The organism is Streptomyces sp. NPDC007971 (genome assembly GCF_042958635.1).
In the GTDB taxonomy this organism is placed as follows: Bacteria; Actinomycetota; Actinomycetes; order Streptomycetales; family Streptomycetaceae; genus Streptomyces.
Genome location: NZ_JBIBJK010000034.1, coordinates 1 through 57671 on the forward strand (window position 1 = coordinate 1; position 57671 = coordinate 57671).

The following is a 57671-nucleotide window of genomic DNA, read 5'->3' on the forward strand; positions in this document are numbered from 1 at the left end:
CATGTGGGCGAGCCCAGTGAGCTGGTGGACTGGGCCTCGGGTGGTGTGGAGCTGCTCACGGAGCCGCGTCCGTGGCCCGCGGACGAAAGCCGGGTTCGGCGGGCGGGTGTGTCGTCCTTCGGGATCAGCGGGACCAACGCCCACGTCGTCCTCGCGGAGGCCCCGGCCGAACCGCGCGGCGAGGAAACCTCGGACGGCGCCGACTCGCCGGACGGCACAGGGCTGCCGTGGGTGGTGTCGGCGTGCTCGGCGGAGGCACTGACCCGGGCAGCGGGACGGCTGGCCGGGCACGTGCGGGCGCGGCCCGGGCTCAGGCCCGCCGATGTGGCGTTCTCCCTGGCTGCCGGGCGCTCCGCCTTCGCGTCACGCGCCGTGGTCTCCGGCGCCGGCGGACGCGACGGGCTGCTCGCCGGACTCGACGCACTGGCCTCCGGCGAGGCCGGCGGTGAGAACGGTGTGTCCCCCTCCCGAGCCGTGTTCGTGTTTCCGGGGCAGGGGTCGCAGTGGGTGGGGATGGCGGTGGGGTTGCTGGATTCCTCGCCGGTGTTCCGTGGGGTGATCGGTGAGTGTGAGGTGGCGTTGGCGCCGTTCGTGGACTGGTCGCTGACGGCGGTGCTGCGGGGTGAGGAGGGTGCGCCGGGTCTGGACCGGGTGGATGTGGTGCAGCCGGTGTCGTGGGCGATGATGCTGGCTCTGGCGGCGTTGTGGCGTGCCGGTGGGGTGAGTCCGGTCGCGGTGGTGGGTCATTCGCAGGGCGAGATCGCGGCCGCGGTGGTGGCGGGTGGTCTGTCGTTGCAGGACGGTGCCCGGGTGGTGGCGTTGCGGTCGAAGGCGTTGCGGGTGTTGTCGGGTGGTGGGGCGATGGCGTCGGTGGGGGTGGCGCATGCGCAGGCGGAGGAGTTGCTGGCCGGGTGGTCGGGGCGGATCTCGGTGGCTGCGGTGAACGGTCCTTCGTCGACGGTGGTGTCGGGGCAGCCGGAGGCGGTGGAGGAGTTGTTGGGCCGGTGTGAGGCGTCGGGTGTGTGGGCGCGCAGGATTCCGGTCGATTACGCCTCCCATTCACCGCACGTGGAGGAGATCCGGGAGGTTCTGGCGCGGGAGTTGCAGGGGGTCGAGCCGCGTGCGGGGGAGATTGCGTTCCATTCGACGGTGACGGGTGGTGTGCTGGACACGGGTGAGCTGGACGGGGGGTACTGGTTCCGGAATCTGCGCAGCCGGGTGCGGTTGGCGGAGGTGGTGGCGGGGCTGGCGGCGCCGGACGTGGTGTTCGTGGAGGTGAGTGCGCATCCGGTGCTGGTCTCGGCGATCTCGGAGACGGTGGGGGCCGGTGGTGCGGTGGTGGGGACGTTGCACCGTGACCGTGGTGGTCTGGAGCGTTTCGTGGAGTCCGTCGCGGAGGCGTGGTCGCACGGTGTGGCCGTCGACTGGCCGGCGGTGTTCGGGCCCTACCGTGCCGCCACCGTCGAGCTGCCCACCTACCCGTTCCAGCGGCAGCGCTACTGGCTCGACCCCGAACCCGCCACGAGCGACGCCCGGAGCCTCGGTCTGACCTCGCCCGGACACCCCCTGCTGGGCGCGGTCGTCGAACTCGTCGAGGAGGACCGGCTGGTGTACACCGGGCGGCTCGCGCTCGACACCCAGCCCTGGCTCGCCGACCACGCCGTGCACGGCACCGTCCTGCTGCCCGGCACCGCGTTCCTCGAACTCACCATGGCCGTGGGCACCAGGGTGGGCTGGGCACGACTGGTCGAACTCACCCTCCAGACACCGCTGGTGCTCGAACCGGACGCGGCCGTACAGCTCCGGGTGACCGTCGAGCCCCCGGCTGCCAACGGACAGCGGGAGCTGGCCGTGCACTCCCGGCCGCAGGACGCCGACCCGGACCGCCCCTGGACGCGGCACGCCGGCGCGCTGCTCGACATCGACGACGGCGCCGCCGACTTCGACCTGGTCGAATGGCCGCCGCCCGCGGCCCACGAGATCGACATCGAGACCCGCTACGACGTCCTCGCCGAGGCGGGCTACGACTACGGCCCCGCCTTCCAGGGCCTGCGTTCCGCCTGGCGCACCGACCGCGACATCTACGCCGAGGTCAGCCTGCCCGCCGAGCTGGACGGTACCGCCTTCGGCCTGCACCCGGCAGTGCTGGACGCGGCCCTGCACGCCGTCGGACTGCTCGGTGAGGACGGCGGCACCGTCCTGCCCTTCTCCTGGTCCGGCGTCACCCGCCACACCGAAGGCGCGGACACCCTCAGGGTGTGGCTCAGCGCGACCGGCAAGGGCGGGGTGACCCTGCGCGCCGCCGACGGCATGGGCAAGCCCGTGCTGTCCGCGGAGGCGGTCACGATGCGGCCGTTCACCTCCGCCCCGGCCACCGGAGGTGGGGCCGACTCGCTGTTCCGGCTCGAATGGCAGCCGGTCCGGGGCACCGCGGCCGACATTGACGTCTGTCTGGTCACGGATCTGGCCGAAGTCCCGGAACCCGTACCGCAGGTGGTCGCTCTACGATGTCCGGCCGGGACGCCGGACTCGCGCAGCACCGGAGCACGCCTCGCCGAGGACGCACACCGGGCGGCGGGCTGGGCGCTCGGCCTGGTCCAGGAGTGGCTGGCCGACGCCCGCTTCACGGGCTCCCGGCTGCTGGTGCTGACCCACGGCGCGGCCGGCCCCGACGTCGAGAACCCCGCCCAGGCCACCGTATGGGGCCTGATCAGGTCCGCACAGTCCGAACACCCCGAGCGTTTCGCGCTGTTGGACGCCGATACGGCGCTCCGGGCCGACGCGGTGCCCGCGGCCGTACTCACCGAGCCGCAACTCGCCCTGAGGGCCGGCACCGTGCTCGCGCCTCGGCTGGCCCGGCACACCGGCATCGCCGACCTGGCCGGTGCTGCCCGGCTCGACCCGGACAAGACCGTGCTCGTCACCGGGGGCACCGGGGTGCTCGGCGCGCTGATCGCGCGCCGCCTGGTCACCGAGCACGGCGCCCGCCGGCTGCTGCTGGTCAGCCGCCGAGGCGCCGACGCACCGGGCGCCAGGGAACTGGCCGATGAACTCACCGGGGCGGGAGCCGACGTCACCCTCGCCGCCTGCGACACCGCGGACCGCGACGCGCTCGCGGACCTGCTGACCGGCGTACGGCTCACCGCCGTCGTACACACCGCGGGTCTGCTCGACGACGGCATGATCGGGTCCTTGACCGCCGACCGGCTGTCCGCCGTACTGCGGCCCAAGGTGGACGCCGCCGCACACCTCGACGAACTGACCGCGGACCAGGACCTCACGGCCTTCGTCCTGTTCTCCTCGGCGGCCGGCGTGCTCGGCAACCCGGGCCAGGCCAACTACGCCGCGGGAAACGTCTTCCTCGACGCGCTCGCCACCCGCCGCCGCGCCGCCGGGCACCCCGCGACCTCACTCGCCTGGGGCCTGTGGGCCGAACGCACCGGCCTGACCGGACACCTGGACGCAGATACCCTCTCGACCCGGGGCATCGCCCCGCTCTCCACCGAAGAGGGCCTCGGACTCTTCGACCGGGCGCTCGCCGACGGCACCGCGATGCTCGTACCGGCGCGCCTCGAACCGGCCGCGCTGCGCGCCGACGCGCTCGCCGGAACCCTGTCCCCGGTGCTGCGCTCGCTGGTGCGGGTCCCGCAACGTCGCCCCGGCACGTCCGGGCTGCGCCGCCGGCTCGCCCGGATGACCGAGGAGGAGGGCCGCCGGCTGCTGCTCGACCTCGTACGCACCCAGCTCGCCTCGGTCATCGGCCGCGACAGCGCGGACGGGATCGACCCGGACCAGCCGTTCAAGGGCTTCGGCGTCGACTCGCTGCTCGCGGTGCAACTGCGCAACCGCCTCAACTCCGTCACCGGCCTGCGCCTTCCGGCCACCCTGGTCTTCGACCACCCCACACCGGCCGCCGTCGCCGACTTCACGCTCGCGCTCGCCCAGGAGCGTGCCGAGCGCGCCGCCCCGCCCGCCACCGCCGTCGCACCCCGTACGGACGACGATCCGGTCGTGATCGTGGGTATGGGCTGCCGGTTCCCGGGTGGGGTGGACTCGCCCGAGGGGCTGTGGCGGGTGGTGGCCGAGCAGCGTGATGTGATCTCCGGATTCCCCACCGACCGCGGCTGGGACCTGGACGGCCTCTACCACCCCGACCCGGACCACTGCGGCACGTCCTACGTGCGGCACGGCGGATTCCTCCACGAGGCCGCAGGCTTCGACCCCGCCTTCTTCGGGATCTCGCCGCGTGAGGCGCTGGCGATGGACCCGCAGCAGCGTCTGCTGCTGGAGGTGTCGTGGGAGGCCCTGGAGCGGGCCGGCATCGCCCCCGGATCGCTGCACGGCAGCGACACCGGTGTGTTCGCCGGCGTCATGTACCACGACTACGGCGGTGGCGGCCGGATGCCGGAGGAGGTCGAGGGCCACTTCCTGACGGGCACCACCGGCAGCGTCGCCACCGGCCGGGTGGCGTACACGCTGGGTCTGCAGGGGCCGGCGCTCACGGTGGACACGGCGTGTTCGTCGTCGCTGGTGGCGTTGCATCTGGCGGTACGCGCGCTGCGCTCCGGTGAATGCTCGCTCGCCCTCGCCGGCGGCGTCGCCGTGATGTCCACCCCCAACACCTTCATCGAGTTCTCGCGTCAGCGGGGGCTTGCGGTGGATGGGCGGTGCAAGTCGTTTTCTGCGGGTGCGGATGGGACGGCGTGGGCCGAGGGTGTGGGTGTGCTGGTGGTGGAGCGGCTGTCGGATGCCCGGCGGCTGGGGCACGGGGTGCTGGCTGTGGTGGCGGGTTCTGCGGTGAATCAGGATGGTGCGTCGAACGGGTTGACGGCGCCGAGTGGTCCGGCGCAGGAGCGGGTGATCCGGGCGGCGTTGTCGGATGCGGGGGTGGCTGCTTCGGGTGTGGATGCGGTGGAGGCGCATGGCACGGGGACGGTGCTGGGTGATCCGATCGAGGCGCAGGCGCTGCTGGCCACCTACGGCAGGGATCGTGAGGACCGGCCGCTGCTGCTGGGGTCGTTGAAGTCGAATCTCGGGCATGCGCAGGCGGCTGCGGGGGTCGGTGGTGTGATCAAGATGGTGATGGCGTTGCGGCATGGTGAGTTGCCGGCGTCGTTGCATGTGGGCGAGCCCAGTGAGCTGGTGGACTGGGCCTCGGGTGGTGTGGAGCTGCTCACGGAGCCGCGTCCGTGGCCCGCGGACGAGAGCCGGGTTCGGCGGGCGGGTGTGTCGTCGTTCGGGATCAGCGGGACCAACGCCCACGTCGTGCTTGCTGAGCCGTCCGCCGACGACAGGACTGACGAAGCACCGGACGAAGAGCACCCGTTGGACGGCGCGGAGCTGCCGTGGGTGGTGTCCGGACGGTCTGCGCCGGCGCTGGCCCGGGCGGCCGGGCAGCTGGCCGAGTACGTGCGGGCGCGGCCCGGGCTCAGGCCCGCCGATGTGGCGTTCTCCCTGGCTGCCGGGCGCTCCGCCTTCGAATCACGGGCCGTGGTCCCGGGCACCGGCGGGCGCGACGCGCTGCTCGCCGGTCTGGACGCCCTCGCCTCCGGCGAGACCCACGTCGTGACCGCGGCTGTCTCCGGCGCCAGGCCGGGCCGCGCCTCAGGAGCACCTGTCGTCCTCGTGTTTCCGGGGCAGGGTTCGCAGTGGGTGGGGATGGCGGTGGGGTTGCTGGATTCCTCGCCGGTGTTCCGTGGGGTGATCGGTGAGTGTGAGGCGGCGTTGGCGCCGTTCGTGGACTGGTCGCTGACGGCGGTGCTGCGGGGTGAGGAGGGTGCGCCGGGTCTGGACCGGGTGGATGTGGTGCAGCCGGTGTCGTGGGCGATGATGCTGGCTCTGGCGGCGTTGTGGCGTGCCGGTGGGGTGAGTCCGGTCGCGGTGGTGGGTCATTCGCAGGGCGAGATCGCGGCCGCGGTGGTGGCGGGTGGACTGTCGCTCGAGGACGGTGCCCGGGTCGTGGCGTTGCGGTCCAGGGCGCTGCGGATGCTGTCCGGCGGTGGCGGAATGGCGTCGGTGGGGCTGCCGGCGGCCCAGGCTGAGGAGATGCTGGCCGCGTGGTCGGGGCGGATCTCGGTGGCTGCGATGAACGGGCCGTCGTCGACGGTGGTGGCCGGACAGCCTGATGCGCTCGAGGAGTTGCTGGCCCACTGTGAGGCGTCGGACGTGTGGGCGCGCAGGATCCCGGTCGACTACGCCTCCCATTCCCCGCATGTGGAGGAGATCCGGGAGATCCTGGCGGGTGAGCTGAAGGGAGTCAGGCCGCGGACGGGGAAGATCGCATTCCACTCGACGGTGACGGGTGGTGTGCTGGACACGGGTGAGCTGGACGGGGGGTACTGGTTCCGGAATCTGCGCAGCCGGGTGCGGTTGGCGGAGGTGGTGGCGGGGCTGGCGGCGCCGGACGTGGTGTTCGTGGAGGTGAGTGCGCATCCGGTGTTGGTCTCGGCGATCTCGGAGACGGTGGGGGCCGGTGGTGCGGTGGTGGGGACGTTGCACCGTGACCGTGGTGGTCTGGAGCGTTTCGTGGAGTCCGTCGCGGAGGCGTGGTCGCACGGTGTGGCCGTCGACTGGCCGGCGGTGTTCGGGCCCTACCGTGCCGCCACCGTCGAGCTGCCCACCTACCCGTTCCAGCGGCAGCGCTACTGGCTCGACCCCGAACCCGCCGTCGCACCGCACAGCAGGCCACGACCGACGGGACACCCGGTCGAGCCGGCAAGCCTGTTGGGTGCAAGGCTGCCGTCGCCGCTCGCGCAGGCGCAGTTCTCCTCCCGGCTCGACCCGGCGGCTCACTCCTGCCTCGGCGACTGTGTGGTCGGCGGGCGGCCGGTGGTCAGCGCCGGGGTGTACCTGGAGACGGCGATCGAGGCGGTGACCGAACTCGCCGGGCCGGGACCGGTGACCGTGGAGGGACTGGAACTGCCCGTCGACCTGGTGCTCGAACCGGTCGCCACCGATCCGTCGACGGTCACCGACCGCATGGCCCAACTCGTTCTGGACGGGGAGGAGTTCCGCTACTTCGCGCAGGACTCGGGCGGCGACTGGCGGCTGCACGCGCAGGGCCGGGCCCGGTCGGGCGCGCCGGCCGCACCCGCGGTGGCGCTCGCACTGGCCGAGTCGGGCCGCGAGCTGACCGGCGACGAGCTGTACCGGCTGCTGTGGCAGCGCGCACTGTACCTGGGCTCCGCCGCCCGCTGGGTGGAGCGGATCAGGCTCGGCCGGAGCGAGGCCACGGCCACGATCCGGCCCGCCGTGCCCGGGGAGGCTGAGCCCTACCTGATGCACCCGGGGCTCGTCGACGCCATGTTCCAGACCGCCCTGGCCTGCTTCCCCGGGGACGGCCCGGCGTTCGTGCCGGCGGGGCTCGACCGCTTCGTCCACTACCGCCCGGACGGCCCCTTCGACGGCCTGCGATGTCATGCCGAACTGCTCGACGACGGTGCCCGGGCGCGCATCCGGCTCGTCGCGGCGGACGGCCGCCTGGTCGCCGAGGCCGACGGCGTGCGCTTCGCCCCCGCCGTGACCCGGCCCGCAGCCGAACCCCCGGCCCCGTACGCGCCCGCATCCGCGGGCATGCCCGCACCGCGGCCGCGGGCCGCCGAAGGCCCGACGGCCTCCGACCCGGCCCGGACCGCTCCCGCCCCGGCCCCGACGGCCTTGGCCCCGGCCCCGGCGGACACGCCCGGGCAGGCGCCCGTCGTGACCCCGGAGGCGGTGCGGGCCCTCGTGACCCGGACCGTCGCCCAGGCGCTCGGCACCGCACCGGCCCGGCTCGACGCCCGGCAGCCGTTGCAGGCGCTCGGCCTGGACTCACTGATCGCGATGAAGATCCGGCTGACGCTGAACCGGCACTTCGACGTCCTGCTGCCGATGACGGCCTTCCTCAACGGCCGCAGCACCGACGACATCGCCGCCGACGTACTCGCCGGCCTCGGCACCGGATCGGAAGCGGAGGCTGCGCCGGCCGACGTGGAGGCTTCGCGTGCCCGGGCGGCATCTCCCCTGACCGAAGGGGACGTTCCGTCGGCCGATGCGGAAGCTCCGCGCACCCGAGCGGCATCTCACGTGGCCGAGACGAAAGCACCGCCGGCCGAAGCGGTAACTCTCCTGGCCGAAGCGGAAGCTCTGCCGGTCGCCGGGGCAGCCGTCCCCGCACCCGGGGACGACGACGCCGAGCGCTATGAGCCGTTCGGGCTGACCGACCTCCAGCAGGCGTACCTCGTCGGCCGGGGCGACGCCTTCGAACTCGGCAACACCTCCACCTACTTCCAGATCGAGATCGATCTGGAGAACGTGGACCCGGACCGGCTCGGCGCGTCCTTCCGGGCGATGATCGAACGGCACGACATGCTGAGGGCGGTCTTCACCGCCGAGGGCGAGCAGCGCGTCCAACGCGACGTCCCCGCCTATGCGATCCGCGAGACCGACGTCAGCGCACTGGACCCGGCCGGACGCGAGGCCGCGCTGGCCGCCGTCCACGAGGAGATGCGGCGCCAGGTCTTCGACACCACCCGCTGGCCGCTGTTCGACGTACGGGTGACCCGGATCGACGACCGGGTGATCCGCCTGCACGCAGGCTTCGACGCCCTGATCATCGACGGTTTCAGCACATCGATCCTGTTCAGGGAGTGGGCCGCCCACTACCGCGGTGAGACCCTGCCCGAACTGCGGCTGCGCTACCGGGACTACGTCGGACAGGCCCGGGCCCTTCAGAGCGGACCCGAGCACGAGCGGGCGCTCGCCTACTGGCGGAACCGGCTCGACACGCTGCCGCCCGCTCCCCAACTGCCGCTGGCGCTGGCTCCGTCGAGCCTGGACCGGCCGGTGTTCAACCACCGCGGCGCGACCCTGTCCGAGGAGGACTGGACCCGGTTCAAGCAGCACGCGGCGGCAGCCGGGGTCAGCGCCTCCGCGGCACTGTGCACCGCCTACTCCCAGGTGATCGCCGCGTGGAGCGCCACCCCCGACTTCTCGCTGAACCTGCTGTTCTTCAACCGGCTTCCGCTGCACCCGCAGGTCGGGGACGTCGTCGGCAACTTCTCCACCACCCTGTTGCTGGAGATCCGCGACGTGGCCACCGAGACGTTCGCCGCCCGCGCCGACAGCGTCCAGCGCCGGCTGTGGAGCGACCTGGAGCACAGCCAGGTCAGCGGTGTGCAGGTGCTCAGGGAACTGAACCGGACCCACGGCGCCTCGGTGCGCGCCGCCGCGCCGGTCGTCTTCACCAGCCTGGTGAACTTCGCCGGGCAGCAGGACACCGAGCGGCGAGGAGTCGTGCAGTATCTGGCCGGGATCGGCGAGAACGGCCGACAGGTCAGCAGCTCGGTGCGCACGCCGCAGGTGTGGCTGGACCACCAGGCGGTCGAGGAGGCCGGTGAACTCGTCCTGAACTGGGACGTGATCGAGGAACTGTTCCCGGACGGCTGCATCGACGCCATGTTCGCCGCCTACCAGCGGCTGCTGCACGACCTGTCCCGCGACCCGGCCGCCTGGCAGCGTCCCGCGGCCACCCTCGTACCGGACGCCGACCTGGACGTACGGGCCGCGGCCAACGCCACCGACGGGCCCGTGCCCGACGGGCTGCTGCACGACCGGGTCCTTGCCCAGGCGGCGCTGCGGCCCGACGAGCCCGCCGTCATCTCGCCGGCGCTGACCCTGACGTACGCCGGCCTCGACCTGAGGTCCAACCGGGTGGGGCACCGGCTGCGCGCTCAGGGAGCCGGCCCCGGCGACCTGGTGGCCATCGTCATGGACAAGGGCTGGGAGCAGGTCGTCGCGGCGCTCGGCATCCTGCGGGCCGGGGCGGCGTACGTCCCGATCGACGCCCAGGTGCCCGCCGAGCGGCTGCGGGTGCTGCTGGACAGCGCCGGGATCGGCCACGTCGTCACCCAGCCGTGGGTGGAGGACACGGCCGACTGGCCCGAGGGCCTGGCCAGGACCGTGGTGCGGGCCGACGACGAGGGCGACGAACGGCCGCTCGGGCCGTCCGGAGCCCGGCCCGCCGACCTCGCCTACGTGATCTTCACCTCGGGCTCCACGGGGCTGCCCAAGGGCGTGATGATCGAGCACGGCGCGGCCCTGAACACGGTGGTCGACGTCAACGAGCGCTACGGCGTCACCGCGGCGGACCGGGCGCTCGGCCTGTCCGCGATGAACTTCGACCTGTCGGTCTACGACGTCTTCGGGCTGCTGTCGGTGGGCGGCGCCCTCGTCCTGCCCGAACCGTCCGCCCACCGCGAACCCGCCCGCTGGGCCCGCCTCGTCGCCGAACACGGAGTGACCATCTGGAACAGCGTGCCCGCGCTGATGGAGATGTTCACCGAGCACGCGCTCGCCGGTGGGCTCACCGGGCTGCCGATCAGGCTGGTGATGATGAGCGGGGACTGGATCCCGGTGACCCTGCCCGGCCGGATCCGGCTGCTGCTGCCGGACGCCGAGCAGTGGAGCCTCGGCGGCGCCACCGAGGCCTCGATCTGGTCGATCTGCCACCCGATCGGGCAGGTCCAGGACGACTGGGCGAGCATCCCGTACGGCACGGCGATGCGTAACCAGCGCTTCCACGTCCTCGACGGCGCGATGCGGCCCTGCCCGGTGTGGGTGCCGGGCGACCTCTACATCGCCGGCATCGGTCTGGCCCGCGGCTACCTGAACGACGAGGCCAAGACCCGGGCCGCCTTCTTCCCCCACCCGGTCACCGGTGAGCGCCTGTACCGCACCGGCGACCTGGGACGCTTCCTGCCGGACGGCACCATCGAGTTCCTCGGCCGGCAGGACTCCCAGGTCAAGGTGCAGGGCTACCGCATCGAACTGGGCGAGGTCGAGGCCGCCCTCACCCAGTGCGAGGGGGTGCGGGCCGCCGCGGTCGTCGCGGCGGGCGAACGGCACGGTCCCAAGCGGCTGATCGCCTACGTCGTCCTCGACGACGGGCGCGAGGACACCGAGGAGCGGATCACCGAGGCACTGCGCCGCGCGGTCCCGCAGTATCTGGTGCCGCAGCGCATCCTGGTCCTGGACGAACTGCCGCTCAGCGACAACGGCAAGGTCGACCGGGCGGCCCTGCCCGCACCCGACGAGGTCGCCGTCGAAGCAGCCGGCTTCGTCGCGCCCCGCGACGACGTGGAACGCCGACTCGCCGCCATCTGGGCGGAGTTCTTCGGGGCGGCCGAGATCGGGGTGACCGCGAGCTTCTTCGAACTCGGCGGCGACTCACTGCTCGCCGTGCGGCTGATGGCCAGGATCGCCCGCGGTCTGGGCCGCAGCCTGCCGCTGTCCACCCTGTTCGCCCGGCCGACCATCGAACTGCTCGCCCAGGCGGTCCGGGAGGCCGCGGGCGACGACGGCCGCAGGGCGCTGGTACCGGTCCGCACCACCGGCACGCGGCCTCCGCTGGTCTTCGTCCACCCGGTCGGCGGCGACGTGCTCTGCTATGCGGAACTCGCCGAACTCCTCGGCGACGACCAGCCGTTCTACGCCCTCCAGCTGCCGGACGCGGAACTGCTCGGCGTGCCGGACATGGCCGCCCACTACGCCGCGGAGGTCCGTGCGGCGCTGCCCGAGGGTCCGTACCGGCTCGGCGGCTGGTCGATGGGAGGGGTGATCGCCCTGGAGATGGCCGCCCGGCTCACCGAGGCGGGCGCCGAGGTGGACCTGCTGGCCGTGGTCGACCTGATGGAGCCGCCCGGACCGGCCGGGGGCACGCCCGTCACCGACGAGGTACTGCTGTCCTGGTTCGCCCGGGACCTGGCGGGCCTGGCCGGAGTCGACTGGGAGCTGCCGCCCGAGGCGTTCGACGGCCGCCCGCCGGTCGAGGTGCTGCACACCGAGGCACGCGCCGCGGGCGCCCTGTCCGACGACGTCGACCTCGACACGCTGAGCCGCATCGTCGGCCGGTTCCAGAACAACTACCGGGCCCTGCTGCGCCATGAGCCCAGCCGTTTCACCGGCCGGGTGCTGTCGCTGCGGGCCGCGGACGGCGGCGCGACCGCCGAGACCGCACGGCGCTGGATGAAGTACTTCCCCGGCGACGCCGACCTCGTCGACGTACCCGGGGACCACTACACGGTGATGCGCGGCGAGCAGCTGCGCATCCTGGCCGCCGAGCTGCGCCGGGCACTCGACGCCGGCTGAAGCGACCGGCCGGGCCGTCGTCCGGGCGGCCCGGCCGGTCCACCCCGGACCGGCCCCCCCAGGGGACCGGTCCACCCCGGACCGGCCCCCTGGGGGTCCGGCGGGTCCAGGTCCAAGGAGTGAGGGAATTCGTAATGCGAACTGATCAGGCCCACCCGAAACGGTGGCTGATACTGGTCGCGATGGCGCTCACGATGTTCATCGCGACCATCGACAACACGGTGATGACCGTCGGCCTCGCCTCGATACAGCGCGGACTGGGCGAGTCCAACGCCCAGTTGCAGTGGTCGATGGATGCCTACACGCTCACCTTCGCGGCGCTGCTGTTCACCGCGGGCATCCTCGGTGACCGGTTCGGCCGGCGGCGGGTGCTGCTGGCCGGCCTCACGGTGTTCCTGGTCGCGTCCCTGGCCGGGGCGTGGTCCTCCAGCCCGGCCGAACTCGTCGGCTGGCGGGCCGTGATGGGTGTCGGTGCCTCCGTCGTGCCGGGCTGCACGATGGCCGTCATCGCGAGCGTCTTTCCCCCCGAGGAGCGGACCAGGGCCATCGGCTACTGGTCGACCTCGGCCGGTGTCGGCATCGCGGCCGGGCCGGTCGTCGGCGGCGCGCTGCTGTCCGCCTTCTGGTGGGGGTCGCTGCTGCTGGTCAACGTGCCCGTCGCGGTGATGGCTCTCGCGCTGATCGCTCTGCAGGTGCCGGAGAACCGCAGCGCCCGGGCCCCCCGGGTGGACGTCGCCGGGGTGCTGCTGTCGATCGCCGCCGTCGGCAGTCTCGTCTACGGGGTGATCAAGGGCGGCGAGGAGAGCAGCTGGCTGGAGGGCACGGTCCTCGGCCCGATCCTGCTCGGCCTGGTCCTGCTCACCGTGATGGTGCTGGCCGCACGCCGCAGGCAGGAGCCCGCGTTCGACCCGTCGCTGTTCACCGACAAGCGGTTCGCGATCGGGGCGGCGGCGCTGGCCGCGTCGTTCTTCGTAGCGACCGGGGCGACGTACATCCTCTCCTTCTACCTCCAGCAGCTGCGCGACTACACACCCGTGCAGGCCGGGCTGCTGACGCTGCCGCTCGCCGTCGGCTCGACGGTGGCCGGCGCGGGCGCCACCCGGCTGATCGCCCGCTGGGGACCCGCGATCGCACTCGGCGGCAGCGGGCTCCTGATGGCCGCGTGCAGTGTCTTCTACGCCGTGATGAACGCGGGCACCCCGATCTGGATCTTCGAGCTGGTGCATGCCCTGTTCGGACTGAGCTTCGGGGCGACGTTCGCGGTGGGCATGGCGGCGACCATGTCCGCGGTGCGGCCCGTCAAGGTCGGCGCCGGGTCGGCCGTCGCCAACACGGTGCGGCACATGGGCACGGCCTTCGGCGTCGCGGTGCTCGGCTCCGTCCTGGGGTCGGTCTACCGGCACTCGTTCCACCCCGCGGCCGGCACACTGCCCGCCGAGGCACGGACCTCACTCGGCGGCACCCTGCGCGCGGTCGTGCACGCACCGCCGGGCCTGCGCACAGCCATGGTCGCCGACGCCGACAGCTCCTTCCTGACCGGCCTGCACGCCGCGATGTGGGTCGCCGCCGTCCTGTGCGTCGCCGCCTCCGCCGTCGTCCTCGTCGGCCTGCGCCGCGGCCGAATCCCGGCCCGCCCGGCCGGTGAACGCCGCCCGGACGCCGTCGTGGGAGAGACCCGATGAGCGCGCTGCCGGCCACCGTGCCGGTCGCCGTCGTCGGAGCGGGCCAGTCGGGGCTCGCCGCCGGGTACTGCCTGCGCCGGGCCGGCGTGCGGTGCGTGCTGCTCGACGCCGGGAGCACGGTCGGCGAGACATGGCAGCGGCGCTGGGACTCGCTGCGGCTGTTCACGTCCGCGCAGTTCTCCGCACTGCCGGGCCTGCCCTTCCCGGGTCACGGCGCGCACTACCCCCACAAGGACGAGGTCGTGGCCTATCTGCGCGACTACGCCGAGCGGTTCGACCTCCCGGTGCTGCCCGGACACCGGGTGCTGGCGGTGCGCAGGGACGGTGACGGATATCTGCTGACCACGACGCACGGCGACTGCCGGGCCGGCCAGGTCGTCATCGCGACCGGCGCGTTCGGCACCCCCCGGCTTCCGGAGTTCGCGGCCGGGCTGAGTCCGGACGTGCCGTCCGTGCACACCGGCGAGTACCACAGGCCCTCCCAGGTGCCGCCCGGCACCGTGGTGATCGTCGGCGACGGCAATTCCGGGCGGCAGATAGCCGTGGAACTGGCCGGTACCCACAACGTGGTGCTCAGCTGCGGCGACGCCGTCTCACCGCAGCTGCCGCAGACCGTCGTCGGACGGGACATGTTCTGGTGGATGAGCGTCCTCGGGGTGATGAGCCTGCCGGTGAGCATGCAGGCACCCGACCCGATCGTCGGCGACCGGGTACCCGCGCTGGTCGCGGACGGCCGGATCCGGACGGTGGGCCGGATCATCGCGGCGTCGGGCGCCGAGCTGCTGGTGGCGGACGGCGAGCGCATCAAGCCCTCCGCGGTGGTCTGGGCGACCGGCTACCGCACCGACTGGAGCTGGCTCGACCCGGAGATGCTCGACGAGGCGGGGCAGCCCCGGCACACCGAGGGGGTGGGGGTACTGCCCGGCAGTTACTACCTCGGCCTGTACCGGATGCGCACCCGTGGCTCGGCGCTGCTCGGCTTCGTCGGCCGGGACGCCGAACGCGTCGCCGCGGCAGTCACCGCGGCCGCCCGCAGCACCCCGAGCGCTTCCTCCGCTTCCTCCGCTTCCACCGCGACAGAAGGCGAGCCGTCATGACCGGCAGCACCGTCACCGAACTCGACGTGCTGGGCGCCCTGTTGGCGTTCGACTTCATCGGCTTCGCGCAGAAGTCCGCGTCCCTGGACCGCACCGACCCGCACTATGGGCATGCGGTCGGCGTCGCCTTCGGCCTTGCCGTCCGCCGCCGCTTCCCGCAGGGCGCCACACGGGAGGAGATCAGCGAGTACCTGGCCGGTGTACTCGGCTCCCTGGAGGCCGGCGCGCAGGACTTCGACCCGGTGTTCCTCGAAAGCCTGGTGGCCGACGGGCTGGACGGGGCGACGGCGCTCGGCGGCGCATCCCCGGACCCGGACCCGGAGACCACGCTCCAGGCCCTGCTCCTGCTGACCTTCCGGCTGATACGGGAGCTGGGTCTCGACCCCGACCAGCAGCGGGAGTTGCTGACCGAGGCGGCGCACCGGGTGCGTGCCTGACGCGTACCGCAGGCGGCGCCCCGGACGGTCCGGGGCGCCGCACCGCCGCTGACCGGTGAGGCCGGGCCGTCTCTTCGTGGCGCGGCGCCGGTCACTGCCGACGCGGCGCCCCTCACCATGGACGCGGCGCGAGTCACTTCCGAGGCCGCGCGCGTCGCTCCTGAGGCCGCGGGACTCGCTCCTGAGGCCGCGGGACTCGCTCCTGAGGCCGCGCGATGGGCTCGTGAGGTCGCGCGCCGGTCACTCCTGAGGTCGCGTCGGCAGCTCCTCGGGCCGCGCCGGTCACTCCCGCAGCGGTCCGGATGTCTGCGGTGCGTCCGGGCTGCCCGAGGTCTGCGGTGCGTCCGGGCTGCCGGATACCTGCGGTGCGTCCGGGCTGCCGGACGCCGTGCGCTCCTCGCCGCCCGGTACGCGCGGGACCCGGACCTCCAGGGCTCCTTCCGCGTACATCGCCCGCACCGAGCGCTTGTCGTACTTGCCGACACTGGTCTTCGGCACCGCGTCCACGAAACACCACCGCTCCGGCACCCACCAGCGGGCCACCCGCCCGGCCAGGAACTCCCGCAGCTCGTCGACGCCGGTCTCGGCGCCCGGCACCAACGACACACAGGCCAGCGGGCGTTCCTCCCAGCGCGGGTCGGGCACACCTACCACGATTGCCTCCAGCACCGCGGGGTGCTCGATGATCGCGTTCTCCAGCTCGATGGTGGAGATCCACTCGCCGCCGCTCTTGATGCCGTCCTTCAGGCGGTCGCTGACCACCACCCAGCCACCCGGCTCGATCACTCCCAGATCCCCGGTCCGCAGCCAGCCGTCGTGGAACTTCTCCCGGGCGTCCGAGGTGTTGTAGTACGACCCGGTCACCCACGGCCCGCGCAGTTCCAGTTCGCCCACCGACCTGCCGTCCCACGGCTGCTCGGTGCCGTCCTGCGCGATCAGCCGCACCTCGACGCAGGGCATCACCCGCCCGCTCTTCGCCAGCCAGCCGATCTCGTCCTCGTCCGGGGTGCCGTGCGGCGGGACCGCGAAGGTGGCCAGCGGGCTGGTCTCGGTCAGCCCCCAGCCCTGCTTCAGCCGGACCCCGTAGCGGTCCTTGAGCTGCTGGAGCAGGGCACGCGGCGGGGTGGCGCCACCACAGCCCGCGAGCCGTACGCCGCTCAGGTCCAGCGGATGCCGCTCGCCGTGACGCACCAGGCTGTTCCAGATCGTGCAGATCGCCGCCACCGCCGTGGGTTGCTCCTCGTTGATGATCCGGGCCAGGTCCGGGGTGTGCAGCAGCCGCCCGTTCATGATCAGGTCGGAGCCGGCCAGCCAGGCGGCGTACGGCCAGCCCCAGGCGTTGGCGTGGAACATCGGCACGATCGGCAGGACCCGGTCGCCGTCGTGCATCGCGAAACCGGCGCTGGCCGACACACCGAGGGTGTGCAGGAAGATCGACCGGTGGCTGTAGGCCACGCCCTTGGGGTCGCCGGTGGTGCCGGTCGTGTAGCAGAGCGCCGCTGCCTCCCGCTCGTCCAGGTCGGGCCAGACGAAGCCGGGCCGCTCTGCCGCCAGCAGCTCGTCCCAGCGGTGCACGGTGAGGTGCCCGGGCAGGTCGGGCACGGGCGCGTCGCCGATGACGACCAGGTGGCGCACGCTGCCCAGCCGGTCGCGCAGCGGTGCGAGCACGTCCAGCAGGGCCGCGTCGACCAGGAGAACGGCGTCCGCGGCGTGCTCGACGATGTAGCCCAACTGGTCCCGGTGCAGCCGCAGGTTGAGGGTGTGCAGCACCGCGCCCATGCTCGGTACGCCGAGGTACGCCACCAGGTGCTCGGGGGTGTTCCAGGCCAGTGTGGCAACCCGTTCACCGGGTTGCACGCCCAGCCGGGTCAGTGCCGCGGCCAGTCGCTCCGCCTGGCCGGCGATGTCGGCGAAGGACTGTAAGGACCGTGCGGCCGGTCCGTCGGCACAGCGCACCACCCGGCTGTCCGCGTAGACGCGCTGTCCGTGCCTGAGGATGTCGCGGACCAGCAGCTCGCGGTCCTGCATCGTGCTCTTCATGGTGCGGCCCCTTAGAGGTGCGCAGTCAGAAGGTGCCCCCCGGCGTCCGACGGCGGCTGCCGCGCGTGCGGGAGCGCCGCCTTCGACAGCTTCGGAGGTAGCAGACCCACTCACCGTTCCGGGCCCGAACGTAGGAGGGCCCGAACACCGGGTCAAGGGGCCGCACAAAGAGCATGTGTCCGACACAGGGGGACATGGGCGACGGTCGGTCGTTCGTCCCCTCCTGCCGGTGACGTCGGCGCGAGGTCGGCCGTCGGCCGGACGACCCTCGCCGCCGGCCTGCGCTGCTAGGAGATCGATCCCTTCAGCGTCGCGGAGACATGCGCGGTGTCCAGCAGGTTGACCACGGCACTCATCTTCCCGTCACCGGTCGCGTGCGCGTACTCACCGGTGCCGCCCTTGATCGTGAACGTGCCGGACGGGTACACGGTGGTGCCGTTTGTGAGGGGCGCGGTGAGGTGGTAGTCGAGGGTGATCCGGTCACCGTCGGCAGCACCGACGATCGCGGTCCCGTTGATGTCGTAGTGGCCGGGGTAGGTCAGCGTGCAGGCCTTCTCCGTGTCCTGCCACGTGCCGCCTTCGCCGATCGGCTTGCCGGTGGCGGTGCCCTGCGCGGTCACGTCGAAGCCGCCACAGGTCAGGGCGTCCGGATCCACGGCGACGGTCGCCGCGAAGTTCGCGCTGATGTGGAAGGGTTGACGGTGCCGGTCAGCCGCCTGCGTGGGGCCGGACGCGGTCCCGGCGATCAGGAGCGCCGCGGCGATCGCGCCGGCTCCACGCGCTAACGAACGGCGCACAGCATTCCTCATGGGTCCTCCCGTTTGCTGTGAATGAGGTCGGGTGACGGAACGTCAAGGAACGCCCGCCGGGGGTAGTTTCCCCGGCGAGGTCCCCGCGGTCGAGGCGTCAGGCACCGCGTACCTCTTTCGGGTTGAGTTCAACGAATTGTGGGCGATCAGCATGAATTTCCTGCTATGTCACGTACGCGGACGAGTCGGGGATCCTGCCGGAGCAGGCTCCGCGGGAGCGGAACGCCGTGTCGGAACGCCCTCCCGTTCACTTGAGGCCGCTGAGCATGACCCCGCGGATGTAGTACTTCTGCAGCAGCAGGAAGAGGGTCAGGATCGGCAGGATGCTCAGGACGAGGCCGGCCATGACGATGGGCATCGTGCGGGCCGGGTCGACGTAGTCCTGCAGGAGCTGAATACCGACGGGCAGGGTCATCACGTCCGGGTCGGCGGTGGAGACGAGCAGTGCCCAGATGTACTCGTTCCACGCGTCGACGAAGGTCAGCAGCCCGAGCGTCACCACGACCGGCTTGGTCTGCGGCACCACGATCCGCCACCACACCGCGAACTCGCCGGCCCCGTCGATGCGCGCGGCTTCCAGGACCTCGTCCGGGATCGAGACCATGAACTGGCGCATCAGGAAGATCCCGAAACTGCTGACGAGGAACGGCATGGCGAGGGCCACGATGCTGACGGTCAGGCCGGCGCCGCCGCGCCCGAGCAGGTCGTTGCCGCCGGCCAGCGGCCAGTGCACCAGGATCAGGAAGTGCGGCACGAAGAAGAGGAACGGGGGGAACATCATCGTCGACAGCACCAGCCGGAAGACGAAGTCCCGCCCGGGGAAGCGGAGTTTGGCGAGCGCGTAGCCGGCGAGCGACGAGGTGAGCAGCACCGAGCCGGTGATCACGGTGGTCGCGACGACGCTGTTGCGAAAGAGCAGCGGCAGGTCGAGCTGGTCGACCGCCGCCCGGTAGTTGGACAGGTCGAAGGCCTTGGGCAGGAACCGGTACGGCAGCGTGCCGGCCTCGCCGGGCCCCTTGAAGGACGTCATCACCATGTCGAGGAACGGCACCACCGTGAGCACGGCGCCGGTCACGACCACCAGATACGACAGCCACGGGAAACGGCGGTGGTTCACGCGTCCTCCCCCTTGCGCCGGAAGATCCACAACTGCACCAGGGTGACCACCAGGACCACCGTGAACAGCACGAAGGCGGCGGCGCTCGCGGTGCCCCAGTCGCCGTAGGAGAAGGCCTGCTGGTACATCCGCAGCGCGGCCACGTCGGTCGCGTCGCCCGGGCCGCCCTTCGTCATCACGATGATCAGGGCGAACGACTGCAGCCCGGTGAGGAACTGGGTGATGCACACGAACAGCAGGGACGGCCGCAGCAGCGGCAGCGTGATCCTCCAGAACACGGTGACCGGCCCGGCGCCGTCGAGCGCGGCGGCCTCGTAGTACGACCCGGGTACGGACTTCAGCCCGGCGGTCAGGACGAGGATCGCCGAGCCGACCGAGGCCCAGGCCTGCACGACCACGACCGCGGGCAGTGCGGTGTCCGGGTCCTGCAGGAACGCCACCGAGCCGAGTCCGAGGGCGTTGAGGGCACCGTTGACGAGGCCGCCCGGCTCGTACATGTACTTCCAGACGTTGCCGACGGCGACGACGGTCGTGACGATCGGCAGGAAGTACAGGGTGCGCCACAGCCCCTGGAACCGCAGTTTGTCGATGCAGGTGGCGACGACCACGGAGCCGGCGAGCGCGAGGGCCACGGTGCCGAGGGCGAACAGCAGCGTGTTGGTGAGGACCGGCGTCAGGAACGTCGATCCGTCGGCGAAGAGGTCCGCGAAGTTGTCGAGGCCGACCGGTCGGATGGCGCCGAGGTCGAACCCGGCCCACCGGGACATCGACAGCAGCAGCGCGAAGCCCAGGGGCAGCACCAGGAAGACCGCGAAGAACAACAGCGAGGGCGCCAGGAAGAGATAGGCGACGACGGCCTGGCGGCGACGGTGCCCGCTCGGGGGACGGGCACCGCCGACGCGCGCGGCGGACCGCGGGCCGGGCGCTCGCTCGGCCCGCTCCGGCACCAGGGCGTTCACCATGAGCGCGACACCTCCTGGTCGACCTGACGGCGGGTGATGCGCAGTGCCTCGTCGACGGACTGCTGACCGGTCCACAAGGCCTCGATGTTCTTGCGCAGCAGCGACTTGGCCTGCTGCGCGCCCGGCACGTTCGGCTCCGGCACCGCGTACGCCAGCGCGTCCAGGAACGGGCGCAGGTTCGGATCGCCGCCCCGGCCGAGGAGCGTCCGCATGTCGTCGGCGCGGCCGGTCAGGGAGCCGACCGACACCTGGAGGGAGCTCATCCGGGTCGCTGTCGGGCCTTTACGAGTGCTTTTCACACCCGCCTTCTCGGCGTTGAGCCAGCGCAGGAACTCCCAGGCCTCGCGCGGGTGCCTGCTCGCCGTGTTGACCCCCAGCATGAAACCCGTGGAGAGCGTTGCGCGCTTGTCGCCCGCCCCGGGGACGGGCACGGGCGCGACGCCGACCTCGCGGTAGTCCTTGCCCATCACGGACTTCAGGGTCCCGGTCCACCAGCCGGCGCTGACCACCATGGCCACCTGCCCGGACGCGAAGGCCTTGTAGACGTTGACACCCGGGGCGCTCGCGCCCCCGACGACGAGGCGGCGCTCCAGCTCGAACACGGCCCGGCCGGCCGGCGAGTCGATGGCGGTGCTCCTGCCGTCCGCGGAGACGAACCGTCCGCCGGCGGCGCTGAGCAGGGCGAGCGTCTGGCCGACGGTGGTGGAGTCGTCGTAGGTCGACAGCCCGAACCCCTGGACCAGCGTGTTGCCGTACCGGTCCCGCCGGGCGGTGCGGTAGGCCACGTCCTCCAGCTCACGCCAGGTGCGCGGAGGGCCGTCGATGCCGGCCTGCCGCAGCAGACGCCTGTTGTAGTAGAGGGCGTACGTCTGCACCTCGGTGGGGTAGCCGTAGACCGTGCCCCCCACCGACGAGGAGCCGACCGCGGCCTCGCCGTAGCCGCGCCTGATCTCCTCGGCGTACTCGGACGGAGCGGGCCGCAGGACGCCGGCCCGGACGAGCTGGCCGTTCCACAGGCAGTAGGGGTGGAGGATGTCGGTGCCCTGGCCGGCCGCCTGCCGGACCATGACCGTGGTGAGCAGGTCCGTGAACTCGACGGCCTTCGTGCGCACCTTGACCCGGTCGTGCGTGGCGTTCCACTCGTCCACCGGGCCCTGCAGCGCCTCTTTCAGCGCCCCGCTCGCGTAGTGGGAGAGCACCGTGAGGACGATCGGATCCCCGGGCCGCCCGGTGCCCTGGTGCGGTGCGGCGCACCCGGAGGCGAGCAGTGCGCAGGGGAGCGTGAGCGCGAAGTGACGGCGGCTCAGGCTGCCGGTGCGGCGCGACGGCGTCACCGGGCGGCCTCCCGCCGCAGCACGCGGAACACCCGGCTGGTGGTGAAACCGGCCTTGCGGTACAGGTGGCCCGCCGCAGACCGCTCGCCGGTCCACAGGAACCACGCGGAGTGCGCACCACGTGCCCGCATCCGCTCCAGCACCAGGTGGAGCAGCACCTTGCCGAGTCCGGTTCCGCGGGTCTCCGCCAGCACGCCGAAGGGGCCGAACCGCTCGTCCACCGACTCGTACGCGCCGTGCATCGCCCAGCCGGCCAGGCGGCCCGAAGGATCCCGGACGACGACGATCCGGTCGAGCGGCGTGCCCGCGGCCAGGCACTGACGGATCGCGCGCGCCCAGTCCGGGTTGAAGTGGTTCCCGGCGAGCGCGACCAGGTCCACCAGGTCGTCGTCGGACGGCGTGGCGAACCGGTGGCCCTGGGCCGTCAGTTCGTCCAGGCGGCACGCGACGTCGTCCGGGAAGCGGTAGCCGACCAGGCCGCGGTCCATCGCCGCCGCCTCGTACAGCGTGTGGAACCCCAGGGACTCCAGGAGCCACGCCGCTTCCGGGTACGCCTCGGCGTCCAGGCCGGGGAGGATGTAGTTCGGGGTGTAGGAGGAGAAGTCCGCCCGGGTGCGGCCGTGGCCGTGCAGCCAGTCGAGCGCGTCGGTCAGCAGCCGGCGGCCCAGGCCACGCCTGCGTGCGGCCGGCTCGACGAAGAAGAACGGGATCCAGCCCTGCTCCGGCTCCAGGTCGGTGCCGGTCATCGGCGTCAGACGGCGCACCGCGTAGGCGGCGCCGACGACGCGGTCGCCGTCGACCGCGACCCGGAGCCCCTCCGGATCGAAGTTGGCGTCGAGCAGCACCAGGGAGCGGAAGCGGTCCGGGGTGATGGGGTCGGCCGGCGCGCTGCGGCGCCACGCGTCGACCAACTGCGGCCCGTCGCCCGCGCGAAAGCCACGAATCTCCGCCCGGGATGTCGTCGTGCGATCGGTCATCGACGCGGTTGTCCTTCCATGCGAGGGTCGCGGGCGGTCTCGGTCGTGATCGGTCGTGGCCGGTGCCGGCCGGTCGTGCGGCGGGGGAGGAGGCCTCACGTGTAGAGCAGCACCTCGTCGCCGGCCCACCGGCCGGGCGGCGCGGGCGGATCGCACAGCGGCAGCGGGTCCTCGCCCGCGTCGACGGCGCGCCGCAACCGGTCGGACCCCCACAGCAGGTCGATGAAGTGACGGTGGCCGGTCCCCTGCGCGCCGCCGTCCGTCGTGTGCCAGGCGAAGTCGTCCGGATACAGCCGGCGCAGCGTGGCGAGCATCGCGACGGCGGTCCGCACGGGAGCGAACGCCTCGCGGTCGGTGATGTGGAGCTGGACACCGCGCAGCGGCCGTCCGGCGTGTTTGTGGAAGGCCGGTACGAACCGCAGATCACGGAAGTGCACTCCGGGCAGGGCGAGTTCGGCGAGCGAAGGGGCGAACCGCGCGTCGATGTACGGGGCCCCGACGATCTCGAACGGCTGCGTGGTACCCCGGCCCTCCGAGACGTTCGTACCCTCGAACAGACAGGTGCCGGGATAGACGGCGGCAGTGGCGGGCGTCGGGACGTTCGGCGAAGGCGCGACCCACGGCAGGCCGACGGCCTCCGCGACCGCGCCGCGCCGCCAGCCGACGGCCTCGACCACCGTCAAGTCGGCTTGTTCTCCCGCCACTTGGGGCACAGCCGAGGCATTGAGATGCCGGGCGAGTTCACCGCAGGTGAGCCCGTGCCGGACGGGGAGCGCGGCGCGTCCGACGAAGCTGGCCCACGCCGGTTCGAGCAGCGGGCCCTCGCTGACGAGGCCGCCGAGGGGATTCGGCCGGTCGGCGACCACGAATCGCACGCCCGTACGGGCCGCCGAGACCATCAGGTCGAACATGGTCCACACGTAGGTGTAGAACCGGGCCCCGATGTCCTGCAGGTCGTACACCAGGGCGTCGACGCCGCTGTCGCGGAGCAGCCTGTCGAGACGTCCGCCGCTGCGCCGGTAGGTGTCGTGGACCGGCAGACCGGTGGCGGGGTCCACCTGCGCCGCCTCGCTCGCGCCGGCTTGGGCCGTCCCGTGCAGTCCGTGCTCGGGGCCGAACAGGGCGACCAGTCGCGCGCCGGCTTCGAGCAGCGCGGGCGCGGCTGGCCGCAGGTCGGGCAGGACGCCCGTGTGGTTGGTCACCAGCCCGAGCCGGCCGGGCCCGGCGAGCCCCGGCGACGCGTGCAGTCGCGCGATCCCGGTCGTCACCGCGACGCGGTCGTCCGTGCTCATCCTCTGGCCCTGTCTGCCGATGACGTCTCGAAGCAGTTGCCCGAAATGTAGTGGTATGCAATGGAATTTAGCAATGATCTGCGGGCCGTTCGTGCCGAGGACGGCCGGGAGTCTCCGACGGCGGTGATTTCTGCCCCGAGCGGCCCGGGGGTCCACGGGTTCCGGTTCCGGTGCCGCATGACAGGATGCGCGGGGCCGGACAACCGGCGCGATCCTCGTGCCGGTTGCGGAGCGCCTGCCCCGGCGACCTCGCCGGGGCTCGTGCGACCGTTCGCCGGGCCGCCCCGGTCCCCGACGACAGACAGGCACTGCCCATGACTGCCCAGTGGTACGTCCTCATCGAGGAGGACACGCGGATGACGAGGCACATCGAGGGCAAGGAACTCAGGCTGCACCGCTGGACGCTGACGGGCACTCACCGCATCGAGGGCGACGAGGCACGGGCCGCAGCAGTTGCCGAGGACGCCGCCCTGAACTACGTGCCACAGGTTCTCGCCCGCCACGCCCGGCCCGGAGACGAGCCGGCGCGCCATGCCTTCCTCGCCCCGGACGGTGCCTGGGTGGTGCTGGTCAGGCAGCGCCACCGTGAGTGCCACATACGGGTGAGCACGGCGCGGCTCATGCACTCCCGGGAGGAGAGAGAAGCGCCGTCCAAGACCCTGAAGGAGAAGTTCCGCAGCGCCCTGGAGGGACCGCCGCCTCCCGGCAAGCCGTGGGCGCCGCCGGGCAGGGCCTGAGCGGCGCGTCAGGAGACGAACCGGCGGAGAGGGCAGGATTCGAACCTGCGTGGGCCCCGTGGGGCCCGACCGTGAGGCATGCTCGCTGGTCCCCGATCAACCACTCCGGGCACCTCTCCTCGTTCCCGGCCCGGGGCTGCCCGTGCCGTTCACGTGAACAAGACTGGCAGGCCCCTCTGACGCGAGCCTGACGTGACGGTGACGCGGCCCGCCGGGCACGGCGCCGTCGGCCACGGTTCCGCCCGGCCGACGCAGTGGCGGCGGGGTCGGCGGGATCGGTGGTCGGTGGTGTCGGCCGGGTGACCCGTTGGGCCGGATGCCGCGTCCGGATGCGGGGTGCGTCCGCCGAGCCACAGGATCCTGATCATGCGGATATCCACGGTGACCCCGTCCTCTCCTCGTCCGACGCGGCGCGGCGGTGCGCGTCACGCCATAGGCGTGGCGCTTGCCTGCGGGGTCCTGCTGGCCACCGGCACGGGGTGCGGCCACGAGGCCGGGCACAAGGCCCCCGGCGGTGCGCCGGGCGCGGTGTCCGCCTCTCCCGGCGAGGCTGTGGGCACTCGTCTTCCGGGCGTCGGCGACCGCATGTGGGAACGCGTACCCGACAGTGCCCGGCAGGCGGTGGTCGTCTACGGCGACAGCCGGAACTCGCCCGACAGTCTCGCCGTGCTCTACGAGAAGCGGGGCCCGACCTGGGAACGAACCGCGAGCTGGCCCGCGCACAACGGCAGGCTGGGCTGGACGACGGACCACCAGATGGACGACGAGCGCAGCCCCGTCGGCGTGTTCACCCTCACCGACGCGGGAGGCACGCTCAAGGACCCCGGGAGCCGGCTGGCGTACTGGCAGGACGACAACGCCTATGCGTCCATGCTGAATCCGGAGGAAGTCCACGCCCACGACTTCGACTACGTCATCGCCATCGACTACAACCGGCTCAAGGGCGCCCCGCCCTTCGACTGGAGCCGCCCCGACGGGGTGGAAAAGGGCGGCGGCATCTGGCTGCACATGGACCACGGTGACGGTACGTCGGCCTGCATCACCCTTCCGGAGGCCGGCATGAAGACCCTCCTGCGCGTCCTGGATCCCGACCGGCATCCCGTCGTGGTGATGGGAGATCGGGAGCGGCTGCGGTCCTGAGTCCCGGGGCGCCGTGTCCGGCGCCCCGCTCCGGCCGGCCGGGGGCCCGTTCACCATGACCGGGAAGGTCGTGCCCCTGCCGGGCCCGGCGCGGGAACGGGGGATGCACACGAGCACGGCAGCAGCTCGCGCCGGGCGCCCGGCATACGGAGGACATGATCACCCTGCACTCGATCGTGTGAACTCCGGCGGGTGTTGGACGAGCACGGCGGCAGAGGCCGTGTGGTTCGTGGAGCCCGGAGCCCCCGCCTCCATGCCGTGTACCGCCGGAGGCCGGAGCGCCGACGGCGCCGCCGGGGCGCGACGAAGGGGAGCGGCGCGTCCCTAGACTCCGCGCACATGTCGCTCTGGCTGCTCAACCACTTCAGCACCTTCACCCTGGCCGTGGTCACCGTCGGCGGGACCGTCGTCCTCGCGGTCGCCGGCAGCGTGCTGCTCCGCCGCAGATACCCGTCGCTGGCCAAGGGCGAGCACAACGACATGGTCGGGGTGACGCTGGGGATGTTCGGCGCGATCTACGGGATCATCCTGGCCTTCGTCATCGTCACTCTCTGGACGCAGCTGGAGAGCACGCAGACCATCGTCGCGACCGAGGCCGCCGACGTCGCGCTCGTCGCCCGCGACGCCGCTGCCTTCCCGCCCCCGGTCCGCGCCCGCCTCGACACCGCGCTCGGCGGCTATGTCCACTCGGTCGTGGAGCAGCAGTGGCCTCGGATGCGCGCGGGCCGGCCGAGCTACGAGGCCACCGCCGGCAGGCTCCAGTCCGTCTACGACGTGCTGCAGACGTACGAGCCGAAGGGCACCCGTGAAGAGGTCTTCTACGAGCAGGCCGTGGACCACGTCAACGACGCGGCCTCCCAGCGCCGGGCCCGGCTGACCATGGCCGAACAGCGCCTGCCCCCACTGCTGCAGGTCCTTGCCTTCGGCGGCGCCGTCGTCCTGATCCCGCTCACCTTCCTGTACGGCATGCGCAAGCTGCGGATCCAGATCCTCTTCGTCGCCTCCCTCGCCGCTCTCATCGGGTTCAGCCTGCTCCTGGTCCTCGTCCTGGACCGCCCCTTCGCCGGTGAACTCAGCGTGAGCCCGGCACCGTACCGGGCGGGAGCGCTCGCGCCGTTCTGGACCGAGTGAGTCCGCCGACACCGCTAGCGCGGCGACGGCCCCTGCCGACTCACTGCCGACGCGCTGTCGGCGAGCTCCCTGCGCCGCGGTCAGTGCTGCCACGCGGTGGGGCCGCCGCCCCGCCATTCCACCCAGCTCGCGCGCGCCACGTCATCCGGTTCCATGTCGTCCAGGCCGGCCCGGCCCAGGAACTCGGCGATGTCGAGCAGGCCGTACGCCATGCCCACGAACCGGTCGCCGACACGGACCCGGCGGCCGCCGTCCTCGGCAGGGGGGTACACGACGACGAGTGTCTCGGCCATGCCTTCAGAGTGAGGCGTGAGCCGGGAGTGCGCACGCGGCACGCGAGGGGCATACGCATGCGACGCAGTGTGGACGAATGGCCGTGCGCGACTGATGCACGATCCGGCCGTGCGTGACCGGTGCGCGATCCGGCCGTGCCTGACCGGTGCGCGAGAGGGATGCCGGGATGCCCGAAATGGCTGTGCGCGATGGAATCGCGCGCTCTCACGAGGCTGCAGAGCACACTGCCCACGGAGGGCCGCCGCCCCGCCGCCCCGCTCCAGGACGCTCTCCACGACCGCACGGGCTGCCGTCGGCCGCCCGTGGAGGAGGTGGATCAGACCCCGCAAGCAGGAACGGGGACCCGAGGCCGCGTCCGGCCCGTTCCGGATCCGCAGTCCGCCTTGCGCATGGACACGGTGAGCGGCGCTCCCGGGCCACCTGTTTGAGTGTCGACCGCCGTCTCACCGTGGTTTGGCCCGGCGCCGATGAAGCCTCGGTCAATCCGTCCGGCTCCGGCGCCTTCGCAGGCACGTCGACCGCCGTCGGCGGACGTCCGCGCAGGACCACGGTCGGGGCATCTCCTTGACAGCGGCACGTGCTTCGGTCCACCCTTTCACTACTTAATTAGTGAAAGGGCGTTGGCCGGGATGATCGAATATCGAATCGACCGGCGCAGCGGGGTCGCCACCTACGTGCAGATCGTCCAGCAGACCAAGCAGGCTCTGCGCCTGGGTCTGCTGGAGCCGGGTGACAAGCTGCCCGCGGCCCGGGAGGTCGTGGAGGCGACGGCGGTCAACCCGAACACGGTGCTCAAGGCCTACCGGGAGCTGGAGCGCGAGGGGCTGGTCGAGGCTCGGCGGGGGCTCGGCACGTTCGTGCGCAGGTCGCTCGGTGCCGCGCCGGGCGACTCCCCGCTGCGAGCCGAGCTCGCCGAGTGGGCGATCCGCGCTCGGGCGGCCGGCCTGGAGCGGGACGACGTGGCGGCGCTCTTCGCTCTCGTGCTGGACGAGCACTTCGAGCCCACTGGAAGGGAACAGGGATGACGAGGACTGCCATCGAGGCGGCCGGGCTGGGCAAGATGTTCCGGCGGCGCGGTGGGCGGGCGCTGCGTGACTGCACGTTCCGGCTGCCCGCCGGACGTGTCTGCGCGCTCGTGGGTCCCAACGGAGCGGGCAAGTCGACGCTGCTCGCACTGGCGGCGGGGCTGATCGCCCCCAGCGAGGGTTCGGTCACGGTGCTCGGCGAGCACCCGGCCCACGCCCGGCCGAGCGTCGGCTACGTTGCCCAGGACAAGCCGCTGTACCCGCAGCTCACCGTCGCCGAGACGCTCCGCATGGGCGCCGACCTCAATCCCGGCCACTGGGACGCGGCCACCGCGGAGCGGGTCGTGGCCGGCGGCAGCCTGGACGTCGGAGCCCGGATCCGCTCACTCTCCGGCGGTCAGCGCACCCGCGTGGCGCTCGCCCTCGCCCTGGCCAAACGGCCCGAACTGCTGTTGCTGGACGAGCCGATGGCCGACCTCGACCCGCTGGCCCGGCACGAGCTGATGGGCACCCTGATGGCCACAGCCGCCCAGTACGGCACCACGATCGTGATGTCCTCGCACGTGATCGCGGAGCTGGAGGACTCCTGCGACCACCTGCTGCTCATCGGCGACGGCCGGGTCCGCCTGGCGGGAGACATCGACGACCTGCTGGCCGCCCACACCCGCATCACCCGCCCCGCACCCGGGACCACCGACGGCGCCGTCTGCGACCTGGGACCGAGCACCGTGGTGGAATCCCGCACCACCGGACGCCAGTTCACCGCCCTCATCCGCCCCGTGGGCCCCCTGCCCGGCGACTGGCGGACCAGAGAGCCGTCCCTGGAGGAACTGGTTCTCGCCCACCTGCGCAGCCCGGCAGCGCCACCGCTGACGCTCGGCTCCCTGCCCACCCCCGCCCTGCCCCAGGAGACGACCGCATGACCGCCCTTGCCTCCACCGCCGCCGCGGCCACCCGGCGTCCTTCCGCCGCGCCCCGCCAGATCCGGTGGCTGCTGCGCCTGCACCGCCCGGCGCTCTGCGTCTGGGCAGGCCTCGTGGTCGTGCTGTCGGCCACGCTGCTGTGGCTGGGAGGCCCGCTGACCGACGCCGCCGCGGCGGCATGGCGGCAGTACGACGCCTGCGGCATGGCCGCGAAGTGCACCTACGACCAGCCCGCGATCCTGCGCTACAAGGACGTCTACCAGTACGCCACGGTCGCCGTCCTCGCCGTGCCCTTCCTCGCCGCCGCCTGGGCCGGCGCCACGCTGACCAGCAGGGAGCTGGAGACGGGCACCGCCCGACTGACCTGGACCCAGTCGGTGTCCCCGGCCCGCTGGCTGGCCGTCAGGCTCGCCGTCCCGGCCGCCCTCATCGCCGTCGGAACGGGCCTGCTGACCGCGCTGCACCACCTTGCCCAGTCCGCCGGGCGGGGCCGGATCGACACCGCCGAGGCCTGGTACGACCCCCAGGCCTTCTACGCAGGCGGCCCCACCACCGTCGCCCTGGCGCTGGCGGGCCTCGCCATCAGCGTCCTGACCGGGCTCGTATGGCGCCGCTCCCTGCCCGCCCTCTTCACCTCCGTCGTCACCACAGCGGGCCTGTTCATCGTCACCCACCTGGCACTGCCCCATCTGTGGCCCAGCGTGACCCGTGTCAGCAGCCTGAAGCTCGCCGCCCCGGCAGGCGCGGGGCTGACGGCCGACGAGGGCGTCCTCACCTCCACGGGCGCCCGGCTGCCCGACCCCTTCTGCGGCAGCATCGACTGGTCGCCGTGCCGCGCCAGATACGACAAGCTCGGCGCCGTCAGCTACTACCGCGACTACCACCCTTTCTCCCACTACTGGCCGCTCCAGCTCACCGCGAGCGCCCTCGTCCTCGCCATCGGCGCCGTGCTGGTCCTCGCCGCGTTCCTCCTGCTGAAGCGCCGTACCGGAGGAATTCCGCCCCGGGGGAAGGCCTCGACCGCGACCGGAGGGACCCCGCCACAGGAATAAGCCCACGACATGACCGCCGGCCTCCTCGTCCATCCGTAGCCGCCCCCCACACACGAACCGGCGGCCGGCGCGAGGCTCCGGCCGGCGGTGAACGACCGTCTCCCGCCCTCCACTTGGCGATCACCCACCCGCCGGGATCGTGCACCGCGACACGGTGCACATCTCGATCCCGGACAGCACGCGCGGCCTGGCGATCGATGCTGCCCGGACGACGGCTCGATCCCGACGGACACCGGCGGACACCGCGGCCACCGGCGGGCAGCGGCGGCGCAATCACCGCCGCCGACCCGCGGAACGCTGTCCACGTCGACACGCGGTCGGGTTCGACGGCGTCGAACGCGGCGGCAGGTCCACCGACTTGTGCGTCGACGACCGTGAGGTGCCACCGCAGGAGCCGTCCCCGCGGTTGGCAGCCTCCACCGCGGTGGACCGGCCCAGTCGACCGGCCCCCGTCGACCGGCCCCCGTCGACCGGCCCCCGTCGACCGGCCTCGTCGACCGGCTTCGTTGACCGGCTTCGTCGACCGGACTCGGTGGCCGGCCTCGTGGACCCGCCTCGTCGTCGCTGAACGGGCCGCCGAAGCCCGGGCTCCGGGACGTCCCCATCGTCCGGCCGCTGCCGCAAGCCCAGGGCCGTCATGCGGAACGCCTCACGGAAGCGCTCCGACGCCGGGCGGCGGACTCCTCTCTCACCGCGGTCCCTCACCGATCCTCATGTCCTCCTCAAGGGGTTGATTTCTGATGTCACGAACTGCTCGAAAACAGGAGCCGGAGGCTTGCTCCGCAGGCAGGTCCTCGCGCCGCAGGCGGCGGTGGGACCGGCCGGTACTGGTGGTGTGCGCGGTGTCGGCGCTCGTGGTGGGGCTGCTGTCTCCCCCCGACACATCGCAGAAGGTGTGGGGCCTGGTCGCCGCGGCGGGATACGCCTGCGCCGCCCTGGCCGCAGCGAAGTCGTCCAGGCCGTGGGCCCGTACCCCTGCCCTGATCGCGGTCGTCGGAGCGGCTGCCCTGCCCCTGCTGTACCTGACCGTGATCGGCAGGGCGCAGATGGAGGTCGGCGTCGTGGAACGGGCCGCCGGGCTGCTGTTCTCCTCCGGAACTCCCTACAACAGCGCGCCACATGCGGTACGGGACTTCAATCCCTACCTTCCCGGCATGGCGCTCTTCGGGATACCGCACATGGTGTTCGGCGACACCCCGTTCACCAGTGGCCGCCTGTGGTTCCTCGCCGGCTTCCTCGCAGCCGTGGCCGGTGCCGTGCGGGTTCTGACCAGGGGCCGGGACAGCGGTACCGGCCCGGACGCCACCGCGCACGGCACCGCCGGGTGGACGGGCGCCCTGTGGCTGATCGCCTGCCCCGTCGTCGCGCTGCCACTCACCATCGGTGGCGTGGACCCGCCGGTCGTCGGACTGATCTGTCTGGCCCTGGCCTTCACGCACCGGGGTCGTGCGGGATGGGCGGGCCTGGCTGTGGGAGCAGCCGCGGCCCTGAAGTGGACCGCCTGGCCTGCCATCCCGGTGATCGTCGCCGTGCTCGTGGTGTGCGGCGGACGGCGTGCCGCGTTCAGGTGCGCGGCAGCGGCCACGGGAGTGGCCGTGCTCGCCATCCTGCCCGCGGCCCTGGTGGACAGCAGTGCGTTCTACCAGAACGTCGTCCTCTATCCGCTGGGCCTCGGTCCCACGGCGTCGTCCGCGCAGAGCCCCTTGCTCGGACACCTGATCGTCCTGCTGGTCCCCGACGGCAAGGCCGTCACACTGGCGCTCATCGCGTTGAGCGCCCTGGGCGTAGGGCTGTCGCTGCTGGTCCGCCCTCCGAAGAGCGCCATCGCCGCCGCCGACCGACTGGCCCTGGGCCTGGCCCTGGCGATAGCGCTCTCCCCGGCCACCCGTATCGGCTACGCCATCTACCCCGTCGTCCTGCTCGCCTGGCCCCGGTTCGCCGCCCGCCTGTCGACGGACCACCCGGCCACGGACCGTCACACGGGCGAACCGGCACACCACCAACGGACCCTGGAGACCCGGCTGTGTCCTGCCACTGCCGCGGGCGAGCCCCGGCCACGGCACGGGACCCTGGTCGGCCGACATGCCCACCACCGCGCGTACCGGCCGGACCCACGCCACCAGGACACCCAGCCCCGGACAGTCGAAGACGGCCGGACTGCGCCCTCCGCGCAACGACAGACCACGCGCCGCCCACGCACGGGACTCTCGGGGGAATGACCGCGGGCGTCGTGGGGAATGACCGCGGGCCTCGGGGGAACGACTGCGTGCGGGCGATCGTGCGTGTTCGTCGTCCGGCGGACAGGCCGTTCCGGTCCGGGCCGCCGATCACGGGTGCGGTGCGAGGCCTTCGTCGACCGGCAGGGGTACGGGCTGGTCCGCTGTCGCCGGCCGCGCCCCGTCCGGTCTTCTCACCCCCTTCTCGCCCGCGCCCCGGGCATCCCGGTCGAGGCCGGACCCCGGACGGGAGACCGGCACCGATCCCGCCGGTCGGCCCGAACCGGCCGTGCCCGAAGGGGAAGCGGAGGCCGTGCCCGAGGGGAAAGCGGAGGCCGTGCCCGGACCGGCGCCGGGGACGGGACCGGGGCTCGCCTCGTGCGCACGCAGGTGTGCCTCACGGCGTGTGCGCGGGCCTGCCGGACCCAGCCGGTGCAGTGCGAGATGCAGGACCGGAATCAGCACGCAGGTCACCGCGGCGCTCTGCCACAGCAGGGCATCGAGGCGGCCGGCCTCCAGGTACGCTCCGGCGGCGACCGCGGCCAGCGCGCACACGCCACGGTCGACGATGCTCTCCACCGACAGCAGCGTGGCGCGCGGCGTGTTCACGGGGATGGCGTCGTTGACGAGCTTGCGCTGCACGGGATAGACGAACCCGGTGATGGCGGCGAACACGCACAGCAGCGCAACCACGAGCAAGGGCCCGCCGAGCACGGTGCCCGCGAGTGCCAGGGCGAGCGCCACGCTCAGCACGGACACCCACATCGCCGGCGACACCCGCCGGCTCAGCCACTGCGGACGGGCCGAGGTCACCGCTTCGGCCACCGTCATGGCCGCGAGCACCGTGCCGTGCGTGCTCTCCCCGATCCCGTGCTCCAGGAGGACCGGCTGGAAGAGGTTGACCTGGCAGATGCGCGACAGCGTGAACACCGCCACGCCCTGCAGCATGAGCAGCGGCAGCCACGGCGACGTGCCGAGGGCACGGAGCGCGGCACCGGTGTCGCGCAGGAGACTTCCGTGGCGCCGCCCGGCAGCCCCCTGCCCGGTGCCGGTGCCGGTGCCGGTGCCGCGCGGCGCGAGGCGCGGCAGCGCGAGCGCGCAGCCCAGGGATCCGGCCGCGCTTGCCGCGCTCAGCACGTACGGGGTCTGCGGGGCCAGCGCCATCAGCGGGCCGACGAGCGGCCAGCAGACCACCTTGGCGGCCAGCCCGAGGGACCGTGCGGTGCCCTCGGCCTTCAGGTAGTGGGCATCAGCCCCCTCGGCGCGCAGACCGTCGTAGAGGTAGGCGCTCGCCGCGCCCGATGTGAGGGAGCGTCCGGCCGCGATGGCGAGGAAGTGCACGAGGAAACCGGTGTACGACGGGGCCAGCACCGGCGCCATGTTCGCCGCCGTCATGACGACCGCGCCCGCGCGCAGACAGTTGAGGGCGCCGATGCGGTCGGCGACGACACCCGTCGGTATCTCGAACAGACAGAACGCAATGTAGTAGATGCTCTGGATGCCGAAGATCTGGCTGTCGGACAGACCGGCGTCGCGCTGGTAGGCGTAGAAGACGGGCATCCACCACAGCAGGTTGAACAGCAACTGGAAGCCGTTGTTGAGGCGGATGATGCGGCGGGCGACCGGGGAGGAGACCGGCCGCCCACCCCGGCGCCACAGGGCGGGCATACTGCGGCTCACCGGGCGTAGGGGCGGATCTGGACCAGGTGGAACGCCCCTCGGTCCGACATCAGCCACTCGATGTCCAGTGCGTCGTCGGCGTCGTCCTCGCTGAAATGGGACTGCAACAGGCGTCCGGCGAGGGAGAGCCGGGCGAGCGCCGAGCGGGTCTGGGCCGGCAGGTCCGTGCCCGCGGAGCCGATGTCCACCGTACGTCCGCCGCCCTCGACGGTGTTGTACAGGTACTGCTGTGGCAGGACGGTACCGTCCACCACCCGCTCCGGGGAACCGGGGGTGCAGTTGAGGTACACGTTGCGGAAGTCCTCCCGGCGGGCCGGGTTGCAGGTCACCAGCACACCGCCGAGGCGAGCGGGCACGTACTCCTGGACGATCACTCCCATGTAGGTGTCGTCCAGGGAGATGCCCGCCTGGTGCCGCAGGCGCACGCTGCGCGGCGACAGCAGGGACGCCCACACCTGCCGCACGGCGTCCATGAGCTGTCCGGTCCCTCGCACGGTGGTCACCGAGTCGTAGATCCCGGCCGCGGAGAAGCCGGGGAGGTCCTCGGCGTTGGAGGAGGAGCGCACCACCATGCGGCGGCCGTCGGACAGCAGGTCCGGCACCGCTGCCGTGATCGCCCGGGCCACCTCGTCCGGCATCGGCGTGCCGCGCACGAGGTGCTGGAGGGTCAGGCACAGCGGGTCCACGATGTCGAACGCCTCGAGCTCCAGGGCCATCTTCAGCTTGCCGATGCCCTGTTGGAGCGCGGGGGAGGAGGTCAGGAACAGATGGTGGAGGTGAAACGGCAGGGCCATGCCCTCGGGGGCGCGGACGGTCCGGGCCACGTATGCGGCCGCGGCGGCGCGCAGTCGCTCGGGCGAGGCTTCTTCTTCGCCGAGGCGGGCGCCGAGGTGGCCGAGGAGGTGGCGGCGCGGCGGGCGCGGGCGCGCGTGGAAGACCGTCAGGTCGGCGGTGCGGCTGTCCAGGACGTGGTGCAGTTCTCCGAGGTTGGCCGCCTTCGTGCCGTAACTGTCGCGGTCGGTGCGCCGCAGCCGGTCGAGGGGCAGGACCGGGGCCTGTTGCAGCAGTGGTGTCCCGATGCGGATGCGCTGCTGGTGCCAGGCGGGCTTCTCCAGGGCGGGCGGGCCGGGCAGCGGCTCCAGAGTGACGGAGTCCTCCCGGACCCGGTAGCGCACCCAGGCGCCGTCCAGGCCGTCGCGCCGCACCAGTGCGTCGAGGTCGCGGACGATCGCGTTCGGGATGCCCCAGCCCGAGGCCAGCACGTTGGTGTGGGAAAGCGGAGTGGTGGGCGCGGTGTTGACGAAGCCGGCGACCCTCGGCACATCGTCGGGGAGGCGGGGCATCGCGACGATGTCCGACCAGCCGAGATCCGCGGCGGCTGCCTCGTACTCGGCCAGGGTGGAGAAGTGGCGCAGTCGGCCCTCGGCCTCTCCGGGGTTGAGGCAGGTGCGGGTCCGGTCGCCGAACAACTCGTGGCTGAGGACGCGCGGTACGGCCGCCTCGCCGACCGAGGCCAGTTCCTGCTCCTGGCCGTGGTTGGCGGGCTTGAGCAGCAGCGGCAGGCGTCCGTCCACCCGTTCGCGCACATAGAGGTAGAACTCCTCCAGCAGGGAGCCCTGCATGGTGTCCGCCTCGGTGGTCTCCAGCACCAGGAAGGGACGCTCGGTGCCGTCCGCTTCCTCCTCGGCGTGCAGGGACAGCACCCCGAGGAGGAAGCGGCGCTCGGGGTCCATGTACACGGATGCGTTGAAGGCGTCCAGGGCCTGGTCGAGGTCGTCCAGGGACATGCCGAGGACGCGGGTGGCGATGTAGTCGACGTGGAAGGGGTGCACCCGCGTGTCGAGCAGGTGCCAGGTGCTGTCGGCGCGGTCCACCACGATCTTCAGGTACGGGTGTCCGGCAAGCACTCCGGACAGCGTCCGGAACAGGGGCAGCGACAGGTTGGCGCCGACGACGGTGCGGTCGCCCGCGGACCCCGGTGCTCCGGCCTCGTCCAGGGCGAGGGTCATGCCCGCACCCCCTCGGCGACGGCCGTGGGCAGGATGCGCGGCAGCGCGTCCACCAGGGCGGTGAGGTCGCGGACGACGGTCTGCGGCCGGTCGGCGGACAGCAGGCACAGTCCCGCCATCGTGTTGGCGCCGGCGGCCGGATCGTAGACCGGCACGGGTGTGCCGTCCGGCAGGGAACTCTCGTGGACGACGGACAGGGTGCTGCCCGCGCGGACAGGCGCGGAGCGGATCACCGACGCGGAGTCCCACAGATGCCGGCGCGGCCACGGGGCGCCCTCGCCGTTCACGGCGAGGACGACGAGGGACCCGGCGGCACCCTCGGCGTCCGCGGGGGTGAGCGCCCGTGACGGCCAGTCGGCCGGCCGGCCGAGCAACTGGTCGGTGAACATGCCCACCAGGTCGAGCCCGAAGACCTCCTCGATCTGGGGCACCGTCATCGCGCCGCCGAACCGCGCCGCCGTCTCGATCACCCACATGCGGCCGTCCGCGCCCAGCTTGATCTCCGTGTGGGTGCCGCAGTTCTCCAGCCCGAGCGCCTCCACGGCGCGCCGCGCCAGGTCGACGATCCTGGCCTGGGCCCCCGCAGCGACCGCGGCCGGGGTGATGCCGGCCCGTTCGGTGAACGGCGCCACCGTCGGCATCCGGCCGCTGAGACAGACCGGCCGGAAGACACCGTCCACGACCACGCCCTCGACACTGACGTAGTCACCCCAGCCCGGTCCGTCGAACCACTCCCCGGCACAGCCGGTGACGATCTCCTCGACGATGAAGTCCTCACCGGCGCCGCCGACATGGAGTTCCGCGTAGCCGAGCCGGGCCGACTCGGTCATCACCGCACGTGACCGTTCCCACGCGCCCGCCACGTCCGCGGGCCCCTCGATGATCTGGTGCGCGGTCGAGCCGGCGCTCCAGGCCGCCTTCAGCAGCAGCGGGCCGGACAACTCCGCCGTCGCGACGTGCAGTTGCCGGTCCGTCGCCACGGCACGGAAACGGGGCTGGGGAATGCTGTGGCGTTCCCAGGCCGCGCGCATCAGGCGCTTGTCGCGGGCGAGGGCCGCGGCCGGCCCGGCGCCCCGCAGCCCGAGCAGTCGGCAGGCCTCGGCGACCGCGACCACCGCGTACTCGGAGAAGGTGACGACGGCGTCGGCGCCGACCTCGCGGGCACGGGAGGCGATGAGTTCCACCAGGTCGTGGTCGTCCGCGTCCCCGCGTGCGACGACCGAGGCGCACAGCCCCGCCGGGTCCGCCGTCCTGCCGACGGGCAGGTCGCTGAGTGCCAGCAGGTGCACGGCTGACCTCGCGGCCACCCGGGGCAGGGCGTACCCCACCGGGGGACCACCCTTGGCATGCACGTACAGCACCTTCGTCACGAAATCCCATCTCCTTCGTCCCTGGGGCGAGTTCTTCCCGGTGCGCGCGGCGGTTCGCGCCACGCGCGCAGCGGTGGCGCCGGGTGGGGCGGCCGGTCGTCCGCCGCCGTGCGGTCTCGTCATCAAGCGAAGCAGCCCGGTTGCCCGTTTCCGGGAGTGCGAAGCGTCGACGTCTCAGGCAAATGCCTGACTGGTGAAGGCGGGTGACGTCACGTGAAGGTCTGGTGATGGGTTAGTGCCCGTCCCGGGTGCACGCGTGGGGCGCCCGGGCGGGTACCGGACCCTCCGGCATGCCGAAGGCCCCTACGGGACACGCATGATGTGTTACGCAAAGTGATGTCGTGGAACGTTGAAGGAGTCGAGTCGTGGACGAGGCCGATTTCAAGACGCTGCTCGCGCCCCTCCCGGTGTCCTGGTGGGAAGCCGAAAGCGGCTCGGAACTGGTCGAGAGCGGGGGCGGCGCCTTCGCCGACGAGCGCACCGCCCGGCGCTTCCTGCAGGCCCTGTGCGCCGATCACGGTGGTCCGTCACGGTTACCCGGCGAGGGCCCCTACCAGGCGTGGTTCGAGGGCCGCACGTTCGACGTCAACTGGCCGGCCCGCGGCGACGGCGCGCCCGCAGGGCGCAGCAGGGGACTCGCGGTCGAGGTGGGCGGCCCGGTGGCCGGGGCGGGGCCGTACGCGTCCTTCGCCGACCTGAGCCCGGCCGCGGTGTTCGTCCGCGACGCCGACGGCCGTCACGTCTGGGCGAACCACGCCTATGCCCACCTGTACGGAACCACGCGCGACACCCTGATCGGCCGGCACCTCGCGGAGATCGACAGGCCCGATGACGCGGCGCGGTTCCTGGCCCTCGACGAGGAGGTCCTGACCGGCGGGCACTCCGTACGGCACACGCTCGTCTACCGGCGTTCGGACGGTTCGTGCGGGCACGCGGCCGGATACCGCTTCCCCGTCCGCTGGGGCGCGCGGCGCTGCGTGGCCGGCATCTACGTCGACATCACCGACTACACCCGCGCGCTGGACCAGCGGCGCCAGGCCGAAGCGGACCTGCGCGCGCTGCGGGACCACAGCGGCCTGGCCTGCCTGCGCCTGTCCGCGGACGGAGTGGTCAGGGACGCGGGCACCGCCGCCGCCGAGCTGCTGCACGTCCGCCTGGGCGACCTGGTCGGATCGCCCGCCGACACCCTGCTGGCCCGCACACCCGAACGGACGGCGCTGCACCGGATCTGGGACGACCTCATCGCCGGCCGACGCAGAAGCGCACGCACCAGCGCGGTGCTCGTCGACGGCGACCGCCGGCGCCGGGCCTGGATCCATCTGAGTGCCGTGCGCCATGCCGCGGACCGGCTGCCCGGTGTCTGGGCGGTCATCACCCGGCTCGGCCTCAGCTACGAGGCGCAGCCACCGCTGACCGCCGCCCAGGTGCGCATACTCGCCCTGCTGGCCGCCGGGCACAGCAACGCGGACATCGCCCACACCCTGCACCTGTCGCGGCAGACCGTCGACTACCACCTGAGCCGCCTGCGACACCTCCTGGGAGTCGCGACCCGCCCGGCACTGGTCGCCCGTGCCTACGTGCTCGGCATCCTCTCCCCGCACTCCTGGCCGCCGCGCTCCACCACGGCGGCACATCCGCTCAGCCCCGCCTGACTGCGCTCGGCCCCGCCCGTCCGGGCCGCAGACCCGCCCGTTCGAGCGCGACCCTGGAGAGGTCGGCGATGACCTGCTGGTCCCCGCGGCGCCAGGCGTCGGCGAGGCCACCCGCCGGGACGGCGACCGCGGCCAGATCGCGCTGCGGTCCGGTGAGGGCACGCAGGGCCAGCAGGTCGGCGCCTCCGGGGCCGTCGACGAGGCGCCGGGTGGCGGCGCTGCGCCGGATCCAGCGCAGGCGCGCGGGGAGCCACAGCACCAGTACGAAGGCCACGGGCAGGACGATCAGCGCGAGTGCGGTGAGATCGGCGACCTGGCCCACGATGTGCTGCACCGACTGTCCGGCGTCGGACAGACCGTTGCCGGCGCCGGCGGCGAACTGGAGCGGTTTCTTCAGGGAGCCTCCGATGAGCGGCACCTTCGAAGCCGCGTCGGCGGCGCCGTCGAGGCCGGTCGCGAGGTCGTCACCCGCGCCCTGTGCCTTACGCCCCGGCTCGGCCAGCAACAGGAGCGCGTCGTGGACGGTCAGGGCGAACTTCACCGCGACCGCGATCAGGGCCAGGGCGATCAGGTCCGCGAGCACCTGACGGATCAGACGAGGCGGGGTCTGGGCGTAGAGGCGCATGGGTGTGCTCCCGCTCCGGTGACGGCATCGGAGACGGCCGGCTCCCGCCGGGTGAGGCGTGGCTGTCGTGGCGGGGACTCGGCCGGTCGTTTGACGGTACGTCGCAGGCGGCTCTGCCACCGGGCTCCACGGGCACATGTCCTCGACACGGTGCCGGGGTGGCGTAGTGGTGCGGTGGGCGCGCCGCGAGGCCGCTCGGCCCTTCGATGCGTCGACGACCGAGCGGTGCCTGGTGTCGACGACCGAACGGCGCCATGGTGCCGACGACCGAGCGGCGCCATCGGCGGCACCGGAAGGCGCCCCTCGGTCCGCGCTGCCGGCATCAGGCTCCGGCGTGCTTCTCGAATCGGCTCGGCACAGGGAAGTAGACGTCGAGGAAGGACTTCAGAAGACGGTTGCAGCGGTCGTAGTCCGATTCCGTCGAGCAGGTGTCGTTGAGACAGAACACCTTCTTGTCGCGCTTCAGGAGCAACTGGTCCAGCCGGTTGGCCGAGTTCGGCAACGACACATCGATGTAGGCATAGGTGAGTTCCGAGGGCAGAGCCCGCTGGGTGTGGAAGGCGTAGTAGTGGTAGAGGGACGAGGTCACGGCCAGGTCGTCCGGCCCCCGGAACCGCGTGGCGGCCGTCATCCGGTGCTGCTCGGGAAAGTCCTCCTCGATCTCGTCGAGAACGGTGCGTCGCAGCGCATGCGGCACGTGGCGCATCTTCTGGACCAGCAGTCTGCCGAAGCGCTCCTGGACGATGGCCCTGTTGTTCTTGCCCGCGAGGGAGACCGGCGGGTCCTGGTCGGCGCGGGGACCGAGCGGAACCAGGGCCGGCGAGGGGAAGAACTTGCTCAGGCCGTTGGCGAGGAAGAAGTCCTCGGGAAGGACCTCACTCCCGAGGAAGACGTCGTCGTTGAAGTAGAGGAAGTGTTCGGACAGACCGCTGATGTGGTGGAGCTGGCTCTCGATCGCATGCGAGTTGAACGTCGGGAGGAATTCCTGCCGGCTGAATATGTCGCGGTGGCTGACCACCTGGATGCCGGGCTGGTCGGTGTCCAGCCAGGGCGGGGTCTGGTCGTCGGTGACGAGGTAGATGTTGCGGATCCACGGGGCGTGCATGGACAGCGAGCGAAGCGAGTAACGCAGCTCGTCGTGGTCGGCGTACCGGCCGGCGTTGGCCGCCTCTTCGTGAAGGCCCTCGCTCGACGCGGCGGCCCGGCGGCGCAGCCACAGCGGATCGCTCCCGTCCACCCAGGTGTAGACGGCATCCACGGGAAAGTCGATGTCTCCCGGAAGCAGTGCCGTAAAGGCCTTGCGGGTGCGCACCGTTGCCGTGGAGCGGCCTTGGGGGCGGTGTCCGGCCGGAGTCGTGAATGCGGCCACGGAAGACCGCACCATGGGCTCGTCAACGGGTACGGAGTCGGTGACCGCGTTACGTCGGGGTGCCTGGAGCATGCCGTCCTGCGGCTCCCAGAACTCGATCTCGCAGGCATGCTCGGGCCCCAGCACCAGCTGGTCCCCAGGCTCGGCGTGGAACCAGAACAGACCCAGTGCCGGGGCCTTCGCCGCTGCCCGCCACGCGCGCTCCCGGTGGGCGGGAAGGACACGAGCGCTGCCGGCTCCTCGGCACACCAGATATCCCGGGACCGCCTGGCACAGTCTGCGCAGTGAGTCCACGGCCTGCTGCCGTTCGCCCGCGGGCACCGCGACGATGGTGGAATGCCGTTCCTGGCCCCGCACGCAGAAGTAGTCGATCCCTGAACTTTCCAGGGCTGCGGTCACCCGGGAAAGGTTGCCCGCCCGGGCCACGTGCGGCGCGAGATGCTGTTCCCGCAGCGCGATGCGCGCGCGGCCGTCCGCCCACACCACGACCGCCCCGGCGGCCTCGGTCCGTGAACGGCACAGCAGGGTCAGCAACGCCAGCCTCGACCGGCGCACCGCAGCCGTCACGAACGCACCGCTCACCACGGCCTTGAGTTTCCTGCGCGACTCGGGCGAGTAACGGCGTGCGATGCTCCGCCGCAGCCGGTGTGGCATCAAGGCCCGGTAGGCCCTGACGAGGGCAGCCCCCTCGGCATTGACCGAACGGCTGTTGACGGCCGGGGGATCGGCGGGGGGAGTTCTGGGCAGCGGCCGAGACTGCGCCTGTTCTTGTTCAGCGGCCGTTGGGTCCATGGTGAGCCTTTACCTTTCCCGGGCCTCTCCGAGCTGCCGGGATCACAGCTCCGGCAATGCAAGGGCCCCTCGCCTGGGGGGAGATGCCGGGAAGAATCGACAGGTTCACTGCTGCGGCAGTAACAGGGATCACAGGCCCTGATGGGAACGAAGGGTGACGAGAACCGGTCCTGTTGGCCAACAAGGGTGCGCGCGCCCACCCCTACGTTCCCTTGCAAGCGCGAGCAGAGGTGTCCCAGTGCCATGAACCAAGCCCTGTTGTCCCGCGCAGTGACCGTTGCGGCACGGGCCCGCCGTACCGTGAGACGGACCCGTCGAAGCATGGAACAGATCAGGACGGTTCCCGCCTTCAGCGGTCCGGGGCGTGGCCGGCCGGCACTGCGCCCGGTTCACCTCTCGGTTCTCGGCGGCGGGACGCTCAATGTCGCGGTGCCCCGTCCCCCCGGTCACGACGACATCGAATCGGCGTTCCTTCAGGTGCGGCGGCGCAACGAGTCGCACACCGTGCCCCTGGACCTGGAGGACCAGTGGGACGGAACCACCCTGCTGACGACCACCACTGCGCTGTGTCATCCCCACGGTGACGATCCGCAGCAGCCGGGTCTGCGGGTGGGGGACGGGCTGTGGCGGCTGACGGTCGTGGTCTCCTACCGCTCCGGTTCCACGGCCCGGTTCGCCCTCGTGGCCCCGCCCGCGCCCGCCGCGGACGGTCCCACGCTCCCGACCTTTCCGAGTGCCGGCTCCGGCGCGGTGTTCCGGATGGTGCGCTCCCTCGAAGACCGCGCGATGCTCAAGGTCACCGGGCCTCGCCGGCAGGCCGAACTGACGGGCTTCACCGCGGGATGGGACCGCGTCACCGTCCACGGCCGCTTGATCGCGGCCGGCCTCGAACCCTCGCGCTTCACCGCCGAAGCGGTACCGCGCACCGTGGGTTCCGCCGTCCCGGTCCGCCCCGGGTGGCAGGGGAACCGGTTCACCTTCGAGGTCCCGCTCTCGGCCATGTCCGCGGGCGGCAGGACGGCCCGCGTCTGGGACCTGCGTCTGCGAAGCGGCCGTACGAAGATCAGGATCGGTCGTCGCCTGACCGACGTGAGGCATCCGGGCAAGGTCTTCCGAACACCGTTCCACACCGTCGCGCTGCCCACCGGCGAGCTGCTGCGGGTACACGCCCACGTCTCCGGAGCCGGATGGGCCGCGGTGAGTTGCACAGTCATCCCCACACTCGAGGACAGAACCCGATGAAGATCACCTTTCTGCTCACCTGGGCCGACGGGATGGGCGGAACGGAGATGGCCGTCTACACGCAGGCCGCGCACCTCGCCCGACACCATGACGTGGAAGTGCTCAGCATCTTCAGGACCCAGGAGGAGCCCTTCTTCGAGGCCGGCCGCGAGGTGCCGCGACGCTATCTCGTCGACCGCACGGGACAGGTCGCCCGGCCGGTGCGCACCACCACGCTCGACGAGGAGACGTGCCGTTTCCTCACCTCGCTCCCCAGCGAGATCATCAAGCCCGACTGGGAACCCACGTTCGACCGGCTCTCGGACATCGAGATGACGGCGGCGCTGTCCTCGCTGGACGCCGACGTGCTGGTCACCACGACCCCGGCGCTCATGGCTGCCGCGGCGGAGCTGGTGCCCTGGGACGTCATCACCGTCCACCAGGAGCACCGCGCCTCCCAGCTGCGCGGAGTCACCGGCGATCCCCTGCTGATGTACGCGCCCGCCGTCGACGCACTCGTCTCGCTCACCGAGCGCACCAGCGAGTGGTTCGCCGACTCCCTCGGTGAGGCCGCGCCGGTCCTGGCCGCCATACCCAATGCCGTTCCGGACGGATTCCGGCCCCGTTCGGACCTCACCCACAAGACGATCGTGCTGGCTGCCCGCATGACGCCGGAGAAGCAGCTGGACCATGCCATCGAGGCGTTCGCATCCCTCACGGACGAGCACCCCGCATGGACCATGCGCATCTTCGGGGACGGGCCGCAGGAGGTCCGCCTGCGGCGGTTGATCGACGGGCTGAAGCTGCACGACCGGGTCCAGCTCCTGGGCCACACCAGCCAGATGACCTCCGAGTGGGCCAAGGCGGGCATGGCGGTGCTGCCCTCCCGCAACGAGGCGTTCCCGCTGGTCCTGCTGGAGATGATGGCCGCGGGCCTGCCCGTCGTCGCCTACGACGTCGTCACCGGCCCGGCGGAGATCATCCGTCACGGAGTCGACGGCCTGCTCGTCCCCGCGGGCGACAAGGAGTCCCTGGCCGCCGCGATGTCCACGCTGATGGCCGATGACACGCTGCGCCGGTCCTACGGTGCGGCCGGCCGGGCCGGTGTCCAGGAGAGGTTCTCCGCGCAGCGCGTCACTGCGCAGTGGGAAGAGCTCCTCACGCTTCTGACGGCGCGCCGGGCCACGGCATCCCGCACCGCCGACCGCGCGGACCGCATGGCCCGCCGGATCGCGGCCGGCGGAAGCCGCCACTTCAACATCGCCGCTCCCGTCACCCTGCTGGCGGCCTCCGCCGACGAGCAGAAGGCCCGGGAGGTCATGCTCCAGGCCCAGGACCGTACGGGCCGTCTCGTCAGGAGCGCGGGCCGGCTCGCCGAGGTGCGTGACGACGTCCCCGCGGCGCGCATGGCCGAGTGGAATCTGGAGATCGTGGCCGAGGTGTTCACCGCGCGTGACATCCCGTACCTCATGCTGCGCGACGGATCCCCCACCCACCGTCTCGCCGTCGCGGTCGAAGACCGCGAGCGGGCCATCGACGCGCTGGCTTCCGGTCTGCTTGCCGAACCCGTCTACGCCGAGCTGATCACCCCGAGGGGAACAGCTCCCGGTGCGGTGCTGGCCGAGCGGCTGCGTACCGTCGGGGAGGTCATGGGCCTGCGTGTCTTCAAACCGGTGGTCACACAGAGCCGCACCCTGCGCTACGGCCCCGCGTACGGCTGCCAGATCGAGTTCTGGACCGAGAACGACGAGAGCGACGAACTGCCCGGCTGGCGCAGGGCTCCGCGCGGATCCACCCTGGTCGGCCCCTGCCTGCCCGACCTGAAGCCGACCGCGCGGCTGCGTGTCGGCGAGCGCGACCACCCCACCGCCGCGGCGTTCACCGACCGCCTGATGAAGGACATCGACTTTCCCGTCGACGCCGTCTACACATGGGTCGACGACACGGACCCCGACTGGCGTGCACGGCGGGACGTGGCCAAGAAGGCCGCAGGCATCGCCGACGAGGAGGCCGACAGCGGGGACGTGCGGTTCCGCAACCGCGACGAACTGCGGTACTCACTGCGGTCGTTGGCCATGTACGCGCCCTGGATCCGCAACATCTACATCGTCACCGACGACCAGACCCCGCACTGGCTGGACACGTCCCAGCCCGGCGTCAGGGTCATCAGCCACCGTGAGGTCTTCACCGACACGGAATGGCTGCCCACGTTCAACTCGCACGCCATCGAGAGCCAGCTGCACCACATCGACGGCCTGTCGGAGCACTTCCTCTATTTCAACGACGACGTCTTCCTGGGGCGCCCCCTCACCCCGCAGGAATTCTTCACCAGCAACGGCCACACCCGCTTCTTCTGGTCGCCCACGGCGGTACCGCCCGCTCCGCTCTCCCCCGAGGACGAGGGCTACTTCGCCGCGGCCAAGAACAACCGGGCCCTGCTGGAGCGGGACTTCCAGCGCACCGCCACGCAGGGATTCCTGCACACGCCGCACCCGCTCAGGCGCAGCGTTCTCACCGAGATCGAGGAGGCGTACCCGAAGGAGATCGCCACCACCGCGTCCAGCACCTTCCGGGCGAGGACAGACCTCTCCGTCCCCTCCTCGCTCCACCACCACTACAGCTACCTGACCGGACGGTCACACCCCTCCACCCTCTCCAGCACGTTCGTCAACGCCGGCCGCTACGAGCACCACACCCGGCTGAGCCGGCTCCTCGCCACCCGCAGCCACAGCGTGTTCTGCATCGGTGAATCGCCGAACGCGGAAGTTCCCGCCGACGAACAGGACCGTGTCCTGAGGGCCTTCCTCAACGCCTACTTCCCCGTACCGTCGCGGTTCGAGCGGAGCTGACCGTCCCCCCGCCCCGCAGCCGTCCGCACCACAGCCGGAGCCAGAGCCAGGGCCATCGGCACAGGCAGTTGCGGGGCGCCCAGCCTGACCCATCGCATTCCCCACAGGAGAACACCCCCCATGCTCGACCGAGCCGGCCGCGCCCGAAGCTCCCCACGACAGGAGAACAAGGATTCCTCACCGGCCGGTGACCGCCCGCAGCGCATACTCCTGCTGGACGCACTGCGGCTGATCGCCGCGCTCGCCGTGATGTCCTATCACTACCTCGCACGGGACAGCGGCGGGAACATCGACCTGAAGGCGCAGTTCCCGGCAGCGTTCCCGGTCGCCGCATACGGCTGGCTGGGTGTCCAGCTCTTCTTCCTGATCAGCGGGTTCGTCATCTGCATGAGCTGCTGGGGGAAGTCGCCGAAGGAGTTCTTCGTCTCGCGCGTGGTGAGGCTCTTTCCGGCCTACTGGTTCGCGGTCGTCGCCACCACGGTGACCCTCGCGGTGATCCCCGGAGGCGCGCGGCCCCTGCCGTGGAACGACGTGCTGACCAACCTGACGATGCTCCAGGAGCCTCTCGGGGTCGAACACGTCGACGGTGCGTACTGGACCCTCTTCGCCGAGCTCAGGTTCTACCTGTTGTTCGCGCTCCTGACCTGGTGGGGGCTCACCTACCGCCGTGTCCTGCTCTTCTGCTGCGTCTGGGCCGTGGCCAGCGCGATGTACGCCCAGGCCCCGACCGACGACCCGTTGCGGCTGCTGATCATGCCGGACAGCAGCTGGTACTTCATCGCCGGCATCGCGCTCTATCTCATGCACCGTTTCCGCCCGAACCTGATGCTCTCCGGCGTGGTCCTGCTGTGCTTCGCCGCGTCGCTTCCCTTCGTGCTCACCACATGGAAGAACACGGGCACGTACATCGGTCACACGGTCCCGTCATGGCCCGTGGTCGTCATCCTGGCCGCCTTCTTCGGGGTCATGACGCTCGTCGCCACAACGAACCTCTCCTGGATATCCTGGCGATGGCTGACCGGCGCGGGTGCCCTCACCTACCCGGTGTACCTGCTCCACCAGGACATCGGCCGCGAAGTGTTCAGCCTGTGGCTTCCCCGCCCTCCGTCCGGCGTGCTGGTCGTCCTGGTGGCGGCGGCCATGCTGACGCTCGCCTGGCTGGTGCACCGCTATGTCGAGCGCCCGCTGGGGCGCCGCCTCAAGCAGGGTCTTGCCCAACTCTGACCGGCTATGTCCATGCAGCGTCCGCGTCCCTGACGGCACCCCCGTGCACGGTCCTTCGCCGGCCTCGGCACGACAGACAGATTCGACAGCTCCGCTGCGCGGCGGGCACCAGCTTCCCTTTCCGGTCATGGAGGTCTCCACACCCATGCGTCTCTTCAATCGCCTCTCCGCCGCCGGGCTGCCACGTCAGTCGAAGTCCACGGCCCTGGCGCCCCATGTACAGATCTGCGCCCACACGGACGACGACCTGTATTTCATGACGCCGGACCTGTGGGAATCCGTGGATTCCGGGATACCCCAGGTCAGCGTCTATCTGACGACGGGCGAGGCCGACGGCGTCAATCTCCCCATGGACGACGCGGCCCGCAGGACCGCCGCACCTGATTTCCCCGGCTACACCGCCGCCCGCCAGCACGGGATCCGCGCGGCCTACGCCTTCATGGTCACCGGCAGCCGACGGGCCCCGTGGGTGCGCTCCACCGTGAAGCTCCGGGGCGTCACGGCGGAGGTCAACAGCCTGGACGACGGACGCATCACCCTGGTCTTCCTCAACCTGCGCACCGGCCAGGGCGCACAGGGGACGAACCTTCTGGGTCTGTGGCAGCAGTCCGGCAGGACGCTCGCGACCCTGCGCCCGGCAGCCAGCCCCATCCCCTCCACATGCGACGGGCAGCTGCTGACCCGGGACGACGTCACCGGCGTGCTCACCGACATCCTGCAGCGGTACGCCCCGGCCCTCGTGCGCATCATGAACCCGGATCCCCAGTGGACCGCGGTCGACAAAAAGACCGGAGGCATCACCTACTGCGACAACTCCGACCACACCGCTGCGGCCCTCTTCGCCATGGCGGCACTCGAGAAGTACGAGCGAACCGGCAGACAGCGGCCCGCAGCCGTCGAAAGCTACACGGGGTACTGCAACAAGCTGCGTCCCCGCAGCCTCAGCCCGCAGCAGGCCGCCCGTAAGTTCTCCTACCTGGCGGTCTACGGCGGCGAGGACGGCCACGCGTGCGAACAGCCCCCGGGCCTGTGCGGTGACAGGCCACTCGGCAACCGCGCGTACAACCGGTTCTACGGACAGAGCACCAACTACCGCTGGCAGTCGAGCACCAACTGGCTCCAGGCGCTGCCCGACGGGCGGCTCGCCGCCTTCGCCGTGCTCGGCGGCCGACCGGTCATGTGGACCCAGGACCGCCCCGGCGGCGACAGGTGGTCGGGGCCGGCACCGCTCGGCCGCCTGCCCCACGGCGGCGGGCGCTTCCTCGCTCGCCTCGACACGACACGCGACGCCGGCGGACGCCTTCACATCGTCGCGGTGAGGGCCGAGGTGGGAGCCGCCCCCGAACAGCAGCAGCGCAACCTCATGCACCTCACCCAGGATCCCGTGACGGGCGAGTTCGGTGCCTGGACCGACCTCCGGAGCCCCTACAACACATCGGCGGAGCATGAGGCACGGCGTCGCGCCCTGGGTATGCCGGTGGTCGTCGCCTCCGGTTCCGGCATCCAGGTCGTGGTCCGCAATTTCGGTACCGGTCTCAGTTCCCGAAGCCTGACCGAGGACGGATGGCAGCCCTGGGGCGACCTGAAGGGCGGTGTTCTGGAAGGCACGGCCGCCCTCGCCACGAGCAGAGGCACCGTCGAGATATATGCCCCCAGCAGCACCAGCGGCATGGGCATCCTGCGCTGGCACCAGACCACCCCCGACGGAGCCTTCGCACGCGACTACGGCACCCAACTCGCCCAGCCTGCCGCCCCCGTGACCCTCGTCGAGCAGACCGACGGCCGCCTGCTGATGTTCTCCCGGCAGCCCGAGACCGGCTGGCTCCTCGCCCACCGGCAGCACCGGCCGGACGGCACCTGGAACACACAGCCCGAGATCGCCTGCACCACTCCCGGCTTCGGCCCCCTCGCCCACGCCGTACTGCCCACGGGCGAAGCCGCCCTGATCCAACGCACCGACGAGCAAGGGCTGAGCCTCTGCATCCAGCCCCTCGACGGCAGCCCCGTACGCCCGGAATGGACTTCCCTCGGCAGCGGCCCGTTCGTGCACACACCCGCCGCCGCCCTCGACCACCAAGGCCGACTGGTCATCGCCTGCATCGACGCCCAGGCCTGCCTCAACACCCTCACCCTCGGCCTGCCGGGCGACCGGGAACTCACGGCCCTTCCCCCGTGGACGACCCATCACATCCCGGGGTGTCAGCTCTCCGTCTGACACGGGTCCGTGCCCGTGGAGTCCGGCCGAACGGACTCCGGACCCGGATCGTCCCGGCGCGCCGCCCTGTTCACCGTCGTGCGCACGCACTTCACCAGGTGCGGGGAGCGCGGCACGCATGTCTGCCATGTGGCGGACGTCATAAATCCATGCCGGAACTCGGCCTTCGATCCGTCCGACTCCTAGAGCGGTGCGGCTGAGACTGCCCGCCGCCGTACGACGGTTCGACGCGACCAGGAAGGTCGAGCATGGCCGACTCCCGACACTCGCCCCGCGCTGTGGGCGTGCGTCCCCGCACGTTGATGCCCCCGCCCGCGCTCTGTGGCTTCGTGCTGCTTCTGGCCGTGGTCTTCTCGGTGTCGTACGCCGTGGGATCGGCCACCGGACCCGTGGCACCGGGCATACACGGCACCGGCGCCGGTGGCAGTGGGGGCGGCGGCAGCAGCGGGGGCAGTGGGGGTTCCGGCGGCGGTGACACCGGCCACATGTCCGGGATGCACGGAGGCGGTGAGTGATGGGAGCCGAACCGATGGCGCCGCCCCTGGTCACGGACCTGACGGTCGGCGGCATGACGTGCGCCGCCTGCGTGCGGCGGGTCGAGAAGAAGCTCGCCAAGCTCGCGGGGGTCACGGCGACCGTCAATCTCGCCACCGGGCTCGCCCGGGTCAGCCATCCGGCGGACATCCTTCCGGGGGACCTCGTCACGGCCGTCGAACAGGCAGGATACGAGGCCGCGCTCCCCGAGCCCCCGGCACCGAAGAAGCGTGACGACAGGGCCGGTGACGAGGACGATCCCGGGAGCGCCGCCCGGCAGGAGCGCGAGCGGCTCGTCGTCACCGCACTGCTCGCCGTGCCCGTCCTGGTGCTGTCGATGGTGCCGTCCCTGCAGTTCCGCAACTGGCAGTGGCTGTGCTTCATGCTGGCGGCACCCGTCGCGGTGTGGAGCGCCTGGCCGTTCCACGTACGGGCGGTACGGGGACTGCGCCACTCCGCGGCCACCATGGACACCCTCGTCTCGCTGGGCGTGGTGGCCTCCTTCTCCTGGTCGGCGTATGCGCTGTTCCTCGGGGGAGCGGGCGATCCCGGGATGCGGATGCCGTTCAGCGTGCTGCCGTCCGCGTCGGACGGCCCGGCGCACGTGTACCTCGAAGCCGCGGTCGGTGTCCCGCTGTTCGTGCTGGCCGGCCGGTTCCTGGAGGCGCGTGCCCGGCGGGGGACCGGTGCCGCGATGCGGTCGCTGGCGGAGCTCGCCGCCAAGGAGGTGTCCGTCCGCGACGAACACGGCGAGCGCTGCGTCCCCATCGAGCAGCTGAGGGTGGGGCAGGTCTTCGCCGTGCGGCCCGGCGAGCGGGTCGCCACCGACGGCCGCGTCACGGAGGGCAGTTCCGCGGTGGACCTGTCCCTGGTCACCGGCGAGAGCGAGCCCGTCGAGGTGGGGCCCGGCTCGGCCCTGGTCGGCGGAGCCGTGAACGCGGGCGGGCTGCTGCTCGTCCGCGCCACCGCCGTCGGAGCCGATACACAGCTGGCCCGCATCGCCGAACTGGTGACACAGGCCCAGGCGGGCAAGGCGCGGGCACAACGGCTGGCCGACGCGGTGGCCGGGGTGTTCGTGCCCGTCGTGCTGACCATCGCGGTCACCGTGCTCGGGTTCTGGCTCGGCGCCGGGGCCGACCCGCAGGCGGCGATCACCGCGTGCGTGGCCGTACTGGTCGTGGCCTGTCCCTGCGCCCTGGGCCTGGCCACGCCGACCGCCCTGATGGCCGCCACCGGACGCGGGGCCCAGCTGGGCGTGCTGGTCAGCGGACCGCAGACGCTGGAGGCACTCCAGCACGTCGACACGGTCGTCCTGGACAAGACCGGCACACTGACCAGCGGCCACATGAGCGTCGCGCAGGTCACCGCCGCTCCGGGCGGCCTCGGTCAGGAAGCCGTCCTCCGTCTGGCCGGTGCCGTGGAACAGGGCTCCGAGCACCCCCTCGGGCGGGCCGTCACCGCGCACGCCCGGCGTTCGGCGGCCGAGGAGGCGCTGCCCGCCGTGCGGGACTTCGTGGCCACGCCGGGGCGGGGAGTACGCGGCCGCGTGGACGGCCGCACGGTCGAAGTGCTCGCGCCGGACGGGGAGTTGCCGGACTCCTTGGCGAAAGCACTCCTCGCCGCGGAGGCCGCCGCGCACACACCGGTCCTGGTCCGGGTGGACGGGGCGGCCGAGGCGCTGATCGCGGTCGGCGACGTCGTCCGTCCCGGCAGCTACCGGGCCGTCGACCGGCTGCGCAGGCTCGGGATCCGCCCCGTGCTGGCCACCGGCGACCGCGAGGCACCGGCGAGAGCCGTCGCCGACACGCTCGGCATCGACGAGGTCCACGCCCGCTGCACGCCCGAGGACAAGGCCGCGCTGGTACGGCGCTTGCAGGACGAGGGCGGCCGTGTCGCGGTCGTCGGGGACGGCGTGAACGACGCCGCCGCGCTCGCCGGCGCCGACCTGGGCATCGCCATGGGCAGCGGCACGGACGTGGCCATCGGCGCGGCCGACCTGACGCTCGTACGCGGGGACATCGAAGCCCTGTCGGACGCCGTCCTGCTCGCCCGGCGCACGCTCGGCACGATCCGGACCAACCTGGTGTGGGCCTTCGGCTACAACGTCGTCACCGTGCCGCTCGCCATGGTGGGACTGCTCAATCCGATGGTGGCGGCGGCCGCCATGTCGGCCAGCTCCGTGCTGGTGGTGGGCAACAGCCTGCGTCTGCGCGCCTGGCAGCCGTCGCCCGCACCGGCGCGCGAGCGGCGGCGAAGGAGGGAAGGCCACCGGTGAACGGAGTGCTCGCCCACCTGGCGGCCCGGCTCGGCGATCGCCGACGGCTGACCGACACCCTCCTTGCCGCCCTGGTGCCCGTCGCCGCCTCCAGCCTGGCCCTGGCGGGCCTGACCACCTGGGCCGGTACGGGCAACGCGGGCAGTCCGGCCCGCATACGCGTGACGGAAGGGCGCGTCCTTCTCCCGGTCGCGGGAGCGTCCCAGACGGCGGCGTTCTTCCGCATCACCAACGAGGGCGGCTCGGCCGACCGGCTGGTGGACGTCACCTCGCCCGACGCTCCCGGCGGAATACGTCTGTCCCGCCACCACATGAGCACCGCAGCCACGGCCTACCGCTCCTCGGTCGACTCGATCGGCATACAGGCGGGGAAGAGCGTCGCCATGTCGCCCTACGGGGTCGACCTGACGGTGACGGCCCCGGCCGGCGCATGGCGGCCGGGTGACCTCGTGTCCTTCACCCTGACCTTCAGCCGCAGCGGCCGGGTGGAGCTGCCTGCCGTGGTGGTCCGGCCCGGAACGATCGCCTTCTAGAAGGCGGTCCCCGATCCCCGAAGGCATGGTTCCGGGCACGCTCGCGCCCCATCGGTCAGCGGTCTTCGCGGCCGTGACCCGGCCTGCCCGGTGCCGGGAGGCGCAGTCCCGTCCCATGGATCGAGGGGCCGGCGCCGGCAGCCGCCACGGAACCGTCACGCTCCAGGAGTCGCTGCCGTGGCCCGTGGAGTTCCCGCTCTGCTGCTGTGGTCTGTGTCACCCTTCTCTGGTTGAGTCCGGGGGCAGGTCTCCGTACGTACCCCCTGACGACGATCGGACCACGGGTGCGAAGATGGGCGCGTCATGACTGTCGGAGGGTGGTGCCGCACGCTGCGGGCCGGTGTGTTCGCCGTCGTCTGCGTGCTCCTCGCTGCCCTCGGCCACGTGATGATGTCCGGTGTCTCCGTGGCCTGGTGGGCCATGGCGGCGGGTGCCGCCGGGACAGGTGCCGCCGGCTGGTGTCTCGCCGGCCGTGAGCGCGGACACGCGCTCATCGTCACCGTCGTGGTCGCGGCCCAGGCGCTGCTCCACGAAGGCTTCTCCCTGGCGCAGTCGTTCGTGTCCGGACCGCATGCGGCCTCGTCCGCCGTGACACATGGCGTGGCCACCATGGACATGGGCGCCATGCGCATGGACTCCCTGCACATGGACTCCCTGCACAGGGACTTCCTGCCCAGGGGCGCGACGGACATCGCCGGCATGGGAGACATGGGATCGGGCTCCATGATGCACATGGAGTCCGGCCTCCACGGTGGGCACAGCATGGGTGGCGGCGGGGCCTTCGGCATGTTCGCCGCGCACCTGCTCGCCGCGGTCCTGTGCGGCCTGTGGCTCGCGTACGGCGAGCGGGCCGTCTTCCGCATTCTGCGTGCGGTCGCCGCCCGTCTGGTGGCGCCGCTGCGGCTGCTGCTCGCCCTGCCGGTGCCGCCGCGTCGGCCGTCGATGCGACGTCGACGCGACGCCGACCGCCGGACCCTGGCACGACTCCTTCTCAGTCACGCCATCACCTCCCGGGGGCCGCCCACGGGTACCGCTGTCGCCTGAGACAGCCGGATCCACCGGGGCTCTTCCCTCCTTTTCTCTCGGCCGGCCTTCCGAGCCTTCCTCGGAAGCGTTCGCACGCCGTGCCGCCGCCGGCACCTGAGAATCCCTGCGTACTGCCTGCACGCACACGAGCCTGCGCGAGCCCCGGGCACCGCCGTACCACCCCTACGGCTGCACCCCACTCACCGGAGAGAGCCGTGGCCCCACGAAGGGCCCGGCCCCGGATGACCTGAGAAGGACACCTCGTGATCACTTCTGCCCTGCCCGCTCCGCACACGCAAAGGGCCTCGGCGGACGCGGCGGCGACCGCCTGGGCGCTGGCCGCCCGGAGCGGCGACCCGGACGCGGCCGAACGGTTCGTCAGGGCCCTGCACTCCGACGTGCTGCGCTACGTCGCCCATCTGGGGGCGGATCCCCAGAACGTCGACGATCTGGCACAGGACACGTTCGTGCGGGCCCTCGGCAGCCTGCACCGGTTCGAGGGACGCGCCTCGGCCCGCACCTGGCTGCTGTCCATCGCCCGCCGCGCGGTCGTCGACAGCTTCCGCCGCGCCGCCGTCCGGCCCCGGACGGCGGACACCCACGACTGGCAGGCGGCCGTGGAACGGGCCCAGCCGCAGGGGCTGCCGGGCTTCGACGACCGCATCGCGCTCCTCGACCTGCTGAACGCGCTCCCCGACGAACGCCGTGAGGCGTTCGTCCTGACCCAGGTGGCGGGGTTGTCCTACGAGGAGGCCGCCCGGCTCGGCGGCTGCCCCGTCGGCACGGTGCGGTCCCGCGTGGCCCGCGCACGGATGACCCTCATGGGGCTGCTCGACGAGGTCGAGGGGCCCGGCCCGCACGCGGGCACGCAGGAGCCCGTTCGGCGCACGACGGCTCCGGCGGCCACGACGGCTCCGGCGGCCACGACGGTTCAGGCCGCCACGGCGGCCTGAGGAAGACGGGCCCGGCGTCACCCGCGGACGAGTGGGCGAGGTGGCGCCGGCGCCCCGGGCCCGGTCACAGGGGATCCGTGACCACCGGCGTCCGCACGGCGCCGTCCCTGCCCGTGCGGCGGTCGGATTCCCGGGAAGCCGGGAACTCGGTGGCGCGGGCGTACGACTACTGATGCGACGGCGCGGCACAGCGCGCGGTCGCAGCAGTAGCCAGGAGGGCCTCATGACACCCGAGACAGAGAACGCGTTCGCGGCGATCAGGAGCGACCACGGTGCGGAATCCCTCAGCCGGGTGGAGCGGATGCTGGAACCCGGAGGGGGAGGGGCACGGCACCCGCTCCAGAAGGGAGCCAGGTGGATTCTGCCGGGTCTTTCTCCCACCCCGTGGCACGATCCCCGCGCCCACCCGGAACTGCTCCCCGTCGTCGAGGCACTGGAATCCGCTCACCCGGTCGTCAAGGACGAGCTGAAATCGGCCTGGACAGTACGCCGGGATGCGTTTTCCGACTACGAGCACTATCTGACCCGGCAGAACGACTGGCAGGCTCTCCACCTTTACCGCGGCCGGGCAATGACCGAGGAAGCGGCCGCGACCGTGCCCACCGCCTACAAGGTTCTCAAAGAGTCCGCTGTCGACACGGAGAAGATATGCCCGCTCCTGGAAAGCCATTTCTCCACCCTGTTGCCCGGCGCGTTCATAGCCCCGCACTGCGACCTGTGGAACTTCAGCATCAACCTGCATCTCGCCGTGGACATCCCCGACGGGTGCAGTCTCACCGTCGCAGGTGAGACCCGTACCTGGGAGGAAGGGCGCTGTCTGCTCTTCGACTACTCCTTCGAGCACGAGGCGCGCAACGACGGTGACCGTCCACGCACCTGCCTCCTCGTGGACCTCTGGCACCCGGAGACGACCGTCCCGGAACGGCGGGCACTGGACGTACTCATCTCGGAAATCAGGCGAATGATGGGAGAAGGCTGACCGCCTGAAACCCCTGCAATAAGAACCGGCAGTTATGCACTGTCGGTTTTCAGTGCTGCCCGAAATTTCAATATCCGGCCCTGGGGAATTCTGCAGGACGGTCGTTCTCAAGTCCTCATCGGGGTGCTATCGTGACCGAAAATGATCGACGGATGCGGATACGGATTCGATATTCGTCGCTGTTTCTTTCCTATGGGTGAGGGGGAACCGGACCATGCCGGCACGGCTTTCCCTTCTCGTCCTGGCGCTGGCCCAACTGGTCATCGCCCTCGACTACAACATCGTGTACGTCGCGCTTCCCGGCATAGGCGCCGGCCTCGGCTTCTCGGAGCACGACCTGCAGTGGGTGGTGAGCGCCTACGTCGTGACGACGGGTGGCTTCCTGCTGCTGGGCGGCCGGACCGCGGACCTGCTCGGGCGGCGCCGGACGTTCGTCGCCGCCGCCTTGATCTACGCGGGTTCCTCGCTGGTGGGAGGATTCGCGCAGGCACCCGGAACGCTGCTCGCCGTGCGGGCGGTCCAGGGCCTCGGCGGATCCCTGCTGTTCCCGGCCACCCTGGCCCTGATCAACACGATCTACGCCGAAGGACCGCAGCGGAACCGGGCGTTGGCGGTGTGGGGCGCCGCGGGAGCCGGCGGTCTCTGCTTCGGCTCCCTCCTCGGCGGCGTCCTGGTGGAGGCGTTCGGCTGGCCGTCGGTGTTCTTCGTCAACGTCCCCGTGGCGGGAGCCATGGCGTGGGCGGGCCGGGCCCTGTTCCCGGCGGACGCCCCACGGACCGGACCGCGCCGGTTCGACCTGACGGGCGCCCTGACCGGAACCGGAGGCCTCACCCTCCTGGTGTTCCTGCTGGTGCACGCACCCGAGGCCGGCTGGAGCAGCCCGTCCGTCCTCGCGAGTGCGCTCCTCGCGCCGGTTCTGCTCACGCTCTTCGCCGTCGTCGAGACGCGTGCGCGCCATCCGCTCGTGCCGACCCGGCTGTTCAGGCATAGCGGGCTCGTCGCGGCGATGGCGGTGACCGCCGTGTACAGCGCCACGTTCAGTTCCCTGCCGTACTTCCTGACCCTGTACTTCCAAACCGTGCGCGGCTACAGCGCGTTCGCGACCGGCCTCGCCTTCCTCGTCCCGGCCCTGGTGGTCGCCGGCGGGACCCAGGCGGGGGAGCGGGCCGTCGCGGCCGTCGGCGTACGCCGGATGCTGGCCGGCGGCATGACACTCGGCGCGACGGGAGCCGCCGCCCTCGGCCTCGCGCTCACCCGGCACGGCTCGTACCCGCTGCTGCTGCCGGGCATCGTGCTGCTGGGCCTGGGCCAGGGCGCCGTCTGGACCGGCATGTGGATCACGGCTGCCGCCGGCGTCGCTCCCGAGGACCAGGGCGTGGCGTCGGGGCTCGCCTCGACCAGCCTTCAAGTCGGCAGCGCGGTGGGCCTGGCGGTGCTGGTGGCGCTGGCCGGCACCGCCGGGCCGGACCCGGCCGACGGCGCCTCGCCGGCGGGCCTACGGACTGCCGTGTTCGCCATAGCGGCCGCAATCGCCTGCGGCGTGCCGCTGACCCTCACCGTGCGCAGAGCGCCCACCAGTCCTTGAGCCACTCCTGTCACTCCTGCCGTTCCTTCGTCGCCTCCGGACGCCCCCGGAGCTCCCGCCCTTGGAGAACAGCCGTGCCCAGCAACGCTCCCGGCCCGCCCGCCGCCGTGCTCTGCGCCTGCCGGACGGGCCCCCGCGACCGACTCGTGCTCGCCGCCCTCGGAGGCGGACCCACCCGAGGCTCCTGCCCGCCGACCCGGCCCGAACGGCCCCCGCCCGCCCACTCGTACGACGGAGGAGAAGAAGCCGCCCCATGAGCGCCACCTACGACCGGCTGGTCGAGATCCTGACGAGACTGCACGACGCCCCGGCCGGCCGGTTCACCCCGCAGGCCACCTTCGCCGACCTCGACGTCGACTCGCTGACGATGGTCGACATCAGCATCCGCA

Annotated in this window: 37 protein-coding genes and 1 pseudogene (1 of these 38 running past the window's edge); 24 read left to right on the plus strand and 14 right to left on the minus strand. The window is 72.0% G+C overall.

Translation table 11 applies throughout. The features are described from left to right. The first annotated feature begins 24 nt into the window (after window positions 1–24). From ACFZCP_RS42635 to ACFZCP_RS42650, 4 genes are all read left to right on the plus strand, one after another. Window positions 25–12126 (plus strand): amino acid adenylation domain-containing protein, encoded by a 12102-nt coding sequence (locus ACFZCP_RS42635; RefSeq protein WP_391442132.1) that lies wholly within the window; start codon window positions 25–27, stop codon window positions 12124–12126. Between the two features lie 134 nt (window positions 12127–12260). Then, window positions 12261–13808, plus strand: a complete 1548-nt coding sequence (locus ACFZCP_RS42640; protein ID WP_391442137.1) for an MFS transporter — start codon at window positions 12261–12263, stop codon at window positions 13806–13808. Beyond that, a complete protein-coding gene (locus ACFZCP_RS42645; protein WP_391442139.1) occupies window positions 13805–14905 on the plus strand; it encodes an NAD(P)-binding domain-containing protein in 1101 nt (366 codons plus the stop codon). The genes ACFZCP_RS42640 and ACFZCP_RS42645 overlap by 4 nt, the downstream gene beginning before the upstream one ends. Next, complete coding sequence (locus ACFZCP_RS42650; RefSeq protein ID WP_391442142.1) at window positions 14902–15342, plus strand: hypothetical protein; 441 nt, start codon at window positions 14902–14904, stop codon at window positions 15340–15342. Before ACFZCP_RS42645 ends, ACFZCP_RS42650 begins: the two co-directional genes overlap by 4 nt. 282 nt (window positions 15343–15624) lie before the next feature. Here ACFZCP_RS42650 and ACFZCP_RS42655 read toward each other — a convergent pair whose 3' ends face one another. The 7 genes from ACFZCP_RS42655 to ACFZCP_RS42685 form a co-directional block, all read right to left on the minus strand. Further along, entirely contained in the window at window positions 15625–17382 is a 1758-nt protein-coding gene (locus ACFZCP_RS42655) for a long-chain-fatty-acid--CoA ligase (protein ID WP_391442145.1), read from the minus strand. A gap of 287 nt (window positions 17383–17669) precedes the next feature. Then, window positions 17670–18179, minus strand: coding sequence for a hypothetical protein (locus tag ACFZCP_RS42660; protein WP_391442147.1), 510 nt, complete (start codon window positions 18177–18179; stop codon window positions 17670–17672). Window positions 18180–18438: 259 nt separating this feature from the next. Beyond that, window positions 18439–19308 carry a carbohydrate ABC transporter permease gene (locus tag ACFZCP_RS42665; protein ID WP_362699071.1) on the minus strand — a complete coding sequence of 290 codons (870 nt, stop codon included), beginning with the start codon at window positions 19306–19308 and terminating at the stop codon, window positions 18439–18441. Beyond that, entirely contained in the window at window positions 19305–20270 is a 966-nt protein-coding gene (locus tag ACFZCP_RS42670) for an ABC transporter permease subunit (RefSeq protein WP_391442153.1), read from the minus strand. Before ACFZCP_RS42670 ends, ACFZCP_RS42665 begins: the two co-directional genes overlap by 4 nt. After that, complete coding sequence (locus ACFZCP_RS42675; protein WP_391442155.1) at window positions 20264–21604, minus strand: extracellular solute-binding protein; 1341 nt, start codon at window positions 21602–21604, stop codon at window positions 20264–20266. The genes ACFZCP_RS42670 and ACFZCP_RS42675 overlap by 7 nt, the downstream gene beginning before the upstream one ends. Then, window positions 21601–22581 (minus strand): GNAT family N-acetyltransferase, encoded by a 981-nt coding sequence (locus ACFZCP_RS42680; RefSeq protein ID WP_391442161.1) that lies wholly within the window; start codon window positions 22579–22581, stop codon window positions 21601–21603. The genes ACFZCP_RS42675 and ACFZCP_RS42680 overlap by 4 nt, the downstream gene beginning before the upstream one ends. Before the next feature lie 95 nt (window positions 22582–22676). Then, a complete protein-coding gene (locus tag ACFZCP_RS42685) occupies window positions 22677–23873 on the minus strand; it encodes an exo-beta-N-acetylmuramidase NamZ domain-containing protein (RefSeq protein WP_391442162.1) in 1197 nt (398 codons plus the stop codon). Between the two features lie 314 nt (window positions 23874–24187). Between ACFZCP_RS42685 and ACFZCP_RS42690 the strand changes: the two genes are divergently transcribed. Then, window positions 24188–24610, plus strand: a complete 423-nt coding sequence (locus ACFZCP_RS42690) for a hypothetical protein (protein WP_391442163.1) — start codon at window positions 24188–24190, stop codon at window positions 24608–24610. Between the two features lie 24 nt (window positions 24611–24634). On the opposite strand, the pseudogene ACFZCP_RS42695 reads toward ACFZCP_RS42690, so the two are convergent. Then, a pseudogene (locus tag ACFZCP_RS42695) lies at window positions 24635–24729 on the minus strand. Window positions 24730–24976: 247 nt separating this feature from the next. Between ACFZCP_RS42695 and ACFZCP_RS42700 the strand changes: the two are divergent. Then, window positions 24977–25750: a hypothetical protein gene (locus tag ACFZCP_RS42700; RefSeq protein WP_391442165.1), complete on the plus strand. Its 774-nt coding sequence runs from the start codon at window positions 24977–24979 to the stop codon at window positions 25748–25750. 339 nt (window positions 25751–26089) lie between these two features. Beyond that, complete coding sequence (locus ACFZCP_RS42705) at window positions 26090–26881, plus strand: DUF4239 domain-containing protein (protein WP_391442166.1); 792 nt, start codon at window positions 26090–26092, stop codon at window positions 26879–26881. Between the two features lie 80 nt (window positions 26882–26961). Here ACFZCP_RS42705 and ACFZCP_RS42710 read toward each other — a convergent pair whose 3' ends face one another. Continuing rightward, complete coding sequence (locus tag ACFZCP_RS42710) at window positions 26962–27174, minus strand: hypothetical protein (protein ID WP_391442167.1); 213 nt, start codon at window positions 27172–27174, stop codon at window positions 26962–26964. A 630-nt stretch (window positions 27175–27804) separates the two neighbouring features. On the opposite strand from ACFZCP_RS42710, the gene ACFZCP_RS42715 reads away from it, so the two are divergent. The 4 genes from ACFZCP_RS42715 (at window position 27805) to ACFZCP_RS42730 (ending at window position 32394) form a co-directional block, all read left to right on the plus strand. Beyond that, entirely contained in the window at window positions 27805–28200 is a 396-nt protein-coding gene (locus tag ACFZCP_RS42715) for a GntR family transcriptional regulator (RefSeq protein WP_362699089.1), read from the plus strand. Beyond that, entirely contained in the window at window positions 28197–29123 is a 927-nt protein-coding gene (locus ACFZCP_RS42720; RefSeq protein WP_391442169.1) for an ATP-binding cassette domain-containing protein, read from the plus strand. The genes ACFZCP_RS42715 and ACFZCP_RS42720 overlap by 4 nt, the downstream gene beginning before the upstream one ends. Further along, window positions 29120–30175 carry an ABC transporter permease gene (locus ACFZCP_RS42725; RefSeq protein WP_391442170.1) on the plus strand — a complete coding sequence of 352 codons (1056 nt, stop codon included), beginning with the start codon at window positions 29120–29122 and terminating at the stop codon, window positions 30173–30175. Before ACFZCP_RS42720 ends, ACFZCP_RS42725 begins: the two co-directional genes overlap by 4 nt. A gap of 842 nt (window positions 30176–31017) precedes the next feature. Next, on the plus strand, window positions 31018–32394 hold the full coding sequence (locus ACFZCP_RS42730; protein ID WP_391442171.1) for a glycosyltransferase 87 family protein: 1377 nt from the start codon (window positions 31018–31020) through the stop codon (window positions 32392–32394). A gap of 108 nt (window positions 32395–32502) precedes the next feature. On the opposite strand, the gene ACFZCP_RS42735 is transcribed toward ACFZCP_RS42730, so the two are convergent. The 3 genes from ACFZCP_RS42735 to ACFZCP_RS42745 are packed head-to-tail and all read right to left on the minus strand — an operon-like array spanning window position 32503 to window position 37450. After that, a complete protein-coding gene (locus ACFZCP_RS42735; RefSeq protein WP_391442173.1) occupies window positions 32503–34071 on the minus strand; it encodes an MFS transporter in 1569 nt (522 codons plus the stop codon). Next, complete coding sequence (locus tag ACFZCP_RS42740; RefSeq protein ID WP_391442175.1) at window positions 34068–36080, minus strand: PEP/pyruvate-binding domain-containing protein; 2013 nt, start codon at window positions 36078–36080, stop codon at window positions 34068–34070. The genes ACFZCP_RS42735 and ACFZCP_RS42740 overlap by 4 nt, the downstream gene beginning before the upstream one ends. Next, a complete protein-coding gene (locus ACFZCP_RS42745) occupies window positions 36077–37450 on the minus strand; it encodes an ATP-grasp domain-containing protein (RefSeq protein WP_391442176.1) in 1374 nt (457 codons plus the stop codon). Before ACFZCP_RS42745 ends, ACFZCP_RS42740 begins: the two co-directional genes overlap by 4 nt. 365 nt (window positions 37451–37815) lie before the next feature. Here ACFZCP_RS42745 and ACFZCP_RS42750 point away from each other — a divergent pair, with 365 nt between their 5' ends. Further along, window positions 37816–39102 (plus strand): PAS domain-containing protein, encoded by a 1287-nt coding sequence (locus tag ACFZCP_RS42750; RefSeq protein ID WP_391442177.1) that lies wholly within the window; start codon window positions 37816–37818, stop codon window positions 39100–39102. Here ACFZCP_RS42750 and ACFZCP_RS42755 read toward each other — a convergent pair. Together ACFZCP_RS42755 and ACFZCP_RS42760 are read right to left on the minus strand one after the other, a co-directional pair. Further along, a complete protein-coding gene (locus ACFZCP_RS42755) occupies window positions 39089–39727 on the minus strand; it encodes a hypothetical protein (protein ID WP_391442178.1) in 639 nt (212 codons plus the stop codon). The two genes, ACFZCP_RS42750 and ACFZCP_RS42755, sit on opposite strands and share 14 nt — an antisense overlap. 322 nt (window positions 39728–40049) lie before the next feature. Continuing rightward, the gene (locus ACFZCP_RS42760) at window positions 40050–41750 is read right to left on the minus strand and encodes a stealth conserved region 3 domain-containing protein (RefSeq protein WP_391442179.1); all 1701 of its coding nucleotides are present in this window, start codon (window positions 41748–41750) and stop codon (window positions 40050–40052) included. A 459-nt stretch (window positions 41751–42209) separates the two neighbouring features. On the opposite strand from ACFZCP_RS42760, the gene ACFZCP_RS42765 reads away from it, so the two are divergent. The 12 genes from ACFZCP_RS42765 to ACFZCP_RS42820 all read left to right on the plus strand — a co-directional run. Continuing rightward, a complete protein-coding gene (locus ACFZCP_RS42765; protein WP_391442180.1) occupies window positions 42210–43130 on the plus strand; it encodes a hypothetical protein in 921 nt (306 codons plus the stop codon). Further along, window positions 43127–45958 (plus strand): stealth conserved region 3 domain-containing protein, encoded by a 2832-nt coding sequence (locus ACFZCP_RS42770; RefSeq protein WP_391442181.1) that lies wholly within the window; start codon window positions 43127–43129, stop codon window positions 45956–45958. Before ACFZCP_RS42765 ends, ACFZCP_RS42770 begins: the two co-directional genes overlap by 4 nt. A gap of 120 nt (window positions 45959–46078) precedes the next feature. Then, window positions 46079–47182 carry an acyltransferase family protein gene (locus ACFZCP_RS42775; protein ID WP_391442182.1) on the plus strand — a complete coding sequence of 368 codons (1104 nt, stop codon included), beginning with the start codon at window positions 46079–46081 and terminating at the stop codon, window positions 47180–47182. Window positions 47183–47327: 145 nt separating this feature from the next. Continuing rightward, window positions 47328–49397 carry a hypothetical protein gene (locus tag ACFZCP_RS42780; RefSeq protein WP_391442183.1) on the plus strand — a complete coding sequence of 690 codons (2070 nt, stop codon included), beginning with the start codon at window positions 47328–47330 and terminating at the stop codon, window positions 49395–49397. 248 nt (window positions 49398–49645) lie between these two features. Then, entirely contained in the window at window positions 49646–49912 is a 267-nt protein-coding gene (locus ACFZCP_RS42785; protein ID WP_391442184.1) for a hypothetical protein, read from the plus strand. Further along, entirely contained in the window at window positions 49912–52206 is a 2295-nt protein-coding gene (locus tag ACFZCP_RS42790) for a heavy metal translocating P-type ATPase (protein ID WP_391442185.1), read from the plus strand. Before ACFZCP_RS42785 ends, ACFZCP_RS42790 begins: the two co-directional genes overlap by 1 nt. Beyond that, complete coding sequence (locus ACFZCP_RS42795; RefSeq protein WP_391442186.1) at window positions 52203–52739, plus strand: copper chaperone PCu(A)C; 537 nt, start codon at window positions 52203–52205, stop codon at window positions 52737–52739. Before ACFZCP_RS42790 ends, ACFZCP_RS42795 begins: the two co-directional genes overlap by 4 nt. Window positions 52740–53042: 303 nt before the next feature. Further along, window positions 53043–53783 (plus strand): hypothetical protein, encoded by a 741-nt coding sequence (locus tag ACFZCP_RS42800; RefSeq protein WP_391442187.1) that lies wholly within the window; start codon window positions 53043–53045, stop codon window positions 53781–53783. A gap of 245 nt (window positions 53784–54028) precedes the next feature. Continuing rightward, window positions 54029–54718: a sigma-70 family RNA polymerase sigma factor gene (locus ACFZCP_RS42805; protein WP_391442188.1), complete on the plus strand. Its 690-nt coding sequence runs from the start codon at window positions 54029–54031 to the stop codon at window positions 54716–54718. A gap of 223 nt (window positions 54719–54941) precedes the next feature. Next, entirely contained in the window at window positions 54942–55697 is a 756-nt protein-coding gene (locus tag ACFZCP_RS42810) for an aspartyl/asparaginyl beta-hydroxylase domain-containing protein (protein WP_391442189.1), read from the plus strand. A gap of 214 nt (window positions 55698–55911) precedes the next feature. Further along, window positions 55912–57282 (plus strand): MFS transporter, encoded by a 1371-nt coding sequence (locus ACFZCP_RS42815; protein ID WP_391442190.1) that lies wholly within the window; start codon window positions 55912–55914, stop codon window positions 57280–57282. 253 nt (window positions 57283–57535) lie between these two features. Beyond that, window positions 57536–57671, plus strand: partial view of a phosphopantetheine-binding protein gene (locus ACFZCP_RS42820; RefSeq protein WP_391442191.1) — the 5' portion only. It continues 128 nt past the right edge of the window; the window shows 136 of its 264 coding nt (coding positions 1–136); the start codon lies at window positions 57536–57538; its stop codon lies off the right edge, out of view.

Bases quoted from the DNA above. Each gene is read 5' to 3' on its own strand.
- ACFZCP_RS42640 (WP_391442137.1), top strand. From the start codon at position 12,261: ATGCGAACTGATCAGGCCCACCCGAAACGGTGGCTGATACTGGTCGCG.
- ACFZCP_RS42645 (WP_391442139.1), top strand. From the start codon at position 13,805: ATGAGCGCGCTGCCGGCCACCGTGCCGGTCGCCGTCGTCGGAGCGGGC.
- ACFZCP_RS42650 (WP_391442142.1), top strand. From the start codon at position 14,902: ATGACCGGCAGCACCGTCACCGAACTCGACGTGCTGGGCGCCCTGTTG.
- ACFZCP_RS42655 (WP_391442145.1), bottom strand. From the start codon at position 17,382: ATGAAGAGCACGATGCAGGACCGCGAGCTGCTGGTCCGCGACATCCTC.
- ACFZCP_RS42670 (WP_391442153.1), bottom strand. From the start codon at position 20,270: ATGGTGAACGCCCTGGTGCCGGAGCGGGCCGAGCGAGCGCCCGGCCCG.
- ACFZCP_RS42680 (WP_391442161.1), bottom strand. From the start codon at position 22,581: ATGACCGATCGCACGACGACATCCCGGGCGGAGATTCGTGGCTTTCGC.
- ACFZCP_RS42685 (WP_391442162.1), bottom strand. From the start codon at position 23,873: ATGAGCACGGACGACCGCGTCGCGGTGACGACCGGGATCGCGCGACTG.
- ACFZCP_RS42690 (WP_391442163.1), top strand. From the start codon at position 24,188: ATGACTGCCCAGTGGTACGTCCTCATCGAGGAGGACACGCGGATGACG.
- ACFZCP_RS42700 (WP_391442165.1), top strand. From the start codon at position 24,977: ATGCGGATATCCACGGTGACCCCGTCCTCTCCTCGTCCGACGCGGCGC.
- ACFZCP_RS42705 (WP_391442166.1), top strand. From the start codon at position 26,090: ATGTCGCTCTGGCTGCTCAACCACTTCAGCACCTTCACCCTGGCCGTG.
- ACFZCP_RS42710 (WP_391442167.1), bottom strand. From the start codon at position 27,174: ATGGCCGAGACACTCGTCGTCGTGTACCCCCCTGCCGAGGACGGCGGC.
- ACFZCP_RS42715 (WP_362699089.1), top strand. From the start codon at position 27,805: ATGATCGAATATCGAATCGACCGGCGCAGCGGGGTCGCCACCTACGTG.
- ACFZCP_RS42720 (WP_391442169.1), top strand. From the start codon at position 28,197: ATGACGAGGACTGCCATCGAGGCGGCCGGGCTGGGCAAGATGTTCCGG.
- ACFZCP_RS42725 (WP_391442170.1), top strand. From the start codon at position 29,120: ATGACCGCCCTTGCCTCCACCGCCGCCGCGGCCACCCGGCGTCCTTCC.
- ACFZCP_RS42740 (WP_391442175.1), bottom strand. From the start codon at position 36,080: ATGACCCTCGCCCTGGACGAGGCCGGAGCACCGGGGTCCGCGGGCGAC.
- ACFZCP_RS42755 (WP_391442178.1), bottom strand. From the start codon at position 39,727: ATGCGCCTCTACGCCCAGACCCCGCCTCGTCTGATCCGTCAGGTGCTC.
- ACFZCP_RS42760 (WP_391442179.1), bottom strand. From the start codon at position 41,750: ATGCCACACCGGCTGCGGCGGAGCATCGCACGCCGTTACTCGCCCGAG.
- ACFZCP_RS42765 (WP_391442180.1), top strand. From the start codon at position 42,210: ATGGAACAGATCAGGACGGTTCCCGCCTTCAGCGGTCCGGGGCGTGGC.
- ACFZCP_RS42770 (WP_391442181.1), top strand. From the start codon at position 43,127: ATGAAGATCACCTTTCTGCTCACCTGGGCCGACGGGATGGGCGGAACG.
- ACFZCP_RS42775 (WP_391442182.1), top strand. From the start codon at position 46,079: ATGCTCGACCGAGCCGGCCGCGCCCGAAGCTCCCCACGACAGGAGAAC.
- ACFZCP_RS42780 (WP_391442183.1), top strand. From the start codon at position 47,328: ATGCGTCTCTTCAATCGCCTCTCCGCCGCCGGGCTGCCACGTCAGTCG.
- ACFZCP_RS42785 (WP_391442184.1), top strand. From the start codon at position 49,646: ATGGCCGACTCCCGACACTCGCCCCGCGCTGTGGGCGTGCGTCCCCGC.
- ACFZCP_RS42790 (WP_391442185.1), top strand. From the start codon at position 49,912: ATGGGAGCCGAACCGATGGCGCCGCCCCTGGTCACGGACCTGACGGTC.
- ACFZCP_RS42800 (WP_391442187.1), top strand. From the start codon at position 53,043: ATGACTGTCGGAGGGTGGTGCCGCACGCTGCGGGCCGGTGTGTTCGCC.
- ACFZCP_RS42810 (WP_391442189.1), top strand. From the start codon at position 54,942: ATGACACCCGAGACAGAGAACGCGTTCGCGGCGATCAGGAGCGACCAC.
- ACFZCP_RS42815 (WP_391442190.1), top strand. From the start codon at position 55,912: ATGCCGGCACGGCTTTCCCTTCTCGTCCTGGCGCTGGCCCAACTGGTC.